This is a genomic window from Desulfonatronum zhilinae (genome assembly GCF_900182865.1).
Classification (GTDB): domain Bacteria; phylum Desulfobacterota; class Desulfovibrionia; order Desulfovibrionales; family Desulfonatronaceae; genus Desulfonatronum; species Desulfonatronum lacustre.
Genome location: NZ_FXUJ01000025.1, coordinates 1 through 52251, shown reverse-complemented (window position 1 = coordinate 52251; position 52251 = coordinate 1). Strand labels below are relative to the sequence as shown.

Sequence of the window (52251 nt, the reverse complement as noted above, 5' to 3'; positions counted from 1 at the left end):
AAGGCTACAAGGCGCAGGATCAAGACGGTGATGAACAGCGTGGTCTTCATGTCTTGCCGTTTGATCAGCCATGCCCGGACCTTGGTGATGCAACTGGGATGTTCCAAGGAATGGCACGATTGGTTTGGCAGGTTGTTTCAACGCCTCAAGGCAGCGTAGCGCCTGCAAAATCTGGAATAAAAAAATGATACAGGTGTATTGCGCCAAAATTCTGGTAATAGACGGTGATCTGAATGATTTCATGCTGAGATAGCTCATTTTAAGCTTCCAGTATCTTGGCAGCGGAGATGGTTCGATGGAAAATCGTTCCAAAACTTTCGATGAGAAGTCCTAACCAAGCAAAGTCACGGATTCAGGATTCTTCTTTGACTGTCGCTTGCCCGTGAATTTGTGCTTTCTCCATATCAGGTTGAAGGAATCGATCAAAAAAAACGTGTCCCCAGCGCTCAATCAACATATCGTTGTACAATCGCCCCTCAAGCTCCCGCACGGAAATGCCCGCAAGTCGGGCATACGCGGGATTGACCTTTCTAACCACGCCGAACCTGTCCACGAATATCTGGGCGTCCTGGGAACTGGCGACCATCAGGTCGGATATGCGCAAACCTTGCTCGGCCTTTTCCCGTTCAAGAACCTCCTGCCGCAGTCTTTGCACGGTCAGGGCCAGTTCCTTGTTCCGCTCCAGCATGTATACTTCCAGCTGTCTTTGATTGTGAATGAAGGAGCGGTGCAGGGCGATGCAGTCCGTCACTTCCCGGACGATCACCAGGAGTCCGTCCTTGGTTTCGGCCGCGTCGACCCAAGGCTCGGCTTGGATCATGACCATGCAACGCTCCGGGCCTTTTCCGGCCAAAGAGACCAGAAGGGTCCGTTCGTGCGGCTCCTGGGCAGGTGCGCGGAGAAATGATTCGACGATCTCTCTTTCGGGGGGATGCACATGCTTGAGAAAGCGCTTCACGGTGGGGGTGACGGAATAGGGGGCGTAGCCCAGCAAGGCATACAAGGATGCCGACCATGCTCCACGTTTTGAAGCGGAAGACACTATCCACGCCCCGGATTTGACGGAGATAAGCTCGACGTCTGAATGCGTCGTCGCTTCCCGGTCGGCGAGGTGAACAGGATTGCGACACCCCGCACTGAAGGAGGGACCGTGAAAGAGAAAAAGGGTTACAGGGGCGATATTCAGGACCCGGCAGAGTTTTTCCAGGAGCGTGAAGGACGGCGTGGAAGTGCCGCGCTCGATGCGGCTGATTTGCTTCAGGCTCAAGCCGACTTTTTCGGCCAAACCGGCTTGGGTCAAACGCTTCAGAGTGCGAAAAAAACGGAGCCGCTCGCCGAATTGCGTGGCCACCGAAAATTCATCGCTCATGGGCATCCTTTTCAGAAGGAACGGAGTCCCGTCATTGTACGGGTATGCTCCTGATTGTCCTGGGCCGTCCCGGCTATTGCCCCGAGACGGCCCAGGAAGGCCGAGCTAGGTCGCTCAGCCGTTTTTCAGGCGTTGGACAAGATTTTTTAACTCCACGGCCTGCCCGGCCAGTTCGGAGACGGCTTGGGCCGATTGGTTCATGACTTCGCTGGTCTCCGAGGATATCCGGTTAATGTCGTCCACGCTGCGGTTGATCTCCTCGCTGGCCGAGGATTGCTCTTCTGCTGCCGTGGCGATGGACCGGACCTGATCCGAGGCTTGCTCGACCATGGTCACGATCTCCCGCAGGGCGCCGCCGGAAGAGTCGGCCAGTTTGGTGGCCTCGGCCACGGAGCGCACCGCCTGCTCCACACCCTGGATATTGCTTTTGGTGCCTTCCTGGATGGCTGAAATGGCGTCGCCCACTTCCTTGGTGGCGTTCATGGTCTTTTCGGCCAGCTTGCGCACCTCGTCGGCCACCACGGCGAACCCGCGACCCGCGTCTCCGGCCCGGGCTGCCTCGATGGCTGCGTTCAGGGCCAGCAGGTTGGTCTGGTCCGCGATGTCCTCGATCACGGTCATGATCCGCCCGATCTGCTCGGCCTGTCTGCCCAGCTTGCCCAGATTCTCCTTCATGGCCTGGGTCTGATTTTCCACCTGATTGATGGCCGCCACGGCCCGGGTGACCACCTCCGCGCCCTCCTGAGCCTTGGTTCGGGCCTTGTCCGAGCCTTCCGCAGCGTTGGAGGCGTTCTTGGCCACTTCCAGCACCGTGGCGTTCATCTCCTCCATGGCCGTGGCCGTCTCGCCGGTGCGGCTCTTCTGTTCCTCCGCGCCCCGACTGGCCTGCTCCACCTGGGCCGCCAGTTCTTCCGAGGCCGAGGTCATCCGTTCCACCACTCCTTCGATGCTGCCCGCGGCTTGGAGCATGCCCTCCCGCTTGGCTGTTTCGGCCTGGGCTCGCGCTTCCTCGGCCTCCTGTGTGGCAACCTTGGCTTTCTCGGTTTCCTGGTGAGCCAATTCGGACTGGTGTTCGGCCTCCTTCATCTTTTCGATCAGGGACTGGACCATGGTTTGAATGCTCTGATTCAGTTTGCCGACTTCGTCCTTCTGGTCAATGCCGGACCGGGCCTGCAAGTCGCCCTTGGCCACGGCCCCGGCGTAGTGCATCAGGCGGTTTACTGGATTGGTGATGCTCCGGCTGACCAACAGCGCGATGACGATGCCCAAGCCGAAAAAAACGAACGAGGCAATAATGAGGGTCCAACGCAACTGATACACCTGGGCATAGACGTCGTCCGCCATGGCCCCCACGGCAATGGACCAGCCCGTGCCGGGAATGGGCGCGAACCCAAAGTAACGATTCGTTCCCATGAACGGATATGCGTCAAAGCCGGACTCGCCCTTGACCATGCGTTGGAACATGGCCGCCAAACGTGCATACTGGGCATCCGTCCTGGACTCTTCAATGAAGTTGCGCTGATCCATCACGAACTGCCTGTTGCCGTGAGCGATCAGGGTTCCCTTGTCATCGATGATATAGGAGTATCCCGTGGTCCCGTATTCAATATCGTCAGTGATATCACTGAGTTGTGTTGCGTCCAGGACAGCAAAAAGAACGCCGGAGATATTTCCACGGGCTCTGATCGGCGTGGCGACAATAATAATTGGTTTATTCAGCACGCGATGAATGATCACACTTGAGAATACGCTTTTTCCATTCATGGCGTCTCTGAAATAAGCTCTGTCACTGACGTTGGTCGTGGAGCCTGTTGGAGAGTGGGTATTACCGTCGGGCGTCACGACAACCATATCCTGATAACCCAATCTGGCGATTTCGAATTCCAACGCCGACTTTTGTTGCGGCCAGTCCATGGTTTGGATGACATACCGGGCGGCAACCCCTTCGATAGCCAAAATGTGATAATCCAGTTGACTCCTGACAAGCTTGGCTCCATCCTCGGCCATCAGCGGAATGTTTTCCTCCACCTGGCCGACCACGGCTCGGGAAGCCCGGTCGTAGGCGATGTATCCCAGTCCGCCGCAGACCAGGATCAACAAGGCCAAAAAACCACCGATCAATTTGATGCCAATGGGGGTGTTCTTCATTGTTCCCTTTGCTCCTTTTGATTGATTTCGGACCTTATAAGTCCGTAAGCAAATTCTGCTCGCCTTTGCTCAGCAGACGGTCCAGGTCCAACAGAATTAGCAGCCTGTCCGCCAGCTTGCCCACGCCGCTGATATACTCGGATTCAATCCCGGAAATGATCGTCGGCGGCGGTTCCACCGTATTTGCCGGGATGCGCAGCACTTCGGATACGGAATCCACCACGAATCCGATGATCACCGCATTGATTTCAAGGACGATGATCCGGGTGTTTTTGTCATGGTCCTGGGCGGCCATGCCGAAACGTTTACGCAGGTCGACGATCGGGATGACCTTGCCGCGCAGGTTGATCACGCCTTCCACGAAATCCGGAGCCTTGGGCACACGGGTGATGCTCATCATCCGGATAATCTCCTGAACCTTGAGAATCTCCACGCCGAATTCCTCGTCGCCGATGTGAAACGTGACCAACTGCAGTAGCTCGGAGCCTGCGTCTTTACGAGCAGTCGTTTCCCGCATCCTGCCCCCCCCTTTTTTTTGTTCGGCCTGAGGCCGAAGGCAGATTGATGGATTATGAAAAAATTACTTGTCTACCACACGTGAAAACACTGTACAGCCCGGATAATGTCCAATTTAGATCATTTTTTGTCGTGGTGGTATGAAATAGCGGCGAAGGGAAGGCGGACCAGGGGGGGATTTTCCGGTTGCGACGGGCCGGTATCCACAAGGCGGCGATGCATACCCATACCGTGACCACCACCCCGGAACCGGGTCGTGCTGGCGATCAAAATCAGCTCACGGACGGAACCAGGAGCTTGTTGAGCAGTCTCCTGATTTGCTGGATGGTATAGGGTTTGGCTATCGAGCCGACAAAGCCGTATTCTTGAAAATTGGCCATCACCGGGTCGCTGGAGTAGCCGCTGGAGGCCACGACCCTGGCGGCGGGGTCGAGTTTGAGGATTTCCCGGACCGCCTCCTTGCCGCCCATGCCGCCGGGGATGGTCAGGTCCATGATCACGACGTCGAAAGGAAGCCCGTCAGCCATGGCCTGTTTGTACCGGGCCACGGCCTCCTCGCCGTTCTGGACCGGAAGGGCCGCATGGCCCAGGTGTTCCATCAGGTCCACGCTGACGTCCAGGATCATCACCTCGTCGTCCATCACCAATATGCGTCCACCCGGGCGATCCGGTTCGTCCTTTTCGGCGTCGCGGGGCGTCGGCGAGGCGGTGGGAATGGCGGGCAGATAAACATGAAATGTCGTGCCTTGTCCGGGCACGGATTCCACCGTGATGACGCCGCCGTGTCGCTTGATGATGGAATAGCTTGAAGCAAGGCCGAGCCCGGAGCCGTGGGCCTTGGTGGTGAAGTATGGATCAAAGATCCTGGTCAGGTGTTCCGGGGAGATGCCGTGTCCCTGGTCGGTCACGGAAAGACGCGTGAACGGTCCGGAAGCGAGGATGGCCTCCGGGAGTTTTGGGGCGTCGATATTCGCCCCGGTCAGGGTGACAAGGCCGCCTTGGGGCATGGCATGGTGGGCGTTGAGGGCCAAGTTGTGGATCACCCGGCTGATTTGGTCTGGATCGGCGTGGACGGACCAGAGATCGTCGGGAAGTTGGAAAACGCATTTGGCGCTGGTTCCACGCAGGGCGAATTCTGCCGACTCTCGCGCCAGCCCGCCCAGGGGCAGGATTTCCCGGACGGGAGTGCCGCCCTTGGCAAAGGTCAACATTTGTTGGGTCAGGCCCTTGCCTCGGTAGGTGGCGCTTTCAGCCTCGCGGAGCTTGCGTTCGGCCTTGTCCGGTTCGGCCAGGGACAGCCGGGCCGAGGTGATGTTGCCCAGGATCGCGGTCAGGGTGTTGTTGAAGTCGTGGGCGATACCTCCGGCCAAAATCCCCAGAGACTCCAGCTTTTCGGCCTTGAGAGCCTCGTCCAGAAGTCGTTGCTTCTCGGTTTCGTCCCGGAAGGCGAGCACCACGCCGATCACCCGGCTTTCCTTGTCTCTGATCGGGGCCGCGTTGGATGCGACGAGCCGGAGCTTTCCGTCCCTGGAGACAAGGTGGCCGGTACCGCCCAACTGGAGTACGATCCCCTTTTCCAAGACTTGGCGAACCAGAACATCGACCTGTCCGAAACGATCATCCCGCATCTGGAGCACTTCGGACAGGGGCAGCCCATGGGCCTCATCCTGGGACCAGCCGGTCAGTTCCTCGGCGGCCTTGTTCAGAAACAGCACCTTCCCCCCGGTGTCCGCGGCGATAACCCCATCGCCGATGGATCGCAGAATCACGGCCAATCGCTCCGAGGCCAGCTCCGCCGCCTCGGCCAAACGCTGCGCCTCCATCCTGCTGTTTTCGGCCTGGGCCAGGGCGCTTTTCAGGTTGCCAACCATTTCGGTAATGGCCTGCATCAACCGCCGCGCTTCACCGTAAAAGCGCCCGGTGACTCCGGCGTTAAGGTCTCCGGCGGAGACCTTGTCCGCATAATCGGCTAAAACGCCCAGGGACCTGGTGAACACGATGGAGGCAAGCAAGGCTGCGGGTAGGACAAGAAGCAGGATAATAAGCGAAAACGTGACCATCTCCACGCGCAAAACGCGCATTTCGGCCTCAATGTCGTCGATGTACAGGCCGGTGCCCAGAATCCAGCCCCAGGGTTCAAAGAGCAACAAATAGGATTCCTTGGGGTGCCTCTCCGCGTTGATGCTCGTTTGATGCGGCTTGGGCCAGTTGTAGGCCACGAAGCCGTCCCCGGTCGTTTGGACGACCTCGGTAAAGAGCAACAGTAAATTGGCCATGGTTCCCGGAAGCAGCTTCACCGGCCCCTGAAAGCCGTACTCCATGCGCATGACCTCCGCGGTCAGAGGGGCGCCCTGCTCCGTGCCGTCCAGGTCCGGAATGGTCGGATGCATCAGCAGGCGCGGCATGGATGCGGCGTTGTCGCTGATCCAGAGATAATCACCCCGGCCGTAGCGCATGTGCTTGATCCGTCTCTTGGCGCGATCCTGGGCCTCATCCAGGGTCAATTCTCCGGCCCGGACTCGTTGTTGATATTCGTCAAGCAGGGAGTGGGCCGAACGCGCGACGTGCATCAGCGCTTCCTTCCTGCCGTACAGCAGCCGCTCTTGCATCAAGGGCAGGAAATAGAACAGAATCATCGCGCAAAAAACCAGGACGAGCGCCAGGATCAACCCGAAAGTCTTGGCGGGGATGGACAGGTTCAGGAGTTTTTTGAGCATGGAGTGTCTGAGATTCGGGGTAGGCGGAATTTGGGTTCAAAGGGGTAACGGCATCAATCGGAATCGCAATCGAAACAAGCCTGTTGTTATCGTGTCTTGGGACAAGTTATTTGTGGCCGATTTCGATTGCGATTCGCTACAGATGCGCGGCCCCCGGAAAGCCGTCAACGTAACCAACTGCAGTAATTCGTTGCCGGCATTATTATGTATGGTCCTTTCCCGCATTCTGTCCCCCTCTTTGGTCGGCCTTTGGTCGGCCAAGGGCAAGTTAATGGATTGTAGCAAGAATTTTCTGCTTATCACATGTGAAAAATGAGTACAGGTCGGATTATGTCCAATTTAGATCAATTTGAAAAATTGCTGAAGCTCCGGACCTTGGACCGTCAAGCCGCCTCCATGAAGTGTTTCGCCCAACTTGTGGCTTTGTTTTGAGCTTTTGCGGCGGTGTCGCGCCCGATGGCCAGTCTTTCCAGGATCGTCTCGGCTTGTGGCCAGTTTCCGCTTTCCGAGGCAAGCACAAGGTCCAGCCAGGCTTGCAGTTCCGGGTCGTCGCCCAGCAGGCCTTGCGCCAGGCGGGGTTCCAGGGACAGTTTGCCGACGATGTCCGGCATGGGTTGGGAAAGCAGGGCGTCCAGGGATGAGAAGAGGCCGAAGAGAAACATGGAGTCCGGCGGCAGCGAGGTGGAGAGCTTTGCCTGGCTCAATATCTCCAGGAATCTGGCCCGTTGGAGACAAAAAGAGAGCAGTTCCCGTGCATGGGGGGCGGGGTTCATGTCCGCCAGAATGAGCACGCGCAGCCAGATCGCGATTTTCCGCTGCCCGAGCATGTTCACGGCCTGGGTTATGGACCTGACTTGATAAGGCAGGCCGATGCCGGGCGAGTTGATGTACCGCAGCAGGCGATAACTCAGGGAGACGTCGGTCTGGATGATCTTGGTGATCTGCGTCATGTCCAGGTCAGGAGCCCCAAGCGCTTGCAGCAGGTTGAGCCGGGAAATCTGGCTGGAGGAAAGGTTTTTTCCGGCAACGACCTGCGGACGACTGAAAAAGTACCCTTGAAACAGAGAGAAACCCAAATCCCGACACCGATCGAAAACCGCCAAGTCCTCCACTTTTTCGGCGAGCAGGATACACCGATGCCTGCCCAGCCTGCCCACGACCGCGTCCAGTTCTCCGGGTTGAACCCCGAGAACGTCCACCTTGACGATGTCCGCCAGTTCCAACAGAGGCTCGAAGCCCGGTCCGCCGACAAAGTCGTCCAGGGCCAGAGTGTATCCCTCGCACTTGAGTTGGCGGCAGACTTCCAGGACTTCCGCGCTTGGCCGCACTGTTTCAAGAATCTCCACCACGGCTGTTTCCGCGGGCAGGGCGCGGGGCATCCCCTGGAGGAGCATGCTCTCGGGATAGTTGATGAGGACTTTCTGTCTCTGAGACAGCCACTCCGTGGCCAGAGTGAAGCCGTTCATCATCACTTGGGAGGTGGCCACGTCGTGATCCTCGATCTCGGCCACGCGGCTCTGGGCGCTTTGTCGGAACAGCAGTTCGTAGCCCCAGACCAGCATCTCCGTGTCGAACACCGGCTGCCGGGCTACGTACACATCTTCCGTCGCGCTGCCAGGGATCGGATTCTGCTCGTGAAGGGTAAGAGACATTCTGATTTAGTCCTTTCGTAGGCGTATGATGTTTGCGTTCTAAACGTTTTAGAGCCTCTGGAAAAAATCACGTATCGCCTGGCAAACCCAATGGCAGGGCCACGTGGAGAGTGGCTCCGCCACCGGGCGTGTCGTCCACGGAAATTGCCCCCTGCATCAGGTTCATCAGGCGCTTGACGATGGCCAGCCCTACCCCCGCGCCCTCATAAGGCCGGGCCAGAGAACCATCCACCTGGGTGAAGGGCTCGAAAATCTTGTTCAGGTTTTCCTCGGGGATGCCGATTCCGGTATCGGCGACCGTGATCAGGACGCGACACTCTCCCGGCCTTGGTGACGATAACCGGGTCAGGTCAAGCCGGACGCTCCCTTTGTCCGTGAACTTCAGTGCGTTGCCCGTCAATTGGAAGAGGATTTGGCGGATTAGCCTCACATCACCCAGGAGCAAGGAGGGAGTTGACGGATCAACAACGCATTCCAGGGCAAGTCCCTTTTCCTGGGCCACGGGACCAAACAAATCGACCACGTACATGCACAATTCCGATGGTGAAAAGACCTCCTCGTTGATCGTCTGGAGCTCCATTTCGAGCCTGGACAGTTCAAGCAGGTCGTTGAGCAGTCGGCTCAACCGGTCGGAGGACTTGAGCGCCAAAGAGAGAACGTGTTGTTGCTCTTCGTCCAGACGGGTGGACTTCAAAACATGCATCATGCCGAGGATCCCGTTCAGAGGGGTGCGCAGTTCGTGGCTCATGTTGCCCAGAAATTCGGACTTGGCCCTGCTCAGGGCCTCGGCCGCCTCCTTGGCCTGAATCAGCTCCTTTTCCTTCTTGTGTTCAACAGTGACGTCGCGCAGAATGCCCTGAATCATATTGTCGCCGATCAGTTTGGCGCGGACCTGGACGAAAAATTCAGAACCGTCGCCGCGCAGGCAACGGTGCACCGCGGTCGTGGTTCTGTGAAGCTGAATTTCCTGGAACAGCGCGGCGACATGGTTCACTTCCTCGGGATGAACGAGCTGCATGGGATGCAGGCGTCGCAATTCGTCCAAGGTGTAACCGAACATGTCCAGAACGGCCTTATTGGCTTCAAGTATCCGGCCTTCCAGGTCGTGCAGGAAAATGCCCTCCGATGAGTTGTCGAACAAGGCGCGGAAACGCTCCTCTCTTTGTTGGAGCAGCGCTTCGCGGGATGAACTCAGGGCGTCTTCCAGAAGTTTTCGTTCGGTCACGTCCCGGGCCGCGCCGTGGATGCGCGTCACGCGGCCTGAAAGAGGGTCCGGGACCGGGGATGCGGTGGTTTGCAGCCAGCGGACTTCTCCGTCTTTACGCAAGATGCGAAATTCGGCCAGAGATTTTTCACCAGCCAATAACCGTTCAACGGCTAGTGAGACGATGGGCATGTCTTCGGGGTGGATCAGCGTCGGCACGCCGCCGGAGGCCTCCAGGCCTGAAGCCGTATAGCCGGTGATACGCTCGTGGGTATCGGAGGCCCACTCGATAGTCAGACGCCGCGTCTGATCGACGTGCAGGGAGAAGGCATAGTCCGACGCTTCGGAGATCAGTCGGTGGCGCTCCTCGCTCTTTCTCAGCGCCTCATCCATCCGTTTGTGCTCGGTGATGTCCATGGCCATGCCGACGAGTACGGGGGAGTCCGATGCGTCGTCGGTCAATCGGGCCTGATCCCGCAGCCAGCGCCACGTTCCATCCTTCGCCTGGATCCGATACTCCAGGTCGATGGGATGTCCCTGCCTGGCGGACTCGATGGCCGTTTCGACCTTGGCTGCGTCCTCGGGATGGATGGAGCGATTCCAGAGCATGGGGTCGCTCTTCAGTTCCCCCACGGTGTAGCCGAGGATGTGTTGCGTATGCGGCGACCAGACTTCGGTTCCGCCGACGCCTGGAACAAAGGAGTACAGGATCGCCGGGGCCGCCTGGATGAGGCGCTCCACCTGCTCGCCTTTAAATTCCAGCTCCCGCTGGGCCGCCGCGCTCAGCGCCCGGGCGCTTCTGGCCTCTTCCGCGGCCTGGCGCAGCCTGAGGTCTCGTACCGTCACCGCGGCCTCAAGCCGGTTCAGGTCGCGGTGCAACAGATCGCGATAGAGTTCCCAGTCAGTGACGTCCTGAATGATAAGTCGCGCCCGGTCCATGCCGTGACATCCGTCCGTGATCTGCTCGGCATGGATCAGAAGCCGCCGCTCGGTCCCATTCTCGCTGATCAGCACGCACGGAAACGGTTGTGGTCGGCCATGTTCGAGAATCTTTTTAAAAAACGCCTTGCAACGCCGGACGAACTCCGGCGCGAGGCGCTCCAGCAATACCTCGCTCAATGAGGTCTTTCGCTCGGGAAAGCCGAGCAGGCACCGCAAGGCCTCGGACCATGTTTCCCGGCCCGTCGCGAAGTTGAAGTCCCATGTGCCGACTCCGGCGACAAGCTGAACATCGGCACCGCACAGGGACAAAGCGGTCGATTGTTCCTCCGTGTCCGCTGCCAGGTTTTTCGATCCGCTTCCCGGCGACAGGAAAAAATTAGCCACCTCCGTCCCCAGGGCTTCCGCAGCCTTGAGCAGGAGCTCAACTGAGGGATATCCGCGGCCTCTCTCGATCAACCCGACGTGCTGCGCCGTCACGCCCAGACGCATGGCCAGTTGCTCTCGATTCATGTTGTTCAGCAGACGAAAGAACCTCAGTCGCTCCCCGACCACGCATTCCATGACGCCTCTCTCGTTTTTTTATGCCAAAAGTTGGCAAACTATGCTGGAAATGAAGCCCGGAGCAAGAAACTCAGATATTTTTTACGGTGATTCTCACTGCATGGAAACCCGATATGTTTCGATTTATCCGGCATATTCTCTATTTTTTAACGCGATTCTCGCAAAAAGAAACAGCCGCAAAAGCGGCTGTTTCTTTGACCATGCATTCTGTAGTCAGGGTGAAAATGGATTTCGAACTATCCATTTTCAATCCTTCCACACGCCCCGAACCTTCCTGATTTCTTCCAGGACCCTGAAAAACGCGTCAACCACCTCGGGATCGAACTGGGTCCCCGCTCCGGTACGAATGATTTCAAGACAGTCTTCCTCGGGCAGGGCTGGTTTGTAGGGACGTGCGCTGTTCAATGCATCAAAGACGTCCACGACGGACACGATCCGGGCCTGGAGCGGGATGTCCTCGCCCTTGCGCCCAAATGGATACCCCGTTCCATCCCATCGTTCATGGTGAAACATGGCCAGGACGCGGGCCAGCCGCAGCAGCTCGTTGTCTCCGCCGGACATGATCGACTCCGGGGCGGCGCAGATTTCGGTCGCGGACTGCCCGCCGGTCAACGGGCCGAGGATTTCGCAGCCGTAATGGCAATGCCGCTGCATGATCTCCATTTCCTCTTCAGTCAGCTTTCCGGGCTTGAGCAGGATGTGATCCGGGATGCCGATTTTGCCCACATCGTGCAGCGGGGCGCAATCCCGGAGTTGTTCACAATCCTGCTCGGACAAGCCCATGGCCCGGGCCAACAAGGCGCTGATTTCACCGACGCGAACGACATGGTTCCCGGTTTCGTTGTCCTTGTATTCCGCGGCGCGACTGAGCCGCTGCATCACCTGGCGGCGGGTTTTCTCCAGCTCGGCGGTTCGTTCGCGGACCAAGGCCTCCAGGTTTTCCTTGTATTCCCTGTTCTCCCTGATCAAGCGCGCCCGCTCCAGCACCTTGCCCAACGTGTGCTCCAGAACCTCCATCCTGTGTACCGGTTTGGTGATGAAGTCCCAGGCGCCGAGCCGCATGGCCCGCAAGGCATCTTCCACCACGCCGACACCGGAGAGCACGACCAACGGGAGCTCCGGTGCCTCTTCCACGGCAAGCTGGATAAAGGCGTATCCGTCCATGACCGGCATGTTCAGGTCCACGACCACGGCTTCGAGGCGTTGGGCCTCGCGCCGAAGCGTCTCAAGCCCTTGCAGGCCGTTTTCCGCAGTGAGGGTCTCATGATCCATGTCTTCCAAATAGGCGCTCAGCGCCCGACGCAGCCCGTCCTCGTCGTCAATGATCAAAATGGCCATCAGTCGATCTCTCCCGGCAACAGTTCGCGTATGCGCGCCAAAATCCGGTTCATTTTCGTGGGCTTGAGAAAGACGTCCCGGTCCGATACGCCCACGCTTTTCAGTTCATCCAGAAGTTCACGATCCACCGTTCCGGTATGCACCAGGCAGCGACGGCATAGGTCGGCCTTCAACGCGGACCGGATGAAAGCCGCCCCGTTCATGCCAGGCAGGCGAATATCCACGATGCAGACGTCGGCTGGGTCGCGCCGGAGCATTTCCAAGGCTTTCTCGCCGGACTCCGCCGCGGTGACCCGGAACTCGTCATAGTCTTCCAGGAATAAGAGAAACTGAGCCCTGATCCGCTCTTCATCCTCCACGATGCACAGGTGAGGCCGTGTCCTGCTCATGGGGTCGTCTCCTTGCTCGCCGAGGGGAGTTCGACAATGAAACAGGCCCCCGCGTTGGGCGTTGATTTCACGCGCATTGCACCTTTATGGCTTTGGGAGATGATGAAATACGAGACCGAGAGGCCCAATCCCGTTCCCTGGCCCGGCGGTTTGGTCGTGAAAAAAGGTTCGAATACCCTGGCTTGGACCTCGGGGGGAATACCTGGCCCGTTGTCCTCCACCTCGATGCGCACTCCGTCGGCAAACCCGGATATGCGGACTTCAATACGCGGGTTCTCCACCGGAGGCACGGCTTCCGCCATGGCCTGGGCCGCATTGCGCAGCAAATTCAGGACAACCTGCTCGATTTCCGTCTCTGTGCAGTTGAAAGACGGCAGGTTGTCGTCAACGTTCAGTTCAACGGTGATTTTCCTGAAATCATATTCCCTTTTCAGGTCATAGTCGCTTTGCGCCAGGGTCAGGGCATTCTTCACAATCCGTTCCGGATCGCACACAGTGCGCCTGGATTCGCTGCGGCGCGTAAAGTCGAGCATGTGCCGGATGATCATCGCGGCCCGCATGGCCGCGGACTGAATGTCCTCGATGAAGGCGTCCAGCTTGCGTCGGTGCATGTATTCGGCCAGCAATCCGAGGTCCAGGCCAATGGCCTCCGCAGCCTGGATGTTTTTGGGAAAGTCGGGCCTGGTACGCTGGGCCAGGTTCTGGGCGGCCTGCAGCACGATGCCCAGCGGATTGTTGATCTCGTGGGCAATGCCCGCGGCAATCCCTCCCATGGAAATCATCTTTTCCGTCTCGACCATCATCTCCCGCATTTTTTTGGCCTCGGTGACGTCGTGGGCAAAGCAGACCACGTACTCCACGTCCCCGCCGTCGCTCAGTTTTGGGGTTTTTGTCACCTCTAAAAGTCGCAGCGTTCCCTCGCCGTCGCGCAGCAACTCCTCCGTCTTGATCCGGCGGCGTTCCTTGAAAACCTGTCTGTTGCCGACGACGCAGAACTGGACTTCCTCGCCCGAAAACAGCACCTCCCGCAAGGGCCGGTTTTCAAGCATGCTCTTGTCCTTGCCGAAAAACCGGGCATGGGCGGTATTTACCGCTCCGTAGGTCTCCGGGTCTTTCAAGTACCAGACATGCGCGTCGATATTGTTCAACAGGATATTTTGCTCGTCGACCAGACTTCGCAAACGTTCCTCGGCCTGTTTGCGCTCGCTGATGTCCCGGACAAAGGCGCAGGCCAGGAAACGGCCTTTACGTTCAAAGTAGTTGGTCGATACCTCCACGGGGAAAACACGGCCGTCCCTGGCCCGGTGCTGGGACTCCAGGCGCATCGCCCCGGCGTTTACCATGGCTTCCTTATGCCGTTCAAAGCCCTCTGCCTGAAAATTCGGGTCAATGTCGAAAACCGTCATTTGCAACAGCTCATCCCGTGTATACCCCAGGGAGGCGCAGGCGGCATCATTGACATAGGACAGGCCACCCCGGTCATCCACCCAGAAAATACCGTCCATCGCCCGGTCCATGGCAAACTGGTTCATGAGCAAAGCGTCCTCGACGCGCCTGCGTTCGGCGTTGACCAGCACCTGGCCGGCCATGGCCGCCATGGTACTCGCGAAGGCTTCTTCGTCGGAATGCCACTTTCGCTTTTCGCCGACATGCTCCAGGCTCACGACTCCCGCCAGTTCTCCTTTGACCACAATCCCGGCGTCCAGCAAGGAAGAGATACCCACGGGGATAAAATATTTCTCACCCAATCCTTTGGTGCGTGAATCCGTCAGGACGTCTTCGACATGGATTCGGCGGTCCGTGTGAAGGGTATCGAAATAGATGGGAAAATCTTTGGCAGTGAGGAAAGCGTCGCTTCGAATATGGACACCGGAGAGGGAGTCGTACAGGGAAAGGCATTCCAGCCCAGATCCGTCTTCGGAAAAGAGCCATATCCCGGCCCGCGCGACCTGGAGAGCCGTCGCCGATACTTCAGTCAGGCGGTGCAGGGCGCTGTTCAGGTCGCCGGAAGCGATCACGGAATCCAGAGCGAGTTCGGCAATGGCCGAGCGTTGCGCACGCGACCGCTCCTCGCTTTCCCGCAGGGCTTGCTCGGCCTTCTTGGCCTGGGTGATGTCGCGGCCGACGCCCACCACGGCCGCGACATTTCCGGACTCGTCCAGCACGGCCTTGTCCGACCATGCAAGCCATCGCCAACCGTTCCGGGTCATGGCCCGCTGTTCGAGATACGTCGTATGCGGTGGAATGAACAAGGATTCCATGGCTCTGGCCGTGGAGTCCTGGTCTTCCTCGTGGACCAGGGGCATAAACTTTTGTCCCATCAACTCTTCCCTGGTCTTGCCGAACAGGTCGCAATAACTGGAGCTGACGAAGAGAAAACGGCCATCAAGGTCCACCTTGACCACCAAGTCACTCTGGTTGTCCACCAGCAGCCGATAGTCTTCCTCGCTTTTTCGCAGTCTCTCCAGTGTACCGAGCTGTTCGGTGACATCGAGCAGGGAAAGGAGGAATCTGTCCTCAGAGCCGAAGGGCATGGGGATGACCGAGACCAGAAAGTCGTAAACCGGGAAAGCGGGCCTTCCGGAAACCCGCAGCCGCGCTTGAACGTCATGGATCGGCTTTCCGTCGCGCACGGCCCGGTTCAGGGCATCACGCAGCGGGCAGGCCGGACAAGGTCGGGCCTGCCCGCATTCCTGCCTCCCGGCAATGCTTTCGCAATGCAGCACCTCGCCGAGAATCCGCCCGACGAGCGCTTCCTCATCCCCGCCCGCCAGCCGGGCTGCCGCCTTGTTCAGCCCGAACACGCGGGCCTTCCGGTCAACGAGAAGCATGGGGTTGGGGGCATTGGTGAAGATGGGCTCATACGGTGAAGGGGCGGGATTTTGGCGTGGAGAACATGCCGCGAGCCGACCTTCGAATTCAGCGATCCGGGTCTGCGCCTGCTCCAGTTCCTCCAGAGCCTGCTCCAAAGACCACACGCGTTCATCAGCGGGCATAATTTATCTCGCTATTTTGACGGGTTGCTGACATTGAGACAAGGTCGGACGAGAGTTGTTTTCCCGTCGTCAACTTGATCTTTTTTTTGAGACGGGGCAAGTGGCGGTTCGTTCGTGACCTGTTTCCCGCGTGCCTTTCCCCCGGTCGCGCGACATGACGACATCTCAACCATTCCACGAAGAATATGCGCACCGACTGGCACACTCACGCCTTCCACCCCAAGATCGCTCACAAGGTTCTGGCCCAATTGCGCGGGCATTACGGGATAGACCCCGTGGGCACGGGCTTGCCCGAGGATTTGATTTTCCGGTTGCGACGGGCCGGCATCCACAAGGCGGCGGTGCATACCGCGGCCACCACCCCAGACCAGGTCGTGCCGGCGAACAACTGGTCCATGTTCATGCAGACCGAGCATCCCGAGTTGATCGCCTTTGGAACCCTGCATCCCGGGTTTATGAACTGGGAACGGGAGTTGGTCCGCCTGGAAACGGCCGGAATCAGGGGCCTGAAGTTTCATCCGGATTTCCAGGGATTCCGGCTTGACGATCCGGTCCTGTATCCGCTTTTCGAGGCCATTGGCAACCGGTTCGCGCTCATGTTTCACGTCGGCGACCGGCTTCCACCGGACCTGAATCCGTCGAGCCCGGGCAAACTGGCCAAAATCCGTCGCGATTTTCCGAAATTGACGATCATCGCGGCGCACTTCGGCGGCTATCTGCATTGGGACCAGGCCCTGGAGGTCCTGGCCGGGACCGACGTGTATCTGGACACCTCCAGTTCCTTGCCCTTTATGCCCCGGGATCTGCTGCGCGGACTGCTGCGCAAGCATCCCAGGGAACGGCTGCTGTTCGGCAGCGACTATCCGCTGTTCGACCCCCTGGACGAAATCCGGCTTTTGGAAACCAATGCCGGACTGCGGGAGGAGGAGATTGAGGCGGTGTTGGGGAACGGGGTGTTCTGATGAGGTGGGCCGGGGTGGGTGGAGGTGATGAGGAGGCCTGAAACTTGAAGCCTTAGGCTGGAGGCTTGGAATCCGGGGAAAAGTGTTTGAGCGTTTCTTGAGGTTCGGCGTGTTTTGAGGAGAGCCGTTTCGGATAGTGAGTTTTATTCTCATAATTGTTGACAGTAAAAGTGTGTCCGAGTAGGAAGAGCGGCTTCGTTTTTACTTTTCGTGATGTCGATGAGAGCCTTGAGTATCGAATCGGTACCGGAATAATTTGAATTAGAAAATCAAAATTTAAATCACAATTGTCATCGGTGTCGGGATACTTGGATTTTCGATGCTGACCCATGGTGATTTTGGATTAAGGAAATCCTGAAAACTCGCATCATTCAACAGTCAGACGCATGAGGAGGCAAGATGATCAAGGTGAGGAACGTGTTGGGATTTGTTGTCGCGGCCTCGTTGCTGCTTTCCAGCATGGTCGTGTCCGCTTCGGACAAATATCCGGAGGATACGCTGGTCATGGCCAATTTTCGCGATCTGCGGGATTTGAACCCGCATTTGTACGGAGGAGAACTTTTCGCCCAGAATCTGCTGTTCGAAGGACTGATCTTCCTCGGCAATGACGGGGAGCCCGAACCATGGCTTGCCGAAAGCTGGGAGGTCAGTCCTGACGGCAAGGTGTATACCTTCAAGCTGCGTGAGGACGTGATGTTTTCAGACGGCGTCAAGTTCGACGCCCACGCCGCGAAAAAGAACTTTGACGCCGTGTTGGACAACGGGGCGCGACACGGCTGGTTGGAGTCCGTGCGGATGATGATGGAAATCGAGGAATCCGGCAAACAGAGCGTGCGCGTGAAGGACGACCACACCCTGGAGATCGAGTTTTCCGCCCCCTACTATCCCTTCATCATCGAACTGGGAGTCACCCGGCCGTTCCGGATGCTGTCTCCGGCCTGCTTCAAGGACGGGACGACCAGGAACGGGGTGGCCTGCCTGGCCGGAACCGGGAGCTATGTCCTGGAGATGAACAGGGTGGACGAGTACTCGGAATTCGTCCGCAACCCGAACTATTGGGGGGAATCGCCGAGCATCGGGAAGATCGTCGCCAAGGTCATTCCGGACAACCAAGCCCGCCTGATGGCGCTGGACAACGGCGGGATCGACCTGATCTACGGCCTGCAACTGATCAGCCCCCAGGCCTTCCAGCAGTTTTCCGAAAAGAAGGGCTTCGCGGGCGCGCTGTCCGGACCGGTCTCCACCCGGATGCTGGTGCTGAACACCACCAGCGAGAATCTCCGGGACGTGCGGGTCCGCCGGGCGCTCCAGCATCTGACCAGCAAGGAGCTGATCAGCGAGCGGATCATGCTGGGGCTGGAAGCGCCGGCCCAGACGCTGTTTTCCAGGTCCATCCCCTATGCCGACATCGACCTCGAGCCCTATCATCATGACCTGTCCGCAGCCGAAAAACTCCTGGACGAGGCCGGGTGGGTGAAGAGCGGCCAGTTGCGCTCCAGGGACGGAAAGCCGCTGGAGATCACCCTGACCTACGATACCAACAAGGTCATGGAGCGGACCATTGCCCAGTTTCTGCAAGGCGAATGGAGCAGGGCCGGCGTCAAGCTGAACCTCGTGGGCGAGGAGGAACAGGCGCACCGGGATCGCCTGATGGCGGGCAATTTCGACATCTCCTTCAATATTTCCTGGGGCACGCCGTATGATCCGCAATCCTTCCTGAGCGGGATGCTCAAGCCCGTTTATGGGGACTATGCCGCGCAGCAGGGGCTGGCGGAAAAGCAAAGGATCGACGAGACGATTCTCAAGGCCGTGGCCGCGGTGGACGAAGGCGAGCGCCAGGCGCACTACACGTACATTCTGGAGACCCTGCACCGGGAGGCCGTGTATCTGCCCCTGACCTACGAGCGCAACAGGGCCATCTTCAATTCCAGGGTGGGCAACGTCGGTTTCAACCCCTCCCAGTTTGAAATTCCCCTGCAATTCATGACCGTGCAGTAAAGAGTCGGGCTTCCGAGTCTTCCCCGGAAGACCCGGAAGCCCTTTCCGGCGTCTTCGTCAACAGGCTGGACTCGTCCCGACGCTCACTCCCATCCCCCGGTTGCTCCCCATGCTTGCGTATATCGTCAGGCGGGCGCTCATCGCGCTTGCCGCGCTCCTCGCCATCTCTTTTCTTTCCTATGCACTGGTGAACGTCACCCCGGCGGACCCCGCCGAAGTGGCCCTGCGGGTCAACGACATTATTCCCACACCCGAGGCCATCGAGGAAATGCGCATCGAACTCGGCCTCGACGACCCGTTTCTGGTCCGGTACGTCAAATGGCTGGGCAACGCCGTGCGCCTGGATTTCGGAAATTCCTTCACGCACCGGAGCCGCAGCGTCACGGGAGAGCTGGCCCGCGCTTTTCCGTATACCGCCACCCTGGCGGGCATGGCCCTGGTCTTCGTGGTCTGCCTGAGCCTGCCCCTGGGCGTGGCCTGCGCGGTCTGGAAGGACGGTCTGTTCGACCGGGGCGTGCGTCTGGCGGTCTTCGCCGGCACGTCCATGCCGAACTACTGGCTGGCCTATCTGCTGATCTGGCTTTTCGCGCTCAAGTTCGGCGTCCTGCCCAGCAGCGGAACCAGTACCCTGGCCCACTACATCCTGCCGGCCATGGCCCTGAGCACGCTGTACATCGCGACCTACGTGCGGCTGATCCGCAACAGCATGCTGGAGAACATGAAGGAAAATCATGTCCTCTACGCCCGGGCCCGGGGCCTGAGCGAGAAGCGGGTCATCCTCGGGCACGTGCTCAAAAATTCCCTGCAATCCTCCATGACCGCCATCGGCGTGGGCATAGTCCGGCTGCTCTCAGGCACGGTGGTCATCGAGAACATTTTCGCCATTCCCGGGCTCGGCCGACTGTGCGTGGCCAGTATCTTCAACCGGGACTACCCGACCATCCAGGCCTACATCCTGGTCATGGGGGCCTTTTTCGTCCTGGCCAGCTTCCTGGTGGACGCCCTGCAATGCGCGCTGGATCCGCGACGCAAGTCAGGAGCAGCCAATGCGTAGCCTGTTCGCCAACAAGGTCGCGGTCGGCTGCCTCGGCGTGATCGGGCTGTTCTGCGTCGCCGGTGTGTTCGCTCCGTGGCTGGCCCCGCACGACCCCAACCAGATCGACGTCATCAACTCCCTGGCCTCGCCTTCCTGGGAGTATCCCCTCGGCACGGACCATCTGGGGCGCTGCCTGCTCTCCCGGATGCTGTTCGGAATCCGGATCACCCTGTTCTATTCCATGCTGACCATGGCCGTCACGGCCCTGGCCGGGGCGGCCATCGGCGTGATCTCCGGCTACGTCCGCGGCAAACTCGACGAGGTGATCATGCGCGTCTGCGACGTGATGCTCTCCTTCCCGTATGAGATCATGGTGCTGTGCATCGTCGGCATCCTGGGGCCGGGTCTGATGAACATCGTCATCGCCAATTTCATCGCCAAGGTGGCCTGGTACGTCAAAATGATCCGCTCCAGCGTGATCAGCTTTTCAGGCAGGAACTACATCCTCTATTCCCAGACCATCGGCACGTCCCGGCGGTACATCTTCTTCCGGCACCTCTTTCCCAACGTCGCGGCGGAGACCATTCTCCTGGCCACCCTGGACATCGGCTGGATCATCATCACCATCTCGACCCTGTCTTTCCTGGGCCTGGGCGTACAGCTGCCCACGGCCGAGTGGGGGGCCATGCTCAGCGAGGCGCGGGAAGTGCTGATGACCAACCCCGAACAGATGGTCATTCCCGGGCTGGCGATCATGATCGTGGTCGCGGCCTTCAACCTGTTGGGCGACAGCCTGCGTGACGTCCTGGATCCAAAGGAGAGCCAATGACCCTGCTGCGCGTCGAGAATCTTTCCATCACCCACCGTCACGATCGCAACCTGACCCCGCTGACCCGGGACGTCTCCTTTACCCTGGACGCCGGTGAGTGCCTGGGTATCGTGGGCGGCTCGGGCAGCGGCAAGAGCCTGACCTGCGGTGCGATCACCGGCCTCTTGTCCGAGCATCTTCTGGTTTCCGGGCGGGTGGAATTCAAGGGCGCGGACCTGCTGACCCTGTCCGCGAAAAAGCGGCGGGAACTGCGCGGCAGTCGGATCTGCATGATTCTGCAAAGCCCGATGACCGCGTTCAATCCCTTGTCCACCATCGGCGCGCAGATCGTGGAAACCGTCACCGCGCACCAGCGGGTCGCTCCCGCGGCGGCGCTGGATATGATGGCCGAGGCCTTTGCGCGGGTGAATCTGCGTGCCCCCCGGAGCGTTTTCAGAAAATATCCGCACGAACTGAGCGGAGGCATGCTGCAACGGGTGATGGCCGCGCTGGCCCTGGCCATGCGACCGGAAATCATCATCGCGGACGAGCCGACCACGGCCATTGATTACGTCAGCCAGCAGGACGTGATCCAGGAGTTGAAAACCATCCGCGAGGAGCACCAAACCGCCTTGATTTTCGTCAGCCACGATCTGAGCCTGGTCTCCCACGTGGCGGACAACGTCCTGGTGATGCGCGAGGGAATCGTGGTGGAGGAAGGGAATGCCAGGGCTGTGTTTTTCAGTCCGCGCCACGACTATACCCGCGGGTTGATCGAGAACCGTCAGAGCGTGATCCAAACCTTTGTCCAGGTCATGGGGCAGGCGTATGCTGCTTGAGGTGCGCAAGGTGACGAAAAGCTTCGCGATCCGGACCGGGCTGTTCGCGAAGTCCAGGCAGGAGGTGCTCAAGGGCGTGTCCTTTGTCATGGGGCAGGGCGAATGCGTCGGGATTGTCGGCGAGTCGGGCAGCGGAAAAAGCACGCTGGGCAGAATCATCCTCGGCCTGGAAAAACCGGACGGCGGTCTGGTGGCCTTTTCCAGGGAAAAGGCCGGCTCCGCCCTGGCGCGCAGCGTGGTCTTTCAGGACTACACCACGTCCGTGAATCCCCGGATGCGCATTGCCGAGGTCGTGGCCGAGCCGTTGCTGGCCCTGGGCTTGAACGCTTCGGCCCGGAAGAAACGGGTCGCGGAACTTCTGGAGGAAGTGGGGCTTTCCCAAGAGCTCACGGACCGTTATCCGCATCAGCTCAGCGGGGGACAGTTGCAGCGGGTGTGCATCGCCCGGGCCATCGCCCCGAAACCGGCCTTCATTCTTTGCGACGAGGCGGTGAGTTCCCTGGACGTGTCCGTACAATCGCAAATCCTGGCCTTGTTGCGCGACCTCAAGGAGCGCTACCGGATCTCCTATCTGTTCATCACCCACGACATTACCGTGGCCGCGTACATCTGCGACAAGCTGCTGTTTTTCAAGGACGGCCGAATCGTCGAGCAGCTCGACGACCTGGCCATGCTGCCCAGGGCTGAAAACCCCTATGCCCGGCAATTGCTGCGGGCCGCCCACTTTCTGGAAAAACCTTTTGCCCGCCGGATCGGTCATGGCTGAGACCCCTCTTTCTCATCGCGACTATCTGATGATCGCTCTCCCGTTCATCGCGGCCACGGTGACCCAGCCCCTGCTGGGCGCCGTGGACACCGCGGTGGTCGGGCACCTGGATTCCCCGATCTATATCGGCGGCGTGGCCATCGGCACGGTGATCCTGAACACCCTGTACTGGCTGTTCGGGTTTTTCCGGGTCAGCACCACCAGCCAGAGTGCCATCGCCCTGGGCACGGGCCGCGGGGAGGATCTGGCGGCCAGCCTGGCCCGTCCGTTCTGCATCGCCGCCGGAGTGGGGTTGGCGTTCATCCTGCTTCAGGCCCCCATCTGGCATACGGCCCGGGTCGTGATGGCCCCGGAGCCCGAAGTGGCGGAGCAGGCCCGGATCTACTTCACCATCCTGATCTGGGGTGCGCCGCTGGTCTTGCTGAACTATACCGTGATCGGCTGGCTGATGGGCCAGGCCCGGACCAGGGCGACGCTGGCCACCCAGGTCACCGGCAACGTGGTGAACATCATTCTGGACATCGCCCTGGTCACCTTCTGGGGCTTCGGGGTGGCCGGGGTGGCCGCGGCCAGCCTGGCGGCCCAAGCTCTGATGCTGGCCCTGGGGCTGTATTTCGTTTCGAAAACCGCGGACCTGCCCGTGGCCCGGTTCGTCGCCGCGGTGCGGATGCGCGGGGAAGACGTGCGGACCATCATCTCTGCAAACACCGATCTTCTTTTGCGCACGGTGTGCCTGCTGACCATGTTTTTCCTGATGACCAAGGTGGCCGCGTCCATGGGAACCAACGTCCTGGCTAGTAACGCCGTGCTGCTCCAGGTCACCTTTATCGTCAGCTACATCTTCGACGGCATTGCCAACGCCTCCAGCGTGTTTTCCGGGAAATCCGTCGGTCGACGGGACGAGCATCTGCTCCGGGCCACCATGCGGCGCACGACCCAATGGACGGGGGTTGTCATCGTTTTCCTGACCCTGGTCCTGTGGCTCTGGGGGGAGGGCATTGGCGCACTGTTCACCGATATTCCGGAAGTCCTCGTCGGCTACATGACCATCCAGCTCTGGGCCGTGGCCTTCCCATTGGTCGCCGGGTTCGGCCTGACCTTCTACGGTGTGTTCACCGGCAGCGGCGTCACGCGGCCCGTGCGGAATTCCACGTTTTTCGCGCTGATCGTCTTCCTGACCGGCCTGGCGATCTTCGTCAGCCCCTGGGGCAACCACGGGCTCTGGCTGTCCTTTCTCTTTTTTTATGTGGGCCGCGGCGCTTTTCTGATTCCGTATCTTGGGGCGGTGCGAAGCAAGGTTGGGGAGAAGGGAGAGGGCTGTGGGATGAGACCTGAGACCTGAGGGGGGAGACGTTCTTCGTTCTTTGTTCGTCGTTGGCGATTTGCGGAGGTGCTGGGGCACTAACTGTCAACCCGGCGCGGGTCGATTGGTTGAGCAAGCAAACCCATCACCTGGACTCCACTTCCCTCGCGTCAAAAAACGACCAATGAAGAACGACGAACGAAAAACAAGAAACTTCACATTAAGATATTGAAAGTTGTTTTCAAAATCGTTGACAGTCGACTTATTTACGAATAGGTCCTTTTTGCTGGGTTGAGGGTGTATTGAGTAGGGTGAATGGGCGGAATATGTGTTGTAAATCAAAGATAAATTTATGTCGGATGTATCCATGACCGTTGACAAGCCCGGTGTCGCGATGCGGTTGTATGGCGCGCTGGTCCGTCCGGTGGTGGACTTTGTTTACGGGTGGAGCGTGACCATCAAGGTCCGGCTGCTGCTCGTCGCCCTGATCGTCCTGCCGTCTATCGGCGGGTTGATCTTGCTGGAGTCCCGCCCGGCGGATCTGCAAACCTACTTCATCTTCGCCCTGGTCGGGACACTGGCCTTTATCGGGCCTCTTTCCAAGATCGTGGCCGACTATCTGGTCATGCGCGACCTGCGGGAGGTGGAGCGGTTTTGCCTGAAGCTGAAGGCCGGAAATTATCACGTCAAATTTGATTTGCCACCCCAGGCGGACGAGGAGCGGGACATTCTGGTCCTCAAGCGCAACCTGAACTGGATGGCCCACGTGATTTCCCGCCGGGAGATGCAGTTGGAGGCGGAACTGGCCAAGACCCACAAGGAGCGGGTCCGGTTCGCGGACATGTCCCTCAGGGACCAGCTCACCGGGCTGTTCAACCGGCGGGGGATGGAGGAGAAGCTGAGTGAGTTGGCTCACGAGGCCTGGACCACGGATCGTCCGCTGACCATGCTCTTCCTGGACGCGGACAAGTTCAAGGCGGTCAACGACACGTATGGCCACCAGGCCGGGGACGATCTGCTGCGCAATCTGGGCGCGATCATCCGGGCCAACGTCAGGGAGGGCGTCGACGTTCCCTTCCGCTACGGCGGCGACGAATTCGGCGTCCTGCTGGTGGGTATCGAACTGGAGCGGGCCGAGGCCATCGCGGGGCGGGTCCTGCGGGCCTACAATGAGATTCGGATCGGTGAAAGCAGCCTGAGCATCGGCGTCGCCACGATGGCCAAGACCAAGGACGGATACCTCGACGACGCCGTGCGGATGCTGTCCCAGGCGGACCAGGCCGCCTACGAGGCCAAGCGCGGAGGAGGGAGCCGCGTGCATGTTCACAAGGAGAGCGCATAACATGTTCATGGGATCGGAAGTGTTTCGTTCGCGGGAGGAGTCGTTGGGATGTGGGGCGTCGGGCGGGGTTTTAGGCGAGGCGTTGAGCGAAGCGGGGTGCGCTTCCGGGGTCTGCTGCGAGTCCCTGCACCAGATCGCGGCTGCGCTGGGAAACGCCATCGACGCCAAGGACCATTCCACCAGTTCCCACTCCCGGCAGGTGGCCGACCTGGCCCGCTGCCTGGCCCAGCGGGCGGGCATGTCCATCCACCAGGCCGAGGTGATCCACATCGCCGGCCATCTGCACGACATCGGCAAGATCGGCATCCCGGACGAAGTGTTGTGCAAACGCGAACCGCTGACCGACGCGGAGTGGGCCATGATTCGCCGACACCCGGACATAGGGGCCGGGATCGTCGCCCCGGTGCACATCATGAACGGGTTCACGGGCATCGCCAAGATGATCCTGCACCACCATGAACGCTGGGACGGACGGGGCTACCCGAATCGGCTGCGCGGCGACAACATCCCCCTGGGGGCGCGGATTCTCTGTCTCGCGGACAGCTTTTCCGCGATGATGGAATCCCGGGCCTACCGAAACCGACTGACCCTGGGCGGCTCCATCGAGGAACTCCGCCGCAACGCCGGAAGCCAGTTCGATCCGGAACTGTGCGGGCTGATGGTCGACATGCTACGGGAAGCCGGAGTGGCGGACGAATACTGTACGCTGGATCTGCTGGTCACCCGGATCATTGCCTCGGATCATCAGTTTCCGTAAAGCTGGCCGGGAGGAACGGGAGGTGTATCATGAATGGCTTGAACAAGATTTTGACGGCGCGTGAAGATATCCTGGCCGCGACCAGGAATCCGCCGCCCGGCGGGGATTATGTCTGGGACGGCCAGGACGAAGCCGACCGCCCCCTGGCCCGCAAGGAAATACAGGCCGCACTTGAAGTCGTCCGCAAGGGCCGAGGCCGCCCTAAAGGGTCAGGGACGAAAGAACAGGTGGCCGTTCGTTTCGACAAGGATATCCTAGAGGTCTTTCGTGCGTCCGGTCCAGGCCGGCAGACGCGCATGAACGACGCCCTGCGCGACTGGCTCAGGACGCATTCACCGACATAGGTGGGCTGAGGGATGAGACCTGAGTACTGAGGGGGCGGTTGACGTTCTTGGTTTGTTGTTTTTCGTTCGTTGTTCTTGGTTCCTCGTCGAGGATTGGAGGATGGGCGGAGGTTGGGGAGAAAATTAAATCCCCACGGAATCGCGGACCAATCCCCTCCTGGGAGGGGCCAGAGGTGGGTGACGGGTGGAAGGGGCTACCGATCCATGAACGAAGAACGGCGAACATTAAGAAAACACTGATCTTGAAAATAATTTTCAAAATGCTTGACAGGTTTTTCATTTCGGGCTAGAGGTACACTCGAATTTGGTCACGGATCGTTCTACGGGCTTCGGACGCGCAAGCGGTCGCGGAGCAAGTGGGGGCGGGACGACGGCACATACGTAGGGGAAAGGAATTGTTTCCCTGTTATGCCGTGGTCCCGCTTTTTTTTGGTCCGTGAAGTTTTCAGCCGTGATTTCGTCTGGATCGGCAAGGGCGAGTACCTTGTTCTGGTGTGGCAAAGAGTAACGTAAACAGGAAAACGATAATCGGAATCCTTACCTTGTATGTATAAAGTGCAATCCGTTCGAATGATCTACTCTGGTCCATCGTCCGGCCCGGTCAGCCGGTCCGACTGTTCACATCACGCGCCCAGGCCGAACCCGTTTGAGGTTCGGGACGATGGGCGGGAGACGAAACAGGAGACGGGCATGACCAATGTATTGCGCGGAGTGCATACTCCGATCCTTGAAAAGATCCTTGAACTTTATACCGACCTCTATCTCCACGATGGCTTCGGGACCGTCACCGTGGAGATGCGTTTTCTCAAGCGGGGTCAGAAAGAAATCATCGTCAGCAGCGGAAAGGAATACCGCTTCGTGGTGGATTGGCCGGAAGGCGCTCGCGAGGAGGGGAAGTGATGCGCCCCTCCACGTCTCCCGCGAGCAGCCGTTCCCTACCTCCAAGCACGACCTTCCACCCGGCGACCTTCCGTGACGACGATGACGGGCGGCAAGTGTTGCGTACCGTTGATTACCGGCAAATCTGTCATGCAGACTCCATCAACACTCCTTCCAAGTCGGTACGCGACACACGACCGGCGCTCCAACACTCCCGCACCGAACCTAAACAGCGATCCTCCATGCGTTGTTTCACGGTAGCGGGAATGGACGGGGCGTCGGTCGTGCCGGTCGGTCTGTCCCCCCCCCCAAGGGGGGGATGTTATTCCGTTCGTTGTTCTTCGTTCTTGGTTGGTGGTTTGCGGTAGTGCTTGGTCATTGCCGGACAGCACTGCCAGCCTGGCAGTGGCGGATTTCCGGAGCAAGCCGTGCAACCGGCGGTAATCCAACTGCTCGCGCAAGAAAACGAAGAACGAAGAACAACGAACGAAAAAACACATTCGAGGAGGTGATGCCGAACAAGAAAAACGCTTCCCCTGTCGCGGCGAGGGGCCGGAAGGGGAGAGTTGGTGGGGAGGATTTGAATACGTCAGGGATGACGTAGGCGGGGGTTCTCCTCATCGGCTGTGTGTATCGGAATTGTTGGTCTTTTGTTTCGCGGTAGACTCTGGGGGTGAGTTGCTGCTCCATTCAAACCCTCATTTTTTATACGGAGTTAATCTCATGTTGAAACGGAAAATGAATCGGAAAAAAGGACAGCTAGGTTTCACCCTTTTGGAAATCCTGGTGGTCGTGGCCATCATGGGCTTCCTGGTCGCCATGGTTGCTCCTCGGTTCGCGGGCATCACCGACGGCACCATCGACGTGGTTTGCGACACCAACCAGCAGCGGCTGATCTCAGTCCTTGCCGCGTTTAATGAGCAAAAGGGTACCATGCCCGGCGGCATGGTCAACTTGGTGGATGAAGAAGGTCCTCTCACCGCTGGTATCGCTGCCGAATATCTCCGGCCCACGCACACCGGCGAACTGGAATTCCCGGACGAGGGGCAGGCCACCTTCTTCGAGGAATTTTTTGAGCGGAACCTGTTCCAGGTGCATATCCTGGACGCGGATGAGGCCGCTGAATTGCGTGCCATGGGCGTAGGCTCGGTATACAACCTGAACGCCTATAACTACGAAGGTCTCGACAGCGCTGCTGGCTACACTGTAGCCACTGACCAGCAAAATCCTCTGCGTCGCGTTGGCGTCAATGAAAACCTGGGCGTGCTCATGGTCGGCATGGGTTATGACGGCGCTGCTTGGGCCGGCCCTGTCGCCGATGCGACTGCTGCAGGTCTTATTGAAGTCGACGGAGAAGGCTACGGTAGTTGGGGCAATCCGGATTGGTTCGGTCGCATCATCCTGGGCGTGGGCCCGGATTCCGATCTGATCAAGCAAGGCATGATCTCCGCAGCTGGCTTGTGCCCTGGCGGGATCAACAACGAGCAGGTCTTCTGGAACAACTACAACGTGCTTCTGCCGCGTTTGCAGGCCACCATCGACCGTTACGCCACTGGCCAGGTTACGGGTTTGTTGGGCAAGTCCAACGGCGGCTCCTATCGCGCTTTCGATCTGACCGAAGCCCAGGAAGGCTACATGTTCCTGACCCAATGCCCGGAAGGCCACCGCTTCGCCACGGCTGACGAGTTCACCGTTTGGGGCGTTTATGCCTATGCCGACATTGACGACGTTGACCTGGATAGCATTCCTGCTGCCTTGGAAACCTTGGAAGTCAATGACTAATCGCGCGGCAATCTGACTTAATCCTCCATTCCAACCCACAACCCCACGGGAGGGCCTTTTGGCTCCTCTCGTGGATTTTGAAAATGACTTGCTTTTTATCTTTGCATGCCACCCAGGAGGGGGATCGTTCGTCTCGTCCGCCTCGCATGGGCCCTCCAAGCGGCTCTCCTTCCTGGGTGAGATGAGAAGATGTTGTTTCGTTCTTGGTTCGTCGTTGGAAAGCCAACCTACCCCTGGCCCCTCCAGGGAGGGGATAAAGGGATGGTTGAGGGATTACAGATGCACATCATCCAGGGGAGGCAACCCGGAGTCCATATCCGGAAAAATCTCATTGATGGCGGACAACGTGGCAAGCGTACCCAGCAACCCTTTTGTCCTGACCGGCTCGATGATCAGCCGATCACCCTCACGGCGGATGATGGCCGAGTCGGCATCCAGTTCAAACTCCTTGGGAATGCGAATGGCTTGGCAGCAGCCACTGCGAAAAATACGAACATGACGCGCCATATTCATGCAGATCCCTCCTTTCGTCGTCAGCATGTATTCTGCCTAGATCGGCCGGGAGATGTGCGTCAAGAACGACGAACGACGAACGAAGAACGGCAGCATAGCCGCCGAACGACAAACAGCGGCGTAGCCGCAAAACGAAGAACGACGAACAAATTTACATGGAAAACAAAGGCTTCACCCTCCTGGAAGTGCTTGTCGTGGTCGGGATCATGGGCTTGATGGCAGCCATGATCTGGCCCATGCGGGGGACTTTGGACGATTCGCAGCGGGAACGGGTAACCATCGAGAAAATGGACGCCATCGTCGAGGCCATCCTCGGGCACGAGCAGATCAAGGACCACTATGACCTGAGCCGGACCATCGGCGGGTATGTGGGGGATATGGGGAAGTGGCCGAAGTTGTATGAGCCGGGCGGGACCGGCGGTCTGGACGGGAAGCGTGGAGAGTTTGTCGGAGGGCGATTCCAGTGGGAGCGGCCGTTCAAAAATCTAATAATTGATGGCGACACGAAAAAAGAAAGCCTGGGTCAGCCACGGGGGCTGTGGACGAAGGACGAGCTTGAGGCAGATGATGACAGAAAAAAATGGAAAGGCCCCTACCTGACCCCGCCGGTAACCCGCAACCCGGCCCTGGGCAAACACTACGCCAAGAATCAGGCGGAATATGAGGGCTTGGATCCAACTGACCGTGAATATTTCCACCTGCTGCAAGGCAGCGAACAGCTCACGGACGGCTGGAACCGGGCGTTCCGGTTTTTTATTACGGATGGAGGTGAAACCTTCTGTCTCGTCTCCCTGGGGCGACGCGGGTTTGGGTACGAAGATGATTATGAACAGGACTGCGACCCGGATTCCCCGGAAAACCAGGGCAAGATCGTCAGGGCGTTGCGAAAAAGCGATTTGGAGGCGGTACGAGCCCAGTCGTCTCGGCGAAGCACCGTGGTCACGAAACTGATCTTCCTCACTGAGGACCGTATCGAACAGGACATCGTCCGGTCTCTGATCGGCGAATCCCCGTCGGGCACGAATACGGGATATACAGGTGATCTGCTGGATTGGCCGGAGTTGTTTAATTGGGTGTGCAAGCTGGAAAGTGTTATATATCCATGCGGAACCGTCTGCCGAGTATCTTCCGGCCCAAATAGCGGAGATTGGCGGGTGATCTCCGAGAGCCGGGATGATGAAGGCGACATTGTGAGTGGGAGTTACCAAAACGATGCAGGGGCGGTGATTACCTGCTCCGGGGGAACGTGCATCAACGCTGATTCGGAAGTGGGTGCTTTCGACTGCGTCTTGCCCGAAGGCCGCTGGGAAAAGGAATATCAAGGGCAGCCGTTCACTGTAGGGCAGCCTCGTGGACTATGGGATAAGCAAGCTTTGGACTCGATTCTTCAAGAAAGCGAATTCGGCGTAGGCTGGCGGCACGCTTACCTGCCCAAGCCGAATCTCGGGGCCTTTCCCACAGCATCCGATATTGTTGAAGACGAATATGTGCTGGATGCCTTCGAGGTCATGCTTCATATTTTTAAGATCGAGGACCAGGGGGGAACGCAATTATTGATTGCTTCAGGTGGTCCTTCAGAGAGTATTTTTATGCCCATTGCTCTGAAAGATGGCGAGAGCGAGGATGATCGCCGCCATTTTCTCCACCCCGCGCCACCAACGGGGGAGATGACCATTGCCGAGGAAATCACAAAAACTCGTAACCTCCTGGAGCACCGAACCGGAACATTCAAGCTGGCGGAATTCGGAGAGCAGGCCGAGAAAACCCACAAGATCGAAGACGCAGAGGGTAACGTCATCGCTACTTACGACAACCGGGACAACATCACCCGCCTAGTCCGGCGCAACGAATGGCTGCCTGGGTTCATGGACGTGACGGTGGTAGTCCAAGATGCGCTTGAGACCGATGAATTGGTTTGCTGGATTCTCGGAGTTGTGGATCAGGACGGAACACCTCTCGAATCTCCCTCAACAATAATTGAATCGAATTGGGAGTCAGAGAAAGGAAGAGAATTGCGGATAAAGTACGATGACGGTGGTGAGAACATACTGGTTACCGGTGGAAGATACCTGGATTGTCGGCTTAAAGAAGGCTCCGAACCGGAGAAGGCGTGGGAAAAGATACTCAGCATCTATGGCCATCCTTCACGAATAGCGGACCGAGATTTTACCTTGCGAAAAGCGAACTTTACCCCTTTGCCTGAAGAATAATCCGGCAGGACGCATCAAGGAAAAACAGCTTACAAGGTTATTCCCCTGAGTCATCCCATTTAACCAACGCATCAAGTGACTCATCCCTGACTCCTCCTAGGAGGGGAATGATGCGCTGATTGGCGAGGATTTGAGGTTTACGCTTCACCCTCCTCAATTTCGCGGCAGCACCTAAACAACTAAGAACAAACAACTAAGAGCAAACAACGAAGAACAAACAACGAAGAACAAACAACTAAGAACGACGAACGAAGAACGAAGAACAACGAACAAACAACATCCAACCCCCACCTACCTCAAACCAAACATGCCCCGTATCTCCCCCTCCAAAATCCGTCGTCCAAACTTCTCCAAGCTCCTGTCCCGCCTGCCCATGCCCAGCAGTTTGTGTTTGGGCGTGGAATACGTCGAGGACGAGATCCATGCCGCATTGGTGCGGGCTAGGGGGCGTGAGCGGGAGATCTTGGAGTATGTGGCGATCAAAACATCCGAAGCCGGGGACGATCTGCCGGGTATTGTCCAGCTCCAGGAAATCCGTAACCGCCTGAACTGCAAACAGAACATCCAGACTGTTTTCGTCACGCCCCTGGCCAGGGTGGTGATTCTGCCCATGAACCGGGAGCGGGTTCTGGGCATGCGCAGCCATTTGCTGACCGAGGCCGTGAAATGGGAGGCCGAGACCTATACCGGCGTTCCCGGACATCTGTCCCTGGCCGGGGTGGAGGTAGAGAAACCCCGTGAAGAACCGGGGCAGATTCGGGAAGAGCAAGAAGAAATCATGGTCCATGTGGCCGTGCTGGAACAGAACGTTTACCGTGCGGCCAAGGAACGCTTCCGCCTTGCCGGTCTGAAGCTGACTCGGGTCTATCCCGGAGAGGTCTGCTTTCATGTGCCTTTGTTGTATCAGCATGCGGAATCGGACCGGGGCGTGCTGGAGATCGGCACGGCGTCCTCGGGGTTCGCCCTGCTGCGCGGGGGCTCGACTCTGGCCATCAATGCCATGAACGTCACGGCGGAAATGATCCGGGCTCACCTGGACGGGCGGACCATGACGGACCTGGAAGACAGTTTGCGCTTCAACTTTGGACAGGCACCGGGGCCGCTTCCCGTCGCCATGACTGGAGTTGGGGCCCTGGACCACCGCATCGTGGCCTTCCTTCGAACCCTCTCCCCCACTGGCATTGAGCCGGTACGTCTGCAACGGACCTCCGGACTGACCACGTCCGGAGCCGAGGAGGGGCCGATCTTCGCCACGGCCGCGGGCGCGGCCATGCGCGAGCTGGGCGGCAAGGGCATGCAGACCATCGGCATTACCGACGCCGTGCCCGCAGCGGTGCGCATCCGGCAGAGCATCTACCTGATGCCCCTGGCCGCGGCCTCGTTCCTGTTCGTGGTCCTGTTGGGTCATAACCTGTTGATGCGCTATCAGGAGAAAGATCTGCTGGAGCAGCGCCGGGGCATCGAGACCCAGCTTGCCGAGCGCAAGAAGGAGCACGACGAGGCCAACCGTCTGCAAGGCGAGATCCAGAAGGTGGACGAGCGGCTCAGAGAGTTGCGGAGGCAGGTGGCCTATATCAAGGATGAATGGGACAAGCCCCTGAGGGACAGGATCAACCTGTACGAGGCCCTTGTTCGTCATCTTCCGGTGACCGTGGCTCTGACCGATGTCCGTGAAAATCAGCGCGAGCCGGGCCTGATATCTGTATCCGGCGAGGCCCTTTCCGCGTCCGCGATCCTCGAATTCGCGATGCGTTTGCGGGAAGAGGCTGGACTGTCCGTGGTCGTGCGGCGCCTGGAGCCGCTGCAACAGGCACGGGGCAAGAGCGCCTCCCATCGGTTCGAGATGCACCTGGAGGCGGGAAGTGGCACGAAGACTGACCAAACTTGAGAAATTCGGCCTGATCGCCGCAGTGATCACGGGCATGCTGTTCTTCTACCTCAAGCATGTCTACGACCCCCAGCAACGAGCCCTGGTCCGAGCCCAGGAGCAGTTGAACCGGAGCATCACCCAGTTGAATGAAATGCAGACCGCGGAACCACCGTTTCAACTCCGTCGGCGTCTGGAAACCCAACAGGAGGCCCAGGCGGAACTGGAGGCGGAACTGGCGGGGTTGGACATCCGCACAGGCGACGAGGAAGCCCTGATCCGCGCACAGCACTGGGCCTACCAGGAAATGGAGCGCCGGAACCTGCGGGTGGTGAATGTGGTTCCCAAGAACGAGGAAAAGAAATTCTTCAACTGGAAGGTGTTCCGGGTTACGGCGGAAGGGGATTTCGCGGGGTTCGTCGACCTGCTGCGGGAGATGCGCGCTCATAGCACGCCGATGCTCGTGGAACAGGTCAGCGTCACCAGGGAGGACAAGCCCTGGATGCTGAAAATTGTCATGGATTTGTGGGTTATGGGGTAGTAGGTCACTGAAAATAATCCTCTTATTCGCGGAGTCGCGAAACGGATTTGGTACGTGAGCAAACAATTTGAGATAACGGGAATCATGATCATGTACGTTTTGAAGCATTCCGTGTTCAAAGCCGGGCTGGCCGGCGCGTTGGTCTTTTGCGTGATGTGCTGCTGGACCGCTTCGGCCTTGGCCCGAGAGCCGTTCTTCAGCCCCACGCCGCCCATGGAAGCTTACGATTTCCCCAAGGCCGCCGACGACATCAAACTACGCGGCCTTCTGCTTACGGAAGACACCTTTCGGGCCGTGGTCTACATACAGTCTCTGCGCGGTTATCGGGTGCTCCGGCCCATGGATCGGCTGGAAGTGATCGTGGACGGCCTGCGGCACGAGTTCCGGGTTGAGGGCATGGGCGAGCGCCGCTTGGTGCTCCGCGGACAGGATGATTACTGGTATGAGATCGGGGTGGAGCAGCGTGACTAAGCATATTTTTCCCTTGGCAAAGGCGCATCATGCAGCAGGCATCGCCGGGGCCGGTCCCAAACCCACCCCTGACCCCTCCCAGGAAGGGAATTTGCACACTGCTGTTGGCGCCAACTCAACGCAACCCACGGTTATGGAGCTTTCAACTTCAAAGTATCCGCAGACCTCTCCCCTCCTGGGAGGGGTCGGGGATGGGTTGTTCCTTCTCGTTTTCCTCCTTCTCTTCCTGTCCGGCTGCAAAACCGTGCAGCCTGCAGCGGACCTTCGGTACGTGTCGCCGGTGCCCGTGCTTGAGCGGAACACCGAGCCCGTCGTGCGCATCCCTCAAAAGGATCCGGACATGCGGCTGATCAGCGCCTATCAGCCCACGGGACAGGACCAGTTGATGCGTCCGGGGTTTCGCCATCCGGCCGGCAGTCGGAAGGTCAAGGAGGTTTTTTTTCAAGACGTGCCTCTGGAAATCGCGGCGGAACTGCTCAACGAGGTGGGCGGGGTGAACCTGATGCTTCAGGGGCCGGTGGCCGGGCGCGGGGTGCGCCTGTTTCTTCAGGACGTATCCTTGAGCACGGCGGTGGAAGCTCTGCTTCGGGGCAACGAGTTGTGGTATCGTACTGACGGCAACGTCACCGCGGTGATGAGCGAGGAGGCGTTCGCGAACAGCATGGTCTTTCAGCGTTCCGAGAAGATCCAGGCTTTCTTCATGCGCTACACCAATGCCAAGGACATGGCCGCCCTGCTTTCCACCATGCTCGGCCCGGACGTGGACTATCGGGAAATGTCCGGGGAGTCGGTCTACGGGCATTTGGAGGCCCGTGCGGTGGGTGCCGGGGCCACAACCAGCACGACCTCGTCGGCGCTGACCGATGACGAGCGCAAACTGCTGGTTCAACTGGGCGAGGCCGAGACCGTCTCCCAGATCGAGGATGCCGTCAGCAGCGTTGGTCGGCGTCTTCCAGCGGTGATCACCGTGTTCAAGAAAAATAACTCCATCGTGGTTCGCTCCACGGACGAGGGGCTGTTGCGGCATATTACCGGCCTGATTCGCGAAATGGACACCCCAATCCGGCAAGTGCTGCTGGAGGTGAAGATCGTGCGTCTGGACCTGGGGGATGGGTTCGAGTCGTTTTTCGACCTTTCCTACTCGGATATCGGAAATACCAGTGATAGAAATATCAGCCGCGACGGGCTGTTTTTTTCAGATTTTGCGACCCTTGGCGCGGTTTCCTCCCTGGCCGAAACGTTCAGTTACGTTTTCGCGACGGATATCCTCCGAGCCCGACTCGAATTGTTCGCCCAGGCCAACAGGCTGCAAACCCTTTCCTCGCCATTCCTGATGACCGCGGACAATGCCGAGGTCCGCTTTTTCGTGGGCGAGCAGGTCCCGCTGCGGACCGGCGTGGAAAAAGAGACCGTTTCCCTCTCCGATTTGCGCGAGACGGTGATCTTCACCGTGACCGTGGAAAACCGAGAACTTGGGACGGACCTGGAAATCAAGAGCTTCATCAACGCGGACAGGACCATCACCCTGGAAATTGTGGCCAATATTGAATCACCGAAATTCAACGTGAACTCCATCACCCTGATCAACGACATGACCGGAACCCCGGTGACTTTTCCCCTGGACGGCCTGGACAAGAACGAACTCCGTTCAATCATGGCCGTACCTTCGGGGAACACGGTGGCTTTAGGTGGATTCATTCGCCTGGAAGACAGGGATTTCGAACAAAAGGTCCCCCTGCTGGGCGACATCCCGGCTCTGGGCTACCTGTTCAAACGCGTGGAACGTCGAGCCTCGCGCACCGAAACCGTGATCCTTGTCACTCCCCATATCATTGGCGCACCTGGGGAAGGGGCGGACACGACGCGGAGGTTCCTGGAAAAAAACAGCCGCGTTTTGGACGAGGCGGAAGAGGCGAAAGAGCGCGTGATTCCGGAGGGTATGTTGTTTAAGCCGGTGGAAGAGTGAAGGGGGAAGGAAGAGATGTTGTTTTGTTCTTTGTTCTTGGTTCTTCGTTTGCGGAAGATGTTGTTTTGTTCGTCGTTCGTTGTTCTTCGTTAAAATGCCAACCACCCCTGGCCCCTCCAGGGGAGGGGAATGGTCGGCGGTTCCGAGGATATTCAGCTTGACGCTCCAACCTCCGAAATCTCGTGGAAACCAAGAACCAAGAACGAAGAACGACGAACCGACAACAATCACATCACCGAGGACGATATCCTGTCATTGGCATACTTGTGGATCAGGGAACTGATCAATGTTTGGTACGGGATGCCTTCCCGGATGGCCTTGGCCTTGATTTTTTGGATGTCGGATTCCAGGAGGCGGATGCTGATGGCTTTTTTTTTGTTGATCGTCCTGTCGACCAGGTCTGAAAAAGCCCGCATCTCCGCGGCCATGTCCGGGGGCTGTTGATAGTTGTTCCGGTGGATCGATTCGATCATCTCCTGCTCTTCCTGGTCCAGGTAGGGGATGGTGTTCATGATTGGGGCTCCTTTTTGAGAAGATGAGCGTATTTCTTATGATATTTTCTGTCGGGATAGATTGTTTTCAAAAAAACGCTGGGTTCGCTTTCCACGAATGGAACAATATGGACATACCCATTGAGATCGACCACCAAAATTTTTTGATGGGGGTACCTGTCCCGGCGAGGATGGACTTCGATGGCCAGAAGTCTGTTTTCCTGGACTGCCAGCAGGACATCCTCGAAACAAATCCCGCGTTGCTCAAGGAGTCGCGAATTCTTGTCCTCGCTCCAGAGTAGGTTTTTCAAAGTTCAAATCTCCTTGGAGAATGTAATGAATATACAGAGTGAATACAAGAGACGACAGGCGTTGTTTTGTTCCTTGTTCATCGTTCTTCGTTGAAATGCCAATCACCCCTGGCCCCTCCCAGGAGGGGGCAGGCTCAGCGCTGGATCGGGAGGGGGAGACTTTGGCTCGGTTTCCGACGACGAACAAAGAACGACGAACATAATAACATTTTCCGACAACGAACAACGAACAACGAACAACGAACAACGAACAGATAAACGAACACAAACCCATGACCACCATCACTCAACAAATCGTAAAAGAGCACAAGCCCGAGAGCATGGAGGAACTGTTGGCCAAGACCGTGGAGTTGGATGCTTCGGATTTGCATCTGACCTATGGCGAGCCGCCGGTGTTCCGGATTGGCGGGGATCTGCGGCCCATGAGTTGCGAGGCGTATGCGCATGAGGAGATTCGGGGTTTGCTTGATCAGGTCATGCCGCCGCGCTACGCGACGGTGCTGGAGGAGAAGCGCTCTGTGGACTTTGCCGTGAGCAGCTCCTCGGTGGGACGGTTTCGGTTCGCGGCCTATTATCAACGCGGGGCCTTGTCTCTGGCCATCCGCCTTCTGGCCAAGGGCATCCCGGATTTTCAGAGCCTGGGCCTGCCGCAGAGCATGGCCCGGCTGCCCACGTTCCGGGACGGGCTGGTGTTGGTCACCGGCGTGACCGGCTCGGGCAAGTCCACCACCCTGGCGGCGATCATCGACGCCATCAACCGGGCGGAGCGCAAGAACATCATCACGGTGGAGGATCCCATCGAGTACGTGCACCAGAACTGCAACTGCATCATCAATCAGCGGGAGCTGCACACGGACGTGCACTCTTTCCCCGACGCGCTGCGCGACTCCCTGCGCGCGGACCCGGACGTGATCCTGGTGGGCGAAATCCGGGACCTGGACACCATGCGCACCGCGATCATGGCCGCGGAAACCGGACATCTGGTCTTTTCCACCCTGCACTCCAAGGACGCCATGTCCAGCGTGAACCGCATGGTGGGCTCGTTCCCGGCCGGGGAGCAGACCCAGATCCGGCAGCAGCTTTCCTCCACCCTGCGGGCCGTGGTTTCCCAACGGCTTCTGCTCCGGGCGGACAAAAGCGGACGGGTTCCGGCGGTGGAATTGATGTTCGCCACCACGGGCATTTCGAACCTGATCCGGCTGGCCAAGGACGACATGATCTACTCGGCCATTGAGACCGGCCAGTGCGACGGCATGCAGACCATGGAGCAATCGCTCATCGGCCTGATGGAGACCGGACTGATCTCCAGCGAGACGGCCCTGCTTTCGGCCAAGAACCAGGAAATGATGCGCAATCGCCTGACCTTGCGCGGCCTTCTGAATACCGGGACGTGTACGTCCAGGAGCAGGGTTCGTCCGGTACCTTCAAGTGTCGGAAACGGAGCCAGATAGATCATGATGACCCGCGGCGACCGCTTCGGCGGCTACCTGGTTCAGCAGGGCCTGATCACCTCGGAGAACCTGGAGCATGTTCTGTCCGTGCAGCGGGTGGTCCAGGAAAAGATCGGTCAGTTGCTGATCCGGGAGGGGCTGCTCACCGAGGATCAGGTGATGCGGGCCTTGTCCGAGTTCACCAAGATTCCCCTGTACATCGGAAACGGGACGCCCTCGGATCCTCGTGTGGTGCGCCTGATTCCCGAAAAAATGGCTCGCCGGGCCGGGGTGATGCCCTTGATGCGCAACGAGGCCAATGAACTCTTGCTGGCCTGCAACGGACCGGTGCCCCGGGCCATGCTCCAGAATATTTCCCGCCTGGTCCGTGCCCCGGTGCGTCTGGTTCTGGTCACGGAGCGGCAACTGCGCAAGCTCCAGCAGATGGCCTACGCCCGGGAATTCGACACCACGATCGACTTCCGGACTCAGGCGGTGAACGGTGAAGATCTGAACGTGGTGGTGGAGCTGCTGGAGAAGCTGATGGTCCGGGCCATTTCCCAGAACAACGTGTCGGACATTCACTTTGAACCGGAAATGGACGGCTTTCTGGTCCGTTTTCGCGAGGACGGGATGCTGCGCCGGGTGGAGTCCCTGCCCGCGGGCATGGGCCAAAAGCTGATCTCCCGGATCAAGGTTCTGGCCAACCTGGATATCGCCGAACGTCGCGCCCCCCAGGACGGCTCCTTCGCCTTCCAGCCCACACGGCTGAAGGTTGAGGTGGAAGCCGTGAACCTGCGCGTGTCCATCCTGCCGGTGAACTACGGCGAAAAGGCCGTGCTTCGCCTGCTGCCGCCCCACGACGAGGAGGTCCGGCTGGACTCCCTGGGCATGGATGAAACGAGTCTGACCAGGTTCAAGTCCATCCTGCGCTCCCCGCATGGTCTGATCCTGGTCACCGGCCCCACGGGATCGGGGAAGTCCACGACCCTGTACGGGGCCCTGCAACTGCTGCGCTCGGATACGACGAACATCACCTCCCTGGAAGATCCGGTGGAACTGACCCTGCGCGGGGTGAACCAGACCCAGGTGGACGGCGGCGTGCGGCTGGACTTCGCCTCCGGGCTGCGGTCCATCCTGCGCCAGGACCCGGACATCATCATGGTCGGCGAGATCCGGGACACGGACACCCTGCGGGTCTCCCTGCGGGCCTCCATCACCGGCCACCTGGTGCTCTCCACCCTGCACACCAACGACGCGCCCAGCTCCTTTTCCCGGCTCCTGGACATGGGCGGGGAGTCCTTCCTGGTGGCCGTCTCGGCCCGGGCCATCCTGGCCCAGCGCCTGGTGCGCCTGGTCTGCGCCCACTGCAAGCAACCCCGGCCCGTGAACCGGGCCGAACTGGACATGCTGGGCCTGCGGGACACGCCCGAGGGCGCGTTCATGATCCACCGTTCGCTCAATGGCTGCGAGCTGTGCAATCACAAGGGCTACAGCGGCCGGGTCGGCCTGTTCGAACTGCTGGTGGTGGACGAGGAACTGCGCGAACGCATCATGCACGGCGCCACAACCCACGAAATCGCCCGCACGGCCAAAGCCGCCGGCAACTACCGCTCCCTGCTGGAAGACGGCGTGGACAAGGTGAAAATGGGTTTGACCACGCCGGAGGAGATTATGCGGGTGACGATGGAATAGATGTTGTTTCGTTCGTCGTTCTTTGTTCTTTGTTGGAGTAGCGAGCTTTCTTTTTACTGTCGTGCGCTGATTTGAATCAAGAACGAAGAACAAAGAACGAAGAACAGCGGCGTAGCCGCCAACGAAGAACGACGAACAAAGAACGAGAAAACATCATGCCCTATTTCGACTGCCGCGCCATGGATCCGGGCGGGAACATGATTCGGTTGCGCATCGAGGCTGAGAGTCAGGGGGGGGCGGCGGCTGAGGCGCGGGCCAGGGGGGTGACCCTGATATCCGTGGAGGAGGCCGGGGGCGGCGGCGGTTTTGATGCATTTTCGCCCACGCGGTTTCTGCCCGTGACCACCAAGGACAAGGTGCTTCTGTTTCGGATGCTGGCCACATTGGTCAAGTCCGAGGTCACGGTGACCCAGGCCATCCGCATTCTGCACGACCAGACCGATCGAATGAACGTCAAGGCCGTGCTGGCCGAGGTTCTGTCCAGGGTCGAAGGCGGTTCGCCGCTTTCCGAGGCTTTGGCCCACCATCCGCGGGTGTTCTCGCCCATGATGGTCAATCTGATCCGGGCCGGGGAAATGGGGGGCATCCTGGACACGGTCTTTCAGCGCATCGCCGACTATATTGAACGCCGGTCCAGCTTGCGCAAAAAGCTGATGATGTCCTTCTTTTATCCGGGGATCGTGCTGGTGGTGGGCCTGGGCGTGGTGGTGTTCATGGTGTTGTTCGTGATTCCGCGGTTCATGGGGCTGATTCAGGGCAAGCTGCCGCCCGTGACCCAGTTTTTGATGGATTCCACGGCCTTTCTGCAGGACAACGGTCTGAACATGCTCATTGGCCTGGGCGCGGGGATCGGAGCGTTGGCCGTGATGCACGCCGTGCCCCTGACCAGATACTATCTGGATCGGGGCAAGGTCTATCTGCCGGTGATCGGGCCGATCATCCGCCTGGGCGTGGTGGTCTCCTTTTCGCGAACCTTCAGCCTGCTCCTGGAGAGCCGGATACCCATGGTGGAAGCCCTGCGGGCCACCAGCGCGACCATCCCGAATACGGCCGTGAACGCATTTTTGGACAGGACCGTGGACCGGGTCATGGCCGGAGAGCCGCTTTCCGTCACGCTCAAGGAGAGCTGGGCCTTCACGCCCATCACCATGTCCATGGCCAATATCGGCGAACACTCCGGCCTGATGAGCGAATCCATGCTCACCGTGGCCGAGGTGCATGAGAAACTGCTGGAGGACAAAATCGCCCGGATGAGCGCCATGGTCGAACCGGCCCTGATCCTGACCCTTGGCGGCGTGGTCGGGCTGGTGGTCTATGGGCTGATTTCCGGGATGCTGGCCATGTACGCCGGATCGATGTGAGGAGGAGTCGTTTTTCCGTTCGTCGTTCTTTGTTCTTCGTTGGAGAGGCGAGGAGGTTGGTTGCTGTAATATCTGAATAAGAATGATGAACAATGAACGAAGAACGCCGAACGAAGAACAACCAGCAATGAACAGCGGCGCAGCCGTCGAACGAAGAACAACGAACATTACTAAAGGAGTACGCATGTCGATTCTACGTAATACCGAGATGAAATTGCTTTTCATTTTTTTTATCTTCATCATGCTGCTTGGATGCCAGGAGGTTGAGGTTTCGCATAGGACGGGCGGCGGGGCGGAGTCGGACGGCAGCGCCGTTTCGAAGTGGATGGACGAGTCGTTTCTGCTGGCTTACGCTCGCCGGATGGCCGATACCAAGGAACACGCCGGACGGGTCACGCCGGAATATGTGCTGGAGCATGTCCTGAATATGGAATCGCTGATTCGCGAGGCCCGGGACCAGGGTCTCACGGAGATGGCGGAATTCCGGCAGGCCGTGCATCAATTCCAGGCCGAACTGTTGCTGCGTACGTTGCAGCCGGATCTGGTCGCCGAAGTTCCGAGAGAGAGCATTACGGACGAGGATGCCCGGGCCTTTTTCGAGGAGAACATCGGGATGTACTCCCTGCCGGACACCTACGCGGCAACCGTTTTCCACACCCTGGATGAAGGCGAAGCGGGCATTCTGGGCGGCGCGGAAGATCGCGAGGCTCTGGACGCGATGGCCGAAGACTTACCGGGCGTGGAAGTGTTGGCCCTGGAGCCGATGCCCTTGGGGCGGTTTCCGGGCGAATGGGCGGAATGCCTCCAAGCACTGGAGCTCGGAGAATGCAGTCCGGTGGTGATGCACGAGGATCGCTTCGCGGTGGTGTGCCTGGAAGATGCGCGGACGAACCGAACGCAGGACTTCGAGCAGCGCAAGGAATACATCCGCAACGACGTCCTCTACTCCCGCTATCGCGCGGCCTGGGGCGAAGCCTACGAACATCTGCGCGAAAAGCACGGTATTGAGATCGACCCGGAAGTAGCGGAGCGGTTCAGGGAAAAGATGGAAGGGGAAAGAGAGGGCTGAGGGATGAGAGCTGAGACCTGAGGGGGAAGGCGTTATCTCGTCCGTCGTTCTTTGTTCTTCGTTGAATAAGCCAACCCTCCCCTGGCCCCTCACAGGAGGGGGATGGTTCACGCTAGATCGGGGGGGGGGCAGGCCTTGGCTCGGTTTCCGACGTCGAACGAAGAACGACGAACAATGAACCAAAAAACGGAGCTACAATGACTGACAATGCAAACGAAATTCTTTCTAACCGCAAAACATGCATCTGGCTGATGCTGGCCTTGTTGGTGGCTATTTGGGTGGGTGGCGTCGGGAATGCCTGGGGACACAGTACCGAGGGGTTGGTGCGGGCGCAGTTGGACAAGGAGCGGCCGACCTACGACGACTTCGCTTTTTTCATCGAACCCTACGTGAACCAGGAGAAGTACAAGGGCGTGCATCAGCCGTACATGGGGCGATTCTACGCTATGGACGACGTGATGGAATTACGGCTCGAAGGCCGGGAGGCCGAGGCCACCTTCGAGGTTCTGGACATGCGGGGCAACGACCGCTTTTTAGACACGATGCGCTTTATCCGCGGCGACGACGGCGTTTGGCGATACATGGAAGCCGAGGGCGGCCCTCGGGAAGTATACACCTATATTCCGGAATGGCAGCACATCCTGAAGACCAAAGTCCAACCCGCAAGCATGATCGGCCTGCCCGTGATGCTGGCGCTGTTGATATGGTTGCGCTTGCGCCGGAAGAAGGGGCCGAAGCAGGTGGCGGAATCTATCGAGCCGACGTGAACAAAAGTCTCCGGGAGTCTATGGTTCCATGAGTCTATGGTTCCATCTTCCGTGCGTCGCGGAGCGAATCGCACGAGGGCGGGGCGGGATCGCTGGAGCAATTCGGGCGAGGCGGGCAATGGCGGATTACCAGTCAAAGAGAAGAGCGCCATGGACCATGCCACGTCCCGTGCCATACTCCGTCGTCCATGCGAATGTACGATACCCGGCCATCGATTCCAGGTGGTACGATTCGTGCTTTTGGAACAGCCATGCAGAATTTTCCCCTGTTCAACCTCATGACATAGGAGCGCGGGATGTCGACGCAAGCGATTGATTCGGCAGTATACGGCTATTCCTGGCTTCTGATTATCCCAAGCCCGAAGCTCGCCAGTCATAGCGTCCTCCGTCCATCGGAATTTCGATACGCTTATCCCATACGTTTTGAGGGCTATCGCAGTGCCGCGTATTTTGACTTGAGCCGGACAACCTTGGGCAGGTAGTTGCGTGTCTCTTGGTACGGCAGATTTCGGACAAGGCGTTCGTACACTTCTTGCGGTGAGGCTGCGTTGATTCTGGCGACGGCTTGATTGCGGTCGCGGTGGAAGGCTCGCAGCACGTTGCCGCTTCCGGTATTGTATCCCGCGATCACGCAGTATTCCCGGCTTCTCGGGTTTTGGACCATTTTGAGGTATCGGGTGTCGAGGATGTGCAGGTAGGCCGTTCCCATGCGGATGTTGTTTTCGGGAACGAACAGATACTCTCTGGTCGGGGTGCCCGGACGGCCGTAGAGGAGCTGGTGGCAGTCCCGCCCCGCGGTGGTCGGGACGATCTGCATCAGGCCGTAGGCCGGAACGTGGCTTACGGCGTAGGGATTGAAGCTGCTTTCAGCCTCCATGATCGCGTAGATCAGGTCCGGGGGCTGGTTGAATCTTCCGGCGTTTCGGATCACGGAATCCTGAAATTTGAACTGCTGTCGGCCCTGGTATTCCCGGACCATTTCGAAGGCAACGAAATGGACCCGCGAGCGCCCGGACCCGCTTGTTTCGTAGCGTGTCCGGAGCAGGTGGTCCGCATAGCGCTCGGCTCGCCAGGCCCAGCGGATATTCTGGTTTTCATGGTCCACGACCAGGCCGAAGAGAAAGGGTTGTCCGCCGATTTTGACCTCCTTGTCGCTGAGCAGGTCCACGGTGGTCGGGTCTTCCGGGGTGAGCAGGGTCGCGACAATGGCATGCCGGAGCGCGTCCCGGGGAGCATCCTGTCTTCTGGTTTCCACGCGGATGCGTCCGGTTTCAAAGTTCACCACGGCGCGGCTTTGATAGTCGTCGGTGTATTTGACGTACTCGGTTTCCGTGGGAACCTTCCGGTCTTTCCAGTACCGTTGAATTTTGCTGATCAGGGTGGAAACCTGACGCCGGACCAGTTGATCGACCTCCGGAACGCCGGATGTCGGAATGTATGCCCCTACGGCCCCGGCCACATCCCCGGAAAGGGCGCGATGGGTCGATCTGATGCCTTTTTCCACTTCCCGATGCGTACACCCGAAAAGGAGCGCCGTCGGGATCAGGGTGAGGAATGATCGCCGATTCAATGCCGGGCTCCACGGTCTTGGGGCAGGTTGGTCATCGGTCACACGTTCCATCTTTTTGAGTAGGAATGTCTCCATCGAGAGATATCCGGGGTAACGAGAAGGTGAAGACCGTCCCTTGCCCTGGCTTGCTTTCAGCCCAGATTCGGCCGCCGTGTTTTTCGACGAACTCCTTGCACAAGAGCAGGCCCAGGCCCGAGCCGCGTTCGCCTTCGGTGCCGCGCAGGGAGGTTCTGCGATCCAGGGCGAAGAGGCCGCATAGAATGGTCTCGTCCATGCCCACTCCGGTATCCCGGATCGAGATGCGGACTGTTTCCTCGTCCTGTTCTGCGGTGATCGTGATCTCGCCTTGACGTTGGGTGAATTTGACCGCGTTGAACAGCAGGTTGCGGACCACGGTGCTGAGCATGGGAGGATCGGCGAGGATGGAGATGTGTTCCGGGACCGAGCAGCGTACGGCGATGGCTTTTTGGCGGGCGCTCGGTTCGATGAGTTCCAGGGTGCCCCGGATCAGGGTCGTGAGGGGTTGCGGCTGGGGCTCAAAGGGGGTGATGCCGCGCTGCATCCGGGCCCAGTCCAGGAGATTGTTCAGCAGGTTGTAGAGATTTTCCGCGCTGCCTTTCATGTCCTCGGCAAGTTTGCGGATGTCTTCCTGGCTCATGTCCTCGATGTGCCCGACCATCAAACGGATGAAGGAAAGAAAGCCGATGAACGGCGAACGCAGGTCATGGGCGATGATGGCGAAAAACTTGTCCTTGTCCGCCAGGGTCCCTTCAAGTCGGGCGTTGACTTGGCGCAGTTCGTCCTTGACCTGGTCCTGCTCGGCCATGGCCCGGGCCAGCTTGACCTGACCGAAGCTGAGGGTGGACACCAGATCCGCCAGGCGGGCGTAGAAGGCCATGGCCTGGTCGACGGTGTTCCGGTCATATCGCGGTACCCGGTCCAGCGCATTCAGGTAGGCTTCGGGGTCGAAGCCGTACCTGTGAGCCTGTTCCCGGAACAGCTCTCGATCCGGCATGTCGTCCGTAAACAGGAATTGGCCCAGAAACATGTTGCCCAGGTGGCGGCCGCCGATGATGATCGGCGTGGCCATGTCCCAGAGATTGTTCTTGCACTTGTAGAGCTTGAAGGTCCCGGGGTCGCCCACGGTGGAGAGCAATGTATCGCTTTCGATGCAATTGCGCAGGGCGTCGGGGTGGGATCGGTGGAATTTCGTGCAGATGTCCTGCCATCCGGAGGCTACCAGCACTTTGCCGTGCAGGTCCACGATGGCGCTGCCGATGTGAGTCAGGCGGTGGAAGTCCTCCATCAGCAGTTGGATGGCCCGTGTGTCGATGATGTCTTCCAGGTCCAACTCGCCCACGTCTCCGTCCGGAGAGAGCAGGGCGTCGAGCTTGTTCCGGACCCTGACTTCGCTTTCGCGCAGGGCCTGGTCCATGCTTTTGCGCTCGGTGATGTCCTTGATCAGGCCGTCGTAGGCCGTCAATTCCCCTTGGGAGTTCAGCCTGGCGACGATGGTGTTGCTCACCCAGCGCCGCTGACCGTCCTTGCGGATGATCCGGTGTTCCACCGGCTCGGCCCGGCCCTCCTCGAGCACCTTGCGGGCCTGCTCCCGGACCAGCTCCTGGTCCTCGGGCAGGACCATGTTGATCCAAAGGTAGGGATCCGCGGCGAATTCCTCGTCCGTGAAGCCGGTTATGGCGACGCAGGCCGGACTGTGCACGGTTTGAGAGGCCCGGCCGTCCTCAACACGGACGGTGTACAGATAATCGGTCAGACATTCCGTGATCCGTCGGTAGCGTTCCTCGCTTTCCAGCAGAGTTTCCTCGGCTCGTTTGCGCTCGGCGATGTCCCAGGCCAGATCGGCCAGGGAGGCCAGGACGTCCAGATCCTCGGCTCCGTAATCCGTGGGCTTGTTGCCCACGCCGAGAATGGCCACGATTCGTCCGTCGCGCTGCACCGGAACCACCATTTCCCGGAGAATCAGGGCATGGCCCTCGAGCAGCCCCCGACGGTGGGGCAGGGCGGCATAATCATTGTGGATCACCGGGGCGCGGGTGCGGACGCAGTCGGCCCAGACCCCGGCCCGGCTCACCGGGTAGTGGGTGATGGCGGAGGGGTCGGCGGTGCAGCTTTCCATGACGGTTCTGGTGGACCAGGTTTGAAGGACGATGGTGGATTGGTCGTCTTCAAGAAAGTGAAAAAAACCGATCCGACTGGCGGTGAGTTGTTCGGCTTCAGCCAGCGTGGCCCGGAGCAGTTCTGCCAAACTTCCGGAGCGAGCCAGGTGTTGAAGCCGGTCCCGGGCGGCCATGATCGATTCCGTGCGCTTGCGTTCCGAAATGTCCGAAAGAAACCCTTGGTGGAGCAGCACCCGCCCGGCGGAGGCCCGGACCACGCGCACCGTGGCCGAGGTCCAGAGCGGCGTACCGTCGCGGCGGACCAAGCGGCATTCATAATTCACAAGCTCGTCGTTCTGATCCAGAAGGCGGACCAATGTCTCCCGGTCCTCCGGATCGGCGAACACCTGGACGGCGATGTCCGTCACCGATGCCAGCAACTCTTCTTCTGAGTTGTATCCCAGCAAGCGGACCATGGCCGGATTGGCGCTGAGAAACCGGCCCTCCGGGGTGGCCGTGAATACGCCCATGGGCGTGTTGGCCACGAGTGCTTCATAGTCATGGAGGGAGTCGCTGGGAGACGTGGGGATCATGAAATCTCCATGTTCGGTTCAATTGCTATCCTGAATCTATCGAAATCGAAATCGTGATCGAAATCGAGCCTCATGTCCAAGAAGATGACTTAACACGGGGTATGTACGGCATTTTTCCGATTTCGATTTCCATCGCGATTTCGATACCGATTTGTTTTTGGGAACAAATCTGCCCTGCGCGCCGTGCCCCAACGGTGACGATTGGTCCATCCCCGCGAAGCAAATCACAATTCGTACATATTCAAAATAACGGACGCCCTGGTGATCTCACCGACCAAACGATCATCTTCCACAACAGGCAGGAATCCCAGATCGGAATGGGTCATCAGATGCAGGGCCTCTCGCAGGCCCTGGTCCGGATGCACGACCGAGACGTTGTGGTGGAGCATGGAGGTCACGGATTTGTCCCATTGCCGATCTTGCTTGATTTTTCGGAGTTGGCTTTTATGCAAGACGCCCAGAAGTCTGCCTTGTTCGTTCACCACCGGCAAGGCTTGGCGGCCAAGTTGGTTTCCGGGCCGGCCGTCGGTCCTTGAAGCGCTTTGGTTCTCTGGTCGCTCCAGGATGGCCGCGGCTTCCCGGAGGGTGTGCGTGGGGCTGAGTCCGGCTGAGACCGGGGTCATCAGTTCGCGGACTTGCGTCTGGCTGGTTCGGGCCTTGCGGATCAGTTCCAGGACCTGGCTTCGCGTCGATTCCAACGAGGCCTGGACAACGGCGGAACCGGCCCCGGGGTGGCCTCCGCCGCCCAGGCGGCGGACCACGGCGCCCACGTCGAACAGCTTGGGGTTGCCGCGTCCGATGACTGCGGTCTTGCGGGAACCCATGGGGAAAATCCCGAATGCGGCGTCGAGCCCTTGAATCTCCATGAACTTGGAGACCACCGTGGGCAACATGTTCAATTCCTTGCGGGCGTCCTGGACACAGACTCCCACGCGCAGGTCGTCAAGGCGGACGATTTCCGGTTCGGCCAGCATCCGGGAAAACAGATCCAGGTGACGGTCGTCCAGGGAACTGTCCAGGTACGCGCAAGCCACGTTCAGGTCCGCCCCGTTCTCCAGCAGGAAGGCGGCCATCCGCGCGTCCCGAGCCGTGGTGTTGGGAAAGGACAAGGAACCGGTATCGTCGTAAATGCCAAGTAAAAACAAGGTGGCGTGGATCGGGGAAAAGGCCGTGTCCTGGGCCTGAAAGCGTTCCAAAAGCAGGGTAACCGCGGCCCCGACCTCTTCCCGGTGTTCCTTCGCGGCGGCGATGGTTCCGCGGGCCATGTGGTGGTCCCAGACGGTTACCGGAAGGTCGTCCCGAGCGGCCAGGTCCCGCATTGCGTCCAACCGTTCCCAACTGGAAGTGTCCGTGACCACCAACTCGTCCACGGCGGCCAGGTCCACGGAGTCCCGGTGGTTCAGCCGGAGCAGATCCCAGTGCACGGCCAGGAAGTCGCGCACCGCCGGCTGCACGTGGGACGGGACAAGGCGCGTTGCGCCGGGATGCAGGAAGGCGGCGGCGACCATGGACGCCAGGGCGTCGAAGTCGGTGTTGACGTGGGTGGTCACGAGAATCATTCGCGTATCTCCTGTCCGGGGCTCGTCGTCAAAGACCAGGCTTTCCAGGAAAGCCCCGATTGCTTTTCCTCTAGCTGATTCCGGGCGTGTCTACAATCACGATTGCGTTTGCAACACACCCTGATCTTCGCTAGGATTCCGGGCACGTTCACGGATTGTCGCGGGATACGGTGATCGTCGGGACAGTGGAGCAATCAAAACAAAAAAGTAACTATTCAGCATAGAGTAATGCCTTTCCCGGGGTCGGAGTCGGGATCGGGATCGGGATCGAAAACGCTGGGAAGCGTTCAAATTTTCCTGTTCCGATTCCGATAGCGACCCCGACTCCGATTGTCGGAGCAAGGGCGGATACAAAATGTGCTGAGTAGATACACAAAAAAGGACAATTCCATGGCCAAGAAGAATAAGGGCAAAGCAGAAGCGGGAGCCTCCCCGGACCGGAAAAGTCGTCTCGTCCAGTGGGACGGCGATTTGCACGGCGGCGACAGCGTGGAAGGGCTCAAGCGCGACATCGTGCGGCACGTGGTGACCAGTCTGGGCAACGATTATGCCCGGCCCAACGCATTCACGTATTATAACGGCCTGGCCCTGGCCATCCGCGACCGGATGATCGCGCAATGGATCAAAACCCAGCGTTCGTATTACAATGAACAGGCCAAGCGGGTGTACTACCTGTCCATGGAATATCTGCACGGCAAGTCGCTGTTGAACAGTCTGCACTGTCTGGGGTTGCACGATCTGGCCAAGGAAGCCTTGGCCGAATTCGGCCTGGACCTGGAAGACGTGGCCGAGGTGGAGTGGGACGCCGGGCTGGGCAACGGCGGTCTGGGCCGCTTGGCCTCCTGCTATCTGGACTCCATGGCCACCCAGTGCATCTCCGGCTACGGCTACGGCATCCGTTACGATTACGGCATGTTTCACCAGACCATCGAAAACGGGGCCCAGGTGGAGCAGCCGGACAACTGGACCAAGCATGGCACCCCCTGGGAGTTCGACCGGGCCCGGTTCATGACCCCGGTCAACTTTTTCGGCCGGGTCCGGACCTGGGTGGACGACCAGGGCCGGCTGCGTCACGATTGGGTGGACACGGAAAAAGTCCTGGCCATGGCCTGCGACCTGCTCGTTCCGGGGTACCGCAACGGTCGGGCCATCAACATGCGGCTGTGGGCCGCCAAGTCGGATACGGAATTCAACCTGGAGTTCTTCAATACCGGAGACTACATCGGCGCGCTGGAGGCCAAGATCCGGGACGAGACCATCTCCAAGGTGCTCTATCCCAGCGACGACAAGCTCCAAGGCCGGGTGCTCCGGCTCTGTCAGCAGTATTTCTTCGTTGCCGCGTCCCTGGACGACATTCTGCGCCGTTACAAAAAAAAGTTCGAGACGTTTGATCAGCTACCGGAAATGGTGGTCATCCAGCTCAACGACACCCACCCGACCATCGCCATTCCCGAACTGATGCGCGTTCTGGTGGACGAGGAACTGTTGGACTGGGACACGGCCTGGGATCTGTGCACCAGGGTCTTCGCCTACACCAATCACACCATCCTGCCAGAGGCTTTGGAAACCTGGCCCTGCTCCCTGATCCAGCGGGTTCTGCCTCGGCACATGGAAATCATCTACGAGATCAACCACCGCTTCATGGAGTGGCTGGACGGGCAGGACGACGGCCATCCCGACCCGGACGGCCGCAAATCCCGACTGTCCATCATCCAGGAACATCCGGAAAAGGCCGTACGCATGGCCAACTTGGCCATCGTGGGCAGCTTTTCGGTCAACGGTGTGGCGGCCATGCATACGGAAATCATCAAGGCCGAGGTGTTTCCGGAATTTCACGCCGTGTTTCCGGGTCGGTTTCGCAACGTAACCAACGGTGTCACCCCGAGGCGCTGGCTGAACCAGTGCAATCCCGGTCTTGCCGAATTGATCTCACAAAAGATTTCCGGCAACTGGCTATACAACCTGGACCGGCTCCACGATCTGATTCCCCATGCCGATGACCAAGCCTTCCGGACGGCGTGGCGGGACGTCAAACGGGCCAACAAGGAGCGCCTGGCCGCGTACGTGAGCCGCAAGCTGGGCTTTGAATGCAACCTGGACGCCATGTTCGACGTGCAGGTCAAGCGCATCCATGAATACAAGCGCCAGCTGCTCAACGTGCTGCATGTGATCACCCTCTATAACCGGATCAAGGCCGACCCCGCAAAGGATGTCGTCCCCCGAACCGTGTTTTTCGGCGGCAAGGCCGCGCCGGCCTATTTCATGGCCAAACTGATCATCCGGCTGATCAACGGCGTGGCCGACGTGGTCAACCCCGATCCGGACGTGGCCGGTCGGCTGCAAGTGGTTTTTCTGCCCAACTATTGCGTGTCCCAGGCCGAGCGGATCATCCCGGCCACGGAATTGTCCGAGCAGATATCCACGGCCGGCTACGAAGCCTCGGGAACCGGAAACATGAAGTTCGCCATCAACGGGGCCCTGACCATCGGCACCCTGGACGGGGCCAACGTGGAAATGCTGGAAGAGATCGGGGCGGAAAACATGTTCATCTTCGGCAGCACCGCCGACGAGATCAAGGCGTTGCGCCGCGGCGGGTACAATCCCTGGCAATTCTGCGAAAACGATCCGGAGCTGAAGCAGGTGCTGTCCATGATCTCCGGCAACGTCTTCTCCCCCCACAATCACGGCCTGTTCGCGCCGATCATCGACAACCTGCTCCACCACGGCGACTACTTCTGCGTCCTGGCGGACTACCGGGCCTACGTGGAGTGTCAGGAACAGGTCGGCACGCTCTACCGGGACCAGGACGAATGGACCCGGCGCTCCATTCTGAACACCGCCAACATGGGCAAGTTCTCCAGCGACCGCTCGGTCATGGACTACGCCCAAAACATCTGGGGCGTGGACCCTCAAGCCTGTCTGCTTTAATCCTGGAGCTTTGTTTAGTATTCAGTCGCCGATGAGTAAATGTATTCATCCACTAGTGTCCCAACATTGTCATTGCCAAGACATGTATTTGTTTGAAATTAATGGATTAATAGGAGTTTTTGCCATGTAACGACTTGAAAGGCT

Annotated in this window: 37 protein-coding genes and 1 pseudogene; 24 read left to right on the top strand and 14 right to left on the bottom strand. The window is 59.0% G+C overall.

What is annotated here, in order from left to right; translation table 11 throughout:
• Positions 1-159, top strand: a pseudogene (locus AC559A_RS16180) (IS1380-like element ISDth1 family transposase); the annotation flags it as partial.
• Between the two features lie 193 nt (positions 160-352).
• Here AC559A_RS16180 and AC559A_RS16175 read toward each other — a convergent pair.
• From AC559A_RS16175 to AC559A_RS16135, 9 genes are all read right to left on the bottom strand, one after another.
• The gene (locus AC559A_RS16175) at positions 353-1369 is read right to left on the bottom strand and encodes a helix-turn-helix domain-containing protein (RefSeq protein ID WP_498818737.1); all 1017 of its coding nucleotides are present in this window, start codon (positions 1367-1369) and stop codon (positions 353-355) included.
• A gap of 114 nt (positions 1370-1483) precedes the next feature.
• The gene (locus AC559A_RS16170; RefSeq protein WP_498818735.1) at positions 1484-3517 is read right to left on the bottom strand and encodes a methyl-accepting chemotaxis protein; all 2034 of its coding nucleotides are present in this window, start codon (positions 3515-3517) and stop codon (positions 1484-1486) included.
• A 34-nt stretch (positions 3518-3551) separates the two neighbouring features.
• Positions 3552-4034: a chemotaxis protein CheW gene (locus tag AC559A_RS16165; protein ID WP_498818733.1), complete on the bottom strand. Its 483-nt coding sequence runs from the start codon at positions 4032-4034 to the stop codon at positions 3552-3554.
• Between the two features lie 271 nt (positions 4035-4305).
• On the bottom strand, positions 4306-6750 hold the full coding sequence (locus AC559A_RS16160; RefSeq protein ID WP_498818731.1) for a cache domain-containing protein: 2445 nt from the start codon (positions 6748-6750) through the stop codon (positions 4306-4308).
• Positions 6751-7133: 383 nt separating this feature from the next.
• Positions 7134-8402: an EAL and HDOD domain-containing protein gene (locus AC559A_RS16155; RefSeq protein ID WP_498818729.1), complete on the bottom strand. Its 1269-nt coding sequence runs from the start codon at positions 8400-8402 to the stop codon at positions 7134-7136.
• Between the two features lie 67 nt (positions 8403-8469).
• The gene (locus tag AC559A_RS16150; RefSeq protein WP_498818727.1) at positions 8470-11109 is read right to left on the bottom strand and encodes a PAS domain S-box protein; all 2640 of its coding nucleotides are present in this window, start codon (positions 11107-11109) and stop codon (positions 8470-8472) included.
• 246 nt (positions 11110-11355) lie between these two features.
• On the bottom strand, positions 11356-12447 hold the full coding sequence (locus AC559A_RS16145; protein ID WP_498818726.1) for an HD-GYP domain-containing protein: 1092 nt from the start codon (positions 12445-12447) through the stop codon (positions 11356-11358).
• On the bottom strand, positions 12447-12836 hold the full coding sequence (locus AC559A_RS16140) for a response regulator (RefSeq protein ID WP_498818724.1): 390 nt from the start codon (positions 12834-12836) through the stop codon (positions 12447-12449). The genes AC559A_RS16145 and AC559A_RS16140 overlap by 1 nt, the downstream gene beginning before the upstream one ends.
• Positions 12833-15832, bottom strand: a complete 3000-nt coding sequence (locus AC559A_RS16135; RefSeq protein ID WP_498818722.1) for a PAS domain S-box protein — start codon at positions 15830-15832, stop codon at positions 12833-12835. Before AC559A_RS16135 ends, AC559A_RS16140 begins: the two co-directional genes overlap by 4 nt.
• Before the next feature lie 185 nt (positions 15833-16017).
• Between AC559A_RS16135 and AC559A_RS16130 the strand changes: the two genes are divergently transcribed.
• The 12 genes from AC559A_RS16130 (at position 16018) to AC559A_RS16075 (ending at position 28648) form a co-directional block, all read left to right on the top strand.
• On the top strand, positions 16018-16794 hold the full coding sequence (locus tag AC559A_RS16130) for an amidohydrolase family protein (protein WP_498818720.1): 777 nt from the start codon (positions 16018-16020) through the stop codon (positions 16792-16794).
• Between the two features lie 399 nt (positions 16795-17193).
• Positions 17194-18792, top strand: coding sequence for a nickel ABC transporter substrate-binding protein (gene nikA, locus AC559A_RS16125; protein ID WP_498818718.1), 1599 nt, complete (start codon positions 17194-17196; stop codon positions 18790-18792).
• A 109-nt stretch (positions 18793-18901) separates the two neighbouring features.
• Entirely contained in the window at positions 18902-19846 is a 945-nt protein-coding gene (opp1B, locus tag AC559A_RS16120) for a nickel/cobalt ABC transporter permease (RefSeq protein ID WP_498818716.1), read from the top strand.
• A complete protein-coding gene (gene opp1C / locus AC559A_RS16115; RefSeq protein WP_498818714.1) occupies positions 19839-20657 on the top strand; it encodes a nickel/cobalt ABC transporter permease in 819 nt (272 codons plus the stop codon). Before opp1B ends, opp1C begins: the two co-directional genes overlap by 8 nt.
• Positions 20654-21475, top strand: coding sequence for an ABC transporter ATP-binding protein (locus tag AC559A_RS16110; protein WP_498818712.1), 822 nt, complete (start codon positions 20654-20656; stop codon positions 21473-21475). The genes opp1C and AC559A_RS16110 overlap by 4 nt, the downstream gene beginning before the upstream one ends.
• Positions 21465-22241, top strand: coding sequence for an ABC transporter ATP-binding protein (locus AC559A_RS16105; RefSeq protein ID WP_498818711.1), 777 nt, complete (start codon positions 21465-21467; stop codon positions 22239-22241). Before AC559A_RS16110 ends, AC559A_RS16105 begins: the two co-directional genes overlap by 11 nt.
• The gene (locus AC559A_RS16100) at positions 22234-23583 is read left to right on the top strand and encodes an MATE family efflux transporter (RefSeq protein WP_498818709.1); all 1350 of its coding nucleotides are present in this window, start codon (positions 22234-22236) and stop codon (positions 23581-23583) included. Before AC559A_RS16105 ends, AC559A_RS16100 begins: the two co-directional genes overlap by 8 nt.
• A gap of 328 nt (positions 23584-23911) precedes the next feature.
• A complete protein-coding gene (locus AC559A_RS16095) occupies positions 23912-24886 on the top strand; it encodes a GGDEF domain-containing protein (RefSeq protein WP_498818708.1) in 975 nt (324 codons plus the stop codon).
• 1 nt (position 24887) lies between these two features.
• Positions 24888-25643, top strand: coding sequence for an HD-GYP domain-containing protein (locus AC559A_RS16090; protein ID WP_498818707.1), 756 nt, complete (start codon positions 24888-24890; stop codon positions 25641-25643).
• A gap of 29 nt (positions 25644-25672) precedes the next feature.
• Entirely contained in the window at positions 25673-25987 is a 315-nt protein-coding gene (locus tag AC559A_RS16085; protein WP_498818705.1) for a BrnA antitoxin family protein, read from the top strand.
• A 690-nt stretch (positions 25988-26677) separates the two neighbouring features.
• Positions 26678-26887 (top strand): hypothetical protein, encoded by a 210-nt coding sequence (locus AC559A_RS16080; RefSeq protein WP_498818704.1) that lies wholly within the window; start codon positions 26678-26680, stop codon positions 26885-26887.
• Positions 26888-27589: 702 nt separating this feature from the next.
• Positions 27590-28648 carry a type II secretion system protein gene (locus AC559A_RS16075; RefSeq protein ID WP_498818703.1) on the top strand — a complete coding sequence of 353 codons (1059 nt, stop codon included), beginning with the start codon at positions 27590-27592 and terminating at the stop codon, positions 28646-28648.
• Positions 28649-28921: 273 nt separating this feature from the next.
• Here the strand turns inward: AC559A_RS16075 and AC559A_RS16070 are convergent, their stop codons facing one another.
• A complete protein-coding gene (locus tag AC559A_RS16070) occupies positions 28922-29161 on the bottom strand; it encodes an antitoxin (protein WP_028571445.1) in 240 nt (79 codons plus the stop codon).
• Positions 29162-29316: 155 nt separating this feature from the next.
• Here AC559A_RS16070 and AC559A_RS16065 point away from each other — a divergent pair, with 155 nt between their 5' ends.
• The 5 genes from AC559A_RS16065 (at position 29317) to AC559A_RS16045 (ending at position 36216) form a co-directional block, all read left to right on the top strand.
• Entirely contained in the window at positions 29317-31371 is a 2055-nt protein-coding gene (locus AC559A_RS16065) for a prepilin-type N-terminal cleavage/methylation domain-containing protein (RefSeq protein WP_498818702.1), read from the top strand.
• A gap of 307 nt (positions 31372-31678) precedes the next feature.
• Entirely contained in the window at positions 31679-33259 is a 1581-nt protein-coding gene (locus tag AC559A_RS16060) for a hypothetical protein (protein WP_498818701.1), read from the top strand.
• Positions 33234-33779, top strand: coding sequence for a hypothetical protein (locus AC559A_RS16055; RefSeq protein WP_498818700.1), 546 nt, complete (start codon positions 33234-33236; stop codon positions 33777-33779). Before AC559A_RS16060 ends, AC559A_RS16055 begins: the two co-directional genes overlap by 26 nt.
• Before the next feature lie 90 nt (positions 33780-33869).
• The gene (locus AC559A_RS16050) at positions 33870-34250 is read left to right on the top strand and encodes a hypothetical protein (protein WP_498818699.1); all 381 of its coding nucleotides are present in this window, start codon (positions 33870-33872) and stop codon (positions 34248-34250) included.
• Positions 34251-34563: 313 nt separating this feature from the next.
• On the top strand, positions 34564-36216 hold the full coding sequence (locus AC559A_RS16045) for a type II secretion system protein GspD (RefSeq protein ID WP_498818698.1): 1653 nt from the start codon (positions 34564-34566) through the stop codon (positions 36214-36216).
• A gap of 227 nt (positions 36217-36443) precedes the next feature.
• Here AC559A_RS16045 and AC559A_RS16040 read toward each other — a convergent pair whose 3' ends face one another.
• Positions 36444-36728 (bottom strand): CopG family antitoxin, encoded by a 285-nt coding sequence (locus AC559A_RS16040; RefSeq protein ID WP_035261324.1) that lies wholly within the window; start codon positions 36726-36728, stop codon positions 36444-36446.
• 562 nt (positions 36729-37290) lie between these two features.
• On the opposite strand from AC559A_RS16040, the gene AC559A_RS16035 reads away from it, so the two are divergent.
• The 5 genes from AC559A_RS16035 (at position 37291) to AC559A_RS16015 (ending at position 43340) form a co-directional block, all read left to right on the top strand.
• Positions 37291-38469 carry a type IV pilus twitching motility protein PilT gene (locus tag AC559A_RS16035; RefSeq protein ID WP_498818696.1) on the top strand — a complete coding sequence of 393 codons (1179 nt, stop codon included), beginning with the start codon at positions 37291-37293 and terminating at the stop codon, positions 38467-38469.
• 3 nt (positions 38470-38472) lie between these two features.
• Complete coding sequence (locus AC559A_RS16030; RefSeq protein ID WP_498818695.1) at positions 38473-40143, top strand: GspE/PulE family protein; 1671 nt, start codon at positions 38473-38475, stop codon at positions 40141-40143.
• 155 nt (positions 40144-40298) lie between these two features.
• A complete protein-coding gene (locus AC559A_RS16025; protein ID WP_498818694.1) occupies positions 40299-41504 on the top strand; it encodes a type II secretion system F family protein in 1206 nt (401 codons plus the stop codon).
• A gap of 184 nt (positions 41505-41688) precedes the next feature.
• The gene (locus tag AC559A_RS16020; RefSeq protein ID WP_498818692.1) at positions 41689-42573 is read left to right on the top strand and encodes a peptidyl-prolyl cis-trans isomerase; all 885 of its coding nucleotides are present in this window, start codon (positions 41689-41691) and stop codon (positions 42571-42573) included.
• A 197-nt stretch (positions 42574-42770) separates the two neighbouring features.
• Positions 42771-43340 carry a hypothetical protein gene (locus AC559A_RS16015; RefSeq protein WP_028571455.1) on the top strand — a complete coding sequence of 190 codons (570 nt, stop codon included), beginning with the start codon at positions 42771-42773 and terminating at the stop codon, positions 43338-43340.
• A gap of 430 nt (positions 43341-43770) precedes the next feature.
• Here the strand turns inward: AC559A_RS16015 and AC559A_RS16010 are convergent, their stop codons facing one another.
• The 3 genes from AC559A_RS16010 to AC559A_RS16000 form a co-directional block, all read right to left on the bottom strand.
• Complete coding sequence (locus AC559A_RS16010) at positions 43771-44910, bottom strand: murein transglycosylase domain-containing protein (RefSeq protein ID WP_498818690.1); 1140 nt, start codon at positions 44908-44910, stop codon at positions 43771-43773.
• A gap of 31 nt (positions 44911-44941) precedes the next feature.
• Entirely contained in the window at positions 44942-47620 is a 2679-nt protein-coding gene (locus tag AC559A_RS16005) for a PocR ligand-binding domain-containing protein (RefSeq protein WP_498818689.1), read from the bottom strand.
• A 224-nt stretch (positions 47621-47844) separates the two neighbouring features.
• Positions 47845-49179, bottom strand: coding sequence for a CBS domain-containing protein (locus AC559A_RS16000; protein ID WP_498818688.1), 1335 nt, complete (start codon positions 49177-49179; stop codon positions 47845-47847).
• A 390-nt stretch (positions 49180-49569) separates the two neighbouring features.
• On the opposite strand from AC559A_RS16000, the gene AC559A_RS15995 reads away from it, so the two are divergent.
• The gene (locus AC559A_RS15995; protein WP_498818687.1) at positions 49570-52107 is read left to right on the top strand and encodes a glycogen/starch/alpha-glucan phosphorylase; all 2538 of its coding nucleotides are present in this window, start codon (positions 49570-49572) and stop codon (positions 52105-52107) included.
• Positions 52108-52251 lie beyond the last annotated feature (144 nt).

Bases quoted from the DNA above. Each gene is read 5' to 3' on its own strand.
- AC559A_RS16110 (WP_498818712.1), top strand. From the start codon at position 20,654: ATGACCCTGCTGCGCGTCGAGAATCTTTCCATCACCCACCGTCACGAT.
- AC559A_RS16075 (WP_498818703.1), top strand. From the start codon at position 27,590: ATGTTGAAACGGAAAATGAATCGGAAAAAAGGACAGCTAGGTTTCACC.
- AC559A_RS16140 (WP_498818724.1), bottom strand. From the start codon at position 12,836: ATGAGCAGGACACGGCCTCACCTGTGCATCGTGGAGGATGAAGAGCGG.
- AC559A_RS16070 (WP_028571445.1), bottom strand. From the start codon at position 29,161: ATGAATATGGCGCGTCATGTTCGTATTTTTCGCAGTGGCTGCTGCCAA.
- AC559A_RS16100 (WP_498818709.1), top strand. From the start codon at position 22,234: ATGGCTGAGACCCCTCTTTCTCATCGCGACTATCTGATGATCGCTCTC.
- AC559A_RS16025 (WP_498818694.1), top strand. From the start codon at position 40,299: ATGCCCTATTTCGACTGCCGCGCCATGGATCCGGGCGGGAACATGATT.
- AC559A_RS16095 (WP_498818708.1), top strand. From the start codon at position 23,912: ATGACCGTTGACAAGCCCGGTGTCGCGATGCGGTTGTATGGCGCGCTG.
- AC559A_RS16105 (WP_498818711.1), top strand. From the start codon at position 21,465: ATGCTGCTTGAGGTGCGCAAGGTGACGAAAAGCTTCGCGATCCGGACC.
- AC559A_RS16160 (WP_498818731.1), bottom strand. From the start codon at position 6,750: ATGCTCAAAAAACTCCTGAACCTGTCCATCCCCGCCAAGACTTTCGGG.
- AC559A_RS16050 (WP_498818699.1), top strand. From the start codon at position 33,870: ATGTACGTTTTGAAGCATTCCGTGTTCAAAGCCGGGCTGGCCGGCGCG.
- AC559A_RS16145 (WP_498818726.1), bottom strand. From the start codon at position 12,447: ATGGCCATTTTGATCATTGACGACGAGGACGGGCTGCGTCGGGCGCTG.
- AC559A_RS16005 (WP_498818689.1), bottom strand. From the start codon at position 47,620: ATGATCCCCACGTCTCCCAGCGACTCCCTCCATGACTATGAAGCACTC.
- AC559A_RS16175 (WP_498818737.1), bottom strand. From the start codon at position 1,369: ATGAGCGATGAATTTTCGGTGGCCACGCAATTCGGCGAGCGGCTCCGT.
- AC559A_RS16040 (WP_035261324.1), bottom strand. From the start codon at position 36,728: ATGAACACCATCCCCTACCTGGACCAGGAAGAGCAGGAGATGATCGAA.
- AC559A_RS15995 (WP_498818687.1), top strand. From the start codon at position 49,570: ATGGCCAAGAAGAATAAGGGCAAAGCAGAAGCGGGAGCCTCCCCGGAC.
- opp1C (WP_498818714.1), top strand. From the start codon at position 19,839: ATGCGTAGCCTGTTCGCCAACAAGGTCGCGGTCGGCTGCCTCGGCGTG.
- AC559A_RS16015 (WP_028571455.1), top strand. From the start codon at position 42,771: ATGACTGACAATGCAAACGAAATTCTTTCTAACCGCAAAACATGCATC.
- AC559A_RS16030 (WP_498818695.1), top strand. From the start codon at position 38,473: ATGATGACCCGCGGCGACCGCTTCGGCGGCTACCTGGTTCAGCAGGGC.
- AC559A_RS16085 (WP_498818705.1), top strand. From the start codon at position 25,673: ATGAATGGCTTGAACAAGATTTTGACGGCGCGTGAAGATATCCTGGCC.
- AC559A_RS16060 (WP_498818701.1), top strand. From the start codon at position 31,679: ATGCCCCGTATCTCCCCCTCCAAAATCCGTCGTCCAAACTTCTCCAAG.
- AC559A_RS16080 (WP_498818704.1), top strand. From the start codon at position 26,678: ATGACCAATGTATTGCGCGGAGTGCATACTCCGATCCTTGAAAAGATC.
- AC559A_RS16035 (WP_498818696.1), top strand. From the start codon at position 37,291: ATGACCACCATCACTCAACAAATCGTAAAAGAGCACAAGCCCGAGAGC.
- AC559A_RS16090 (WP_498818707.1), top strand. From the start codon at position 24,888: ATGTTCATGGGATCGGAAGTGTTTCGTTCGCGGGAGGAGTCGTTGGGA.
- AC559A_RS16135 (WP_498818722.1), bottom strand. From the start codon at position 15,832: ATGCCCGCTGATGAACGCGTGTGGTCTTTGGAGCAGGCTCTGGAGGAA.
- AC559A_RS16150 (WP_498818727.1), bottom strand. From the start codon at position 11,109: ATGGAATGCGTGGTCGGGGAGCGACTGAGGTTCTTTCGTCTGCTGAAC.
- AC559A_RS16065 (WP_498818702.1), top strand. From the start codon at position 29,317: ATGGAAAACAAAGGCTTCACCCTCCTGGAAGTGCTTGTCGTGGTCGGG.
- AC559A_RS16165 (WP_498818733.1), bottom strand. From the start codon at position 4,034: ATGCGGGAAACGACTGCTCGTAAAGACGCAGGCTCCGAGCTACTGCAG.
- AC559A_RS16170 (WP_498818735.1), bottom strand. From the start codon at position 3,517: ATGAAGAACACCCCCATTGGCATCAAATTGATCGGTGGTTTTTTGGCC.
- AC559A_RS16130 (WP_498818720.1), top strand. From the start codon at position 16,018: ATGCGCACCGACTGGCACACTCACGCCTTCCACCCCAAGATCGCTCAC.
- AC559A_RS16155 (WP_498818729.1), bottom strand. From the start codon at position 8,402: ATGTCTCTTACCCTTCACGAGCAGAATCCGATCCCTGGCAGCGCGACG.
- AC559A_RS16020 (WP_498818692.1), top strand. From the start codon at position 41,689: ATGTCGATTCTACGTAATACCGAGATGAAATTGCTTTTCATTTTTTTT.
- opp1B (WP_498818716.1), top strand. From the start codon at position 18,902: ATGCTTGCGTATATCGTCAGGCGGGCGCTCATCGCGCTTGCCGCGCTC.
- nikA (WP_498818718.1), top strand. From the start codon at position 17,194: ATGATCAAGGTGAGGAACGTGTTGGGATTTGTTGTCGCGGCCTCGTTG.
- AC559A_RS16000 (WP_498818688.1), bottom strand. From the start codon at position 49,179: ATGATTCTCGTGACCACCCACGTCAACACCGACTTCGACGCCCTGGCG.